The organism is Paenibacillus sp. J22R56, from assembly GCF_056269375.1.
In genome coordinates, this window is the sequence record NZ_JBWDNV010000010.1 from 1 (window position 1) to 57,671 (window position 57,671).

Consider the following 57,671-nt stretch of genomic DNA (forward strand, 5'->3'; position numbering starts at 1 on the left):
TTTCCCCTGATAACTTATCACCTGTGATGCTCTCATTAGCCAGCTTCTCACTTGTCACACTATCGTTTGCCAGCTTGTTAGTTGTGATGCTGCTATCCGCAAGCTTATCAGTTGTGACGCTTTCGTCTGCCAATTTCTCAGTCGTGACACTTTCATCTACCAGCTTACGGCTCGTAATGCTATCGTCTGACAGCTTCTCCGCCGTTACGCTTTCGTCTGTCAGCCTGCTGTTTGTTACGCTGCCGATCGCGAGCTTCTCAGTCGTGACACTTTCCCCTGATAACTTATCACCTGTGATGCTCTCATTAGCCAGCTTCTCACTTGTCACACTATCGTTTGCCAGCTTGTTAGTTGTGATGCTGCTATCCGCAAGCTTATCAGCTGTGACGCTATCGTCCGCCAATTTCTCGGTTGTGACACTTTCGTCTACCAGCTTACGACTTGTGACGCTGTCGTCCGCAAGCTTATCAGTTGCGACACTTTCGTCGGCCAATTTTCTTCTCGTTATGCTCCCGATCGCAAGCTTATCACCTGTGACGCTCTCATCGGCCAGCTTTTCGGTCGTGACACTTTCGTCTACGAGCTTTCGGCTTGTGATGCTTTCGTCGGCAAGCTTCTCACTCGTCACACTTGCGTCGGCAAGCTTACGGCTTGTAATGCTTCCGTCTGCAAATTTCTCACTAGTGATACTTTCATCTGCAAGCTTACTGCTCGTGATGCTTCCGTCCGCAAGCTTCTCGCTTGTAAAGCTTTGATCCGCCAGCTTGCTGCTAGTTACGCTTCCGTCGGAAAGCTTCTCAGTCGTGACACTTTCGTTGGCCAGCTTACGGCTTATAATGCTCTCATCTGCAAGCTTCTCGCTCGTGACACTGTCATCAGCGAGCTTGCTGCTTATGATGCTTCCGCCTGCCAGCTTATCGGTTGTGACACTCTCACTCGCAAGCTTGCTGCTTGTAATGCTCTCCTCAGCCAGCTTCTCGCTTGTGACGCTCTCATCAGCCAGCTTGCTGCTCGAGATGCTTCCTTCTGCCAGCTTATCGGTTGTAACACTCTCACTTGCTAGCTTGCCACTTGTAATGCTCTCGTCCGCCAGCTTGCTAGTTATAATGCTCCCGTCTGAGAGCTTCTCACTCGTTACGCTATCGCCCGCCAGCTTGCTGCTAATGATACTGCTGTCTACAAGCTTGTCGGTCGTAACGCTATCGCTTGCCAGCTTCTCACTCGTAACACTCTCATCCACGAGCTTACGGCTCGTTATGCTGTCATCTGCCAGTTTTTCCGTGGTAACAGTTTCGTCGCCTAATTTACGGCTTGTTACACTGCCATCAGCAAGCTTTGAATGGTCAATAATCCCGCCCGTCAGCTGCTCGCTCGTGATGATCTTTGGCTTAAATTCGTTAAGAACATCCGCGCTCAAATGTTCGAATGAGACCGTACCTTTGCGAAGGTGATAGCTTTGGATAGAATCCGCCTTAATATGCTTGCTCGCAATGGTCTCGAGCCTCAGGTGATCGCCTGATACCGTATCTACAGCCAGCTTAGATGATGTAACGGCCCCATTTTGCAGCTTACTCTCATCTACACTTCCTGGCGTCAAGTGCTTATCTTGTATAGATTGAAGCTGGATATGACGAGAGTTGACCGATAGGGATGAAAGCTTCGATTCTAGAACAGCACCATTGGCTAGATGCTCCGTACCAACAATTTCTTTTTGTAAAGCTTCCGCATGTACCGCTCCACTTTGAATATGCGCCTCACCAACGCTATTTGGTGCCAGCTTCGCTTCTGTTACCGCTTCATCCGACAGGTGGATGGAACGGACGCTCTCTGCTCCGATATGAATACCCAGCACAGATTCATTAGCCAAGTGCCTGCTCAGCACCGTTTCATTACTGATATGGCTCGACTGAACTGCCTCTTTTGTCAGTTTTGATGCCGTTATCGAATAGTTGGAGAGAGCATCTGATCCCACCGCACCATTACGGATATGATTAGCATGAATAATACTATCCTGCAGATGCTCCGAGCTAATTGAGAGGGACTGAATATGATCTCCTTGAATCGATAAAGGACGGATGAGTTCAGAGTAGATCGATTCCTCTGCAAGTTTACTTGCCGTTACGCTGCCATCGGCCAGCTTGGAGGCTGTTACGCTCGAATCCGTTAACTTTTCGGTTGTGACGGAGTCCTTGGACAGCTTGCTTGAAGTCACTGCCTGATCGACAATATGATCCGTATTAATAATGTCGTACGACAGATTCATTTCCGTAATCGATTGATAGCCCATGTGCTCGGAATGAATGATCCCAGCTTGCAGATGCTCCGATGTAATGGTTGATGGACGGATTAATTCAGAATGAATAGAACCGGCCTCAATATGATTCGAGAGTACACTTCCATCGACCAGCTTCGACGATGTCACACTGGAATCCGCAAGCTTATCACTAGTAACGGATTGTGAAGCCAGCTTGCTTGTTGTCACCGACAGATCTGACAAATGTTCTGTCTTCACGCTGCTGCCTGACAAATGCTGCTCGGTAACCGCTTCGCCTGCGAGATGCTCAGACTGAACCGCACCATTTTTCAAATGCTGACTATCAATAGCAAACGACTGAACATGACCTCCATGAATGGAGGAAGCCTGAATAGCCTCGGCATTAACCGCGCTTGATGCAATATGCTGTTCATTCACACTGCTTTCAGCGAGCTTCGACGATGTTACACTAAACTCGGCAAGTTTATCGGTTGTGATCGATTCCGGAGCAATTTTTTGCGAACCGATGCCATAATCAGCCAGGTGATGCAGATGGACGGCATTAGGTGCTAAGTTGAATTCCGTAATCGCTCCAAATGCGATCTTCCCACTTGTAATGGACAAGTCCTGTAAGGCATCCGTACCAACCGCTTGATTCGCGAAGTGCTGCTTCTCAATGAGCTTTGGCTTCAAATGCTCCCCGGTTACAGCTTCAGGAGATATCGCTTCTTCCGTAATTGCACCTGGAGAAAAATGATAAGCACGGATCGTATCCGGCGCAATTTTTTGGAAGGTGATACTCTCATTCTTCAGATGGTTGGTTTCGATTGCACCGGCGGCAAGCTTTGAGCTTTTTATCGCGCCATCGGCAATTTTTTTATCGGTTACGGATTGGTCAGCGAGCTGAGAAGTCCCAACTGCAGAGTCGCTTAAATGCTCCGAATTAATCGCTTGAGGAGCGATTTTTTCACTTTTCACAGAGCCATCCTGCAATTGCTCCCTGCCGACCGAGCTTGATTGCAGATGTTGACGGGAAACGACTTGATGAGCAATATGGCGCTGTTCAATTTGTCCGATAGAAATATGGTCCGAAACAATACTGCTGCGGCCAATATGCCGAGTCTGAACCGCTTCGTTAGCCAGCTTGATCGAAATAATGCTTTGATCTCCAAGATGCTTGCTGCCGATCTGTCCAGCAACAATATGGTCGCCTGTTACAGCCTCCGGCTGAAGATGGGTAGAATTAACGGCTCCGGGTGCTATTCGCTCGGCGTTTACGGATTGAGGTTGAAGGGCCTCGGTGCCCACTGCCCCTTCCGCCAAATGCTCTTGTGCGATGGCGCCTGGAGCCAGGTGCTTCCCCAGAATAGCTCCAATCGAGACATGCTCAGCCAGCAGCAGTCCTTGCTTAAGATGAACAGACTCAATCGTATCCGAAGCTAGTTTACTTCCCGTAATAGCTCCATCCCGAAGCTTGGAATGAGTTACCGAAGCCTCACCAAGCTTTGAATTCGTAATTGCTTCGTTCGCAATTTTCTCCGTCAGAACAGCGCTGTTCTGAATTTTCTCCGAAGAGATGGACTGTTTGTCGAGCAGCTCTTCTGTAATTAGAAAAGATTGAAGATGCCTCGAGTTTATTGAGCCGTCAGCAATTTTGCTGGAGTCAATCGTCCTGTCAGCCAGCTTTTCAGATGTAATGCTCCCATCTTCCAGCTTGCTGCCGTTTATAGAAGAATCAACGATTTTGTCTCCAGTAATGGAACTGTCCGACAGATGATTGCCCGTTATGGCAGAAGGTGCAACTTTATTTCCCGTCACCGCACCAGGACCAAGATGAATGTTATTTACCGCATAATCGGCGATTGTAGATGATGTAACGCTGCCTGGACGCAGATTATCCGAGTCAACCGAATAGGCGGCGAGCTTGCCGCTCGAAACCGCGCCATCCACGATATCATCCGTATAAATGAACGGGAACGGTTTGTATAGATCCTGCTTTTCAACCAGTTTATCCAGCTTTTGATCATAGGTAGGCTCAGGCTGCAGCTGCAGCTCAGGTTCAGGTACAGGCTTGAGCTCGGGCTCTGGAACTGCATGATACGAAGTGATTTCCTCTATAAGCCGCTCAGTTTCCACGTCACTCACTTCAGCCGATGAGGAGGCATCGGCAATAAGGATCAATTCTTCCGTCAATGCAGGGATTTCGAGCGTCTCCGCTTGAAGCTCCAGTTCTACAGGAGCAATAGCGTTAATATTAACCGTTCTGTGTTCTGCCGGCATAGGCTGAGGCTGCGGTTGAGGCTGCGGTTGAGGCTGCGGAACAGTGCGATTAATAACAGGCTGCTGCACCGTATTTTTTTTGCGGTTTAATTCATCCAGCCACTTTAATTCCGAAGCATTGGGATTATCGACATAATAACTTGGTTTACGCCCTCTGGCGTTTTTTGAAGATTTGCCTTTAGTCATTGACCTCTCCTTCTTTCTTCCTCCTCAAAGTTATTTCACTATATGCTCTTACCCATGGGCTCGCTACACCGTTTTCCGATTAGACGAACAAAAGGACAGCAGGTAAACCTGCCGTCCTTGTTGCAGAAATCCTATTTATCTTTGGACAAATTAACGTTCTCGAAGCACATTTCATAGCTGATTACTTCATCGTTATCAGCCATATTCCCATGATTAGAGTCAGGAGTAATTGTCTCATCAATAAGCCCCTCATGATCATGGGACCTCATATCCACTTCATTTCTTTGAATCCTCAACCATCGTTTGGCCGTATGCTCCCATGTGAACAACTGCTCTACCCGTTCCCTGCTCCTCAGGCCCATTTGTCTGCGCAGGGAAGTGTTATGAAGCAATAACAGCAGTCTCTCGGTCAGCTCAGCCTTAATATTCTTTTGGTTAATAAGATATCCCGTCTCGCCGTCCTGGATAATCTCTTGCATACCACCTGCCCGTGTCGCGATAACCGGCAAGCCTGTCGCCATGGCCTCTACATTTACAAGCCCAAATGCTTCCCGTTTACCGGATGGCATAACAGCTAGATCGGCAGCCATAAACCAGCCTGGCACCTCGGAATAAGGCACATAAGGCACGAACCGGATATGCTTCTTGTACTGTTCACCCATCTTCATTAGCTTGCGTGAATACCGTGTTGAACGGTGAGAACCGTAAAAGGGGCTGCCTACAATAACAACCAGAAGATCGGGATGAACTTTAGCCAGCTTTGGCACGATGGCCAGCAGATGATGGACACCTTTAAGCGGAATCAATCTGCCGAGGAAAATGACAACCTTACGATGGACAAGTCCTTTTTGCTCGCGATGGAATTTACGGGCTGTTTCACCCTCTGACGAATAGCGGGATGGGAAACGTTTCGTCTCAACTCCCGGGTACACGACGCGGATTTTATGCCTTGCTTCAGGTACCTTGGTAACCAAGTGAGTTCTCAAAAATTCACTATTTACAATAATCCGATCTGCCATTAAAAAGCTCTTGCGAAGACTTGTTTCAGAAATATGTCTTGGACTGATGTAGGTAGAAGAATGTAGATTCAGCCAAATTTCCGCTTTGGGGTTCGCACGTTTCAGCTTCAACACGGAGCTGGGACGATTCTCGACTTGAATAATTTGCGGATTAAATTTCTTCAAGGCGTGTCCTACATCAACAAGATAGGCCGATTTGTTGCCAGCAGGAAATCTCTCGCATACGACATGATTCACCAGGCTTCTGCGGGGCAAATTACGCCCAATTTTCCCATATATACGAGGTTCAACACTAGGACGCAGCAAAGGAACGAATTTTTCTACAACCCGTTCAACGGAGCTGCTGTTCCCCGATGGAATTGGAAAGGCTCCAGGCGTGACGAATGCCACTTTTACAGGCGACATTTCGAAGGAATGCCTCCTTCGTTATCAATTTGCAGTTAGCATACGCTGACCATTAACGTCTTGCCACAAGGTTGAGCGGATGCCTACGGTAGAACGTCTGGTACTATTGATTTGTAAAGCCGGTTGTGTCACACTGTTCGGAGAACATCGAAAGGCAAGATGCAAGGAAAGGACGTGAAGGTGCGGGCATGATGGGATGGTTATTTCAAGCCATGACGGAACTTAGTTCGCGCAAATGGATTTCCAAATTAACCGGCCGCTTCGCACAATCGAAGGCTAGCCGAGGGTGGATTCCAAGATTCGCCAACATGTACAAGATTCAAGTAGACGAAGCGGAAAAGCCGCTGCATGAATACAGCACATTAAATGAATTTTTCACCAGGCGTCTGAAGCCAGGTTCCCGGGTTATACACGAAGAGACTACTGCTCTTGTAAGTCCAGTTGATGCTCTAATAACGGGCGCTGGTCCGATTAAATCCGGTACGATTGTGAATGTGAAGGGTCAGGACTATACGATCGAAGAGCTTCTTAATCGCTCGCCACGTGCGGGCCATTATCTTGACGGCTATTACATCGTTCTATATTTAAGTCCAACCGACTACCACCGAATACATACCCCCGTTGACGGACGTATTGTGGAGCGTGAGCATGTGCTCGGCAAAGTATATCCGGTCAATGACTTTGGTCTTCGGCGCATGCGCCGAGTACTTAGCCGCAATGAACGGCTCATTACATACATCAAGCACGCCGGAGGCGAAACGGCCGTTGTCAAAGTTGGTGCAATGAATGTCAGCAGTATCCGGTACTGCGAGCCCATTCATGACAACGTGAAGAAAGGCGAAGAACTCGCTTACTTCGAATTCGGTTCGACAGTTGTGTTGCTGACAGAAGATGATACCTTTGTACCAAGGCAGGATCTTGCTCTTGGATTGAAGGTTCGGATGGGTGAAAAGCTCGGGGAGCTGGTGTGAAGTTGATTAGTTTTAAGTGCAAATTGCGCATTTGAATGTTCTTTCGACCGCTGTTGTTTTGGGATTCCTTGAATTAGTCTATATAAGGGGGAATCCCAAAACAAAGGCGGGCGCTGCGCTCCTCAAGAATCATTCAAATTGCTCCATTAGCACTTAACCAATCAACTTATGTTTAATAGACAGTAGTGACGCCATTTCTGCTCGAATGGCTTACAGTAAATACAAAAAGCGCCGCAGGATTGAACTCCTGTGGCGCCTTTTTGTTATTTGGTTAACGAATTTCGGATGGGCTGCGTCCTGTATATTGTTTGAACTGTCTGCTGAAGAAGAAGATATCTCGGTAGCCAAGCGCATCCGCTACTTCGGTTACATTCATGCCTTCATGCATAAGCAGATGCTGAGCACGCTCAATCCTTGTCCGGATCATGTAGGATTGCACCGACATACCTATCATTTCTTTGAATTTTACGGAGAAGTACCGCGGAGACAGCTGCGCGCGCATCGCTAAATCCTCGACCCGATGAGCAACACTTGGATGCTGCTTCACGAAATTCGCCACCTCATGAATAGCTTCCGTCAACTGATTACTTGCTTTCTTCTCAATCGGCAGCTCTCGATCCTCCCGAAGCAGATGAATCATCAGCTGCTTCAACACAAGAAGCGCTTCTTCTTCGGCTGCGTATGTTTCTACGAGGAACAGCCTAACATAACGTGACAACAAATATTCAAAGTCAACGGTATCATTTAATTTGCGGTATCGCTCCGGCACAAGCTGTACCGGTTCGCGTACATCGAAATGGATATAAGTCAGTACAAGAGGCTTCTGGGGATTATGAGTAGCGCTCGTATAATCGCCGGGCCGGAATAAAAAACAACTCCCCTTCCCAACCGGATACGTCGTCCCGTTAACTTCCACTTCCCCTTCTCCGCTCCATACATAAAATAAATCATAGTTCGCCATCGGCTTTTCCCGCCGTTGCCATTTCCAGCCTGGTTCACAAACGATCTTGGCAATAGGCGGCAATTTAATGTACGAATCTGGAGATAAGTGCAGCATGGGTTTCCTCCTAAAAGGATATCTAAGAATCAACATTAGCATGTTGTTATAAGTCGTTTTTCAGTGAAAAATGGCGTTCTTGCGGACATCATACAACAGCCTCAATCTCCCGCGCAAGCATTCTGAGACACTCGTTTGCACAAAAGACAAAAAAATTTGCATTTTTGGATGGTTTGCTTTATTAAAAAAATGTTATAATAGCACCCGATAAGCGTTAAATGACGAATTGATTTCCCGGAAGGATGGAATGAAGTCCATGAACCCACTTGCTCAGCAGTTGAATGAGACGCTCGCTACTGAAAGTCCGAACGTCTATGACATGTTGTCCGCTTTAGGAAAAGCGATTTATTTCCCGAAAGAAGGCATACTCAGCCAATCCGCAGAAGCAAAGGCCAAGGCTAAGAAATTTAACGCCACAATCGGCATTGCAATAGAAAATGGCCAGCCAATGCACTTGAAGGTCATTCAAGACACGTTATCCTCTTACGATCCAAAAGATATATATGAATATGCACCTCCTGCTGGTAAGCCGGAGCTGCGCGCTGCATGGCGCACGAAGATGATTAAAGAAAACCCTTCTCTTGAAGGTAAAAATTTCAGCAACCCTGTCGCTACGAATGCATTGACGCATGGACTGAGTATTGTTGCTGACTTGTTCGCAGATGTAGGAGATGCTGTCATTATTCCGAACAAGAACTGGGAAAACTATGAATTAACATTTGGCATCCGCCGCGGCGCCCAAATCGTTGAATATCCGCTCTACAATGAAGATAACCGTTTCAATAGTGCTGGTCTGCGTGAAGCCTTGCTCAGACAGAAGGACAAAGGCAAAGCCATTGTTGTCCTCAATTTCCCGAATAACCCTACCGGTTATTCGCCAGATCCACAAGAAGGCGATGAGATTGTTGCTGCAATCCGTGATGCTGCAGAAGCTGGTGTTAATGTAGTTGCGGTAACCGACGATGCCTACTTCGGCCTGTTCTTTGAAGATTCGATGCATGAATCTCTGTTCGGCAAGCTTGCTGACCTGCATCCACGTGTCCTCGCTATCAAAGTTGACGGCGCAACTAAAGAAGAGTATGTATGGGGCTTCCGCGTAGGCTTCATTACTTTCGCCTCTACTTCTGATAAAGTACTGGCTGCTCTTGAGCAAAAAACGATGGGCATTATCCGTGCTACGATCTCGAGTGGTCCACATCCATCACAAACCTTCGTCCTGCGTGCGCTGCAATCACCAGAATTCGATGAGCAAAAAGCAGAAAAATATGATGTGATGAAGCAACGTGCCAATAAAGTAAAATCGCTGCTCGACAGCGGCCGTTACGGTGAAGTGTGGAGCTACTATCCATTCAACTCCGGATACTTCATGTGCCTCAAGCTCAATGGCGTATCGGCAGAAGCCGTTCGTACCCGTCTCCTCGACGAATACGGAATTGGTACTATTGCGCTTGGCGAAACCGATCTTCGTGTTGCTTTCTCTTGTATCGAAGAGCCTAACCTCGAAGAATTGTTCGACACCATCTACAAAGCAGTTACCGAACTAATCGGCTAATCGCTTCCTTCATAAAAAACAAAAGCGGTCGTGCAGGTTCATTCCTGCACGACCGTTTTGTTTTTTTATCACGGTTAAAATCAAATGAAGCATTTCGAATGATTCTGTAGAAGCAGAGTTTATGCTTACGAAGCAGCTTTCTTTCAGAAAGCTTTAGCGTGCGCTTTTGTGAAGGGATTCCAACCCTATTCCAATTGTTCTAGGGAATTCCTGAGCAATGGTGCTCGGAAGAACATTCGAATGCGTAGTTTGCTCTTTAACCGTTACTCTTCGTCGTCATCAACCAACTTACGCCGTAACCGCCCCGGTCGGATGAACAGAACCTGCACATACGCGATCACCAGCGCAACGACAGCCGGAACAACAAGGCCCTGGACCAGAAGCATAATGGCCGCTGGCAGCCAAGTGAGGAAGGCGACAACCGCCATCGCCCAGCGATCAACAAGCAGGAGGCTGCTTGTTCTCTCCGTCTCAGGCAGCGGATAAACATGGCGCCACACGGAGTAACGATGAGCATGTCGGAGGCCTGCAAGCTGTACGGCGATTAACTGCAGCAGTACGAGATACACCGCCGCAGCGCCCCATCCAGACAGCCAGACATCTTCAGCGAACCAATACAAAATTAATGCAAATAATACAACCAGCCGCAGCATGATGCCGCCAATCTCTGTCCGGACAAGCGATGCCGTGTACAAATATACATAGGTCAAACGATGCCGATTCGGAATAAACCGCAGGATCCACGCTAGATAAGCTCTGGAGGCTGAACGAGAAGGCATCGTAGGTACATCAATAAATAAGCCAAAGAACAAATAGTAGCTTCTTCTCGTTCGGGCTTCTTCTTCAATCAGCCTTTCCCATGGATACGAGTGCTTGTCCGGCAGCCGGTACAGCACTACGAACAAAGCAATGAGCAGCAGTAAAAACAACGCCGCCTGCCATGGCGGACATGTCAGCAATACAGCCAGCGTGAGAGTATTTGCTGCCCAGCGAAGGAACCGGAGCAGCCGTCTAACACCTGACCAGGCCAGCTTTCTTTCCTGCCATCCTCCCCATAGGTTTAACGCCCGGATAACAGCCGCAAACAGGAGCAAGACCCAGAAGCCCGCTTCACTATCTCCCTGCCGATAAATCGGCCAATAGAGCAGCAGAACAGCTGCAACCAGCAAGGAAGTTAGGATTGCCGAACGGCGGAAGGATCTCCGCATATAGCTGCCCATTTCTGCCTCCCGAGGCATATGAAAGACAAGATCGGGAGAAGTTAACCAAGTTCGGAGCGGACTCCAGCTTAAGACGGGAAACATCGCAAGGATCCCGACAAGTGTAATAGGAAAATGCTCCGGTAAATCTCGAATCAGATTTATGTAACCAAACGCCGAAGACAACACGATAAACGACATAAATAACGGGAAGCCGCTTTGCGCCATATAGCCGAAGTAAGGAGTTACTTCTTTGCGGAATTCACTCGACCTCTTCAGCCATAACTTCTCTAATAGTGCCCCGCTCATTGCTCAGTAACCAGCTTGTAAAAGGCATCCTCCAGCGCGCCGCCCCGCGCTTTAACACCTGCAGCCTGGCATACTTCATCCAGCGTGCCATATGCGGCAACTCGGCCTTGATGCATGATAATAAAACGATCACAATAGGCCTCCACCGTTGCTAAGATATGAGAGCTCATCAAGATCGCCGAGCCTCTTTTCTTAACCTCAACTAGCCTCTCCAACAAAGATCGGATACCAAGCGGGTCGAGTCCAAGAAACGGTTCATCAATCATATACAGCGGCGGCTCAGCCAGCAGTGCATTCATAATCATTACCTTCTGCTTCATCCCTTTAGATAAATGGGAAGCAAAAGCGGCACGTTTGGCCGTCATCTGAAATTCGTTTAGAAGTTGATCCTGACGCACACCGAATTGAGGTTCTGCTACATTATAGGCCATGCCTGTTAAGCGCAAATGTTCTTCTACCGTCAGTTCATCAAATAATACTGGCGTTTCAGGCACATAGGCAAAAGCAGACCGGTACCGCTCTGCATTCTCCTCCAGCGTCACGCCATCGACTTTCACAATTCCCTGATGCGGCTTCATTAAACCAAGGACATGCTTAATTGTTGTGCTTTTCCCTGCGCCATTTAATCCGATCAAACCAACCATTTCCCCTGCCCGGACCTCAAAATTCACATCATGAAGAACGGGTCTTCGCGGACTGTAACCGCCAGTCAAGCCTGTAACTTGCAGAATAGGTTCGCTCATGTTAACCATCACCTTCAATTACAATAGATAAATTGCTTTTTATCTATCAAGCATACCGAATTACAGCGTTAATATCAAAAAAAACAGGCATTCCTTTCCACAAGGGAAAAGAATGCCTGCTTATGTTTAAACTTATAAAATTGTAATACCTGCGATCACGCCATCTTTACCAACGATTTTAATCTGATGTCCGGCTACAAGATCATCACGGTCTCCGGTAATGATTGCGTTCTCTGCAACATTATAGATCGTTACCGTTGTTTTATTGTTTTCCTCTTGCACAATGGAGATGGTAGAAAGCTTGCCATTTGCATTGTAAGTAATGGTGCTGATTTTGCCTGTTTCTTCAAAAAGCTTTGATTCATCAACTACTTCTTTCGTTACTTCGATGAATACAATTTTATTCTGATAAGTGCGGACAAGAACCTCGTCGCCAGCTTTCAGTGCGCTGACAGCTACTTTCTTGTCATCTCTAAAAATAAATACATTCGGATCCAGACTCAGTGTCAAATCCGTACCGTTTGTTTGAGCGATCGTAATTTGACCGTTTGAGGCTGCTGCCTTCAGCTTACCTGTAATAGCTAGTCCATCATTATCCGGAATTTCGGAATCCGTACGGTCAAGCAGGGCTGCAAGCTCCGCTCTTGATACCGGTTGGTTCGGACGGAATGTTTTATCCGAGTAGCCTGTAATAATGCCTTTCTTGATAGCGAGTGCCACATAGCCAACAGATCCGGCAGGGATATTCTTCGCATCCTTAAAGTCCAGCTTCGTATTGCTGAGCGCTTTTGCTTCATCTTCCAATTTAAGCGCTTTAACGAGAATAGTTGCTGCCCACAGACGAGTTGCACTTTGCTGCGGTTTCACTTCAAAATCTGTTTCAGAGAACAGGTCATTTTCTACTGCGACAGCAACATAACCTACTGCCCAAGGATATTTCTTCTTAATTTGATCTGCGTCCTTGAAGTTCAGCTCCGTGTTCATTTCTGCTGTTGACTCGGCTTGTTCTCTGAGTCCCATCAGACGAACCGCAGCTACAATCGTTTCGATGCGGGAAATTTGCTGGTTCGGTTTAAACGTACCATCCTCATAACCAGTAAATACGCCTTTCGATGCCAGACGCATAATATATTCTGTCGCCCATTTCATATCTTCTTCATCGTTAAATTTCCATTTAACTTGAACTTCATGCTTTTCTTTGTTGTTATCACGGTCGTCGCCTTTTCCTCCGCCGTTACCGTTATGGCTGCCGTTTGCGAATGCTGACGATGCACCACCTGCAAGCATAAGCAATGCCATTGATGATATTGCTGTTTTTTTCCATACCGTTCGTTTCGTCATAAAAAAGCCACTCTCCCTTAAACAATTTACGGAATTTTTTTCCGTTTGTACCTTCGCCTATACGTTTCGTCGAGGGTTAATTGTTTTGGGAGGGTGGCTTATAAAATAATTTTCTAACTATTGGTTCTCTTTACTCTCACGTTTGGCTTTCAGCCATTTTGGAGCGCCCTTGTCTTTCTTGTCCCGAAGCCGTTCCTGCTTGCTTGGAGCTTGCTTTGCACGCGGCGCTGGCGCAGGTGCCGGTGTCTCGGTCTGTTTTGGTTTGGATTTCTTTTGTTCCTTCAAGAGCGACTCCCATTCCCTGCTGTTTTGCGGGGGAGCTGCTGCACGAGTGCTTACAGAAGCCTGCGGCTCAGCTTGTCTCCGTGGAGCTGGTCGTGTTGAGGCATCCGACTTGTCAGGGAGTTCACTAGGCAATACAAATTTCCCTTTATACATCGCCTTTTCCGGCAATTCGATATGCAGCGACTTACGGAATTTATCCATAATGAACCGCTCTTGCGGTGTAATGAGTGAAATCACCGTTCCTGTCCGGCCCATCCGGCCAGTACGCCCTGCACGGTGAACATAATGGTCCGCATCAATCGGTGGATCCAGATTAATTACGAGTGGAAGACCCTCAATATCAAGTCCCCTTGCTGCTACATCGGTTGCAATCAACAACTGACATCTGCCGTCTTTGAACCTTGTCAATGTCGCAGCACGACGCTGTTTATCCGCATCGCCATACAAAGTCTCAACCGTAAAGCCTTCATAGCTGAGCTTCGCTTCCCAGTTCGCAATATTTTCGGTCACGTTCAAGAATAACAGCGCAGATGCAGGCTTTAGCATACGTACGATTCTTCTTGCTACATCCGGTTTGTCCCTCTTATCACATACGACATAGAAGTTATCAATCGTCTCCGATACACGCTGCTCTGGCGCAATTTGAATACGAACAGGGTCCTTCATCCAGCGCTTCTCAAAACGTGACATCACATCGGGATAAGTCGCGGAGAAGAAGGCCATCTGGCGCTCTTGGCTCATCGCATACAGTATGGTCTCTACTTCGCGCGTAGATCCTAGCTCGAACACCTGATCCGCTTCATCAATGACAATATGACGGACCTCACTCAGCTTCAGCTTACGCAGCTTAAGCAGCTCATGGATTCGTCCTGGTGTACCTATTACAAGTTGCGGACGAAGCTTCAGCTTCTCGATCTGACGCTTCATCGCTGCGCCGCCGATTAACTGCTGAACACGCAAATCGAGCGGCTCCGCATAACTTTCGGCTACCCGTACGATTTGCATGGCAAGCTCTTGCGTCGGCGCCAAAATAATCGCTTGAATAGCGTTTGATGATGCGTTCAACTGCTGCAGCATCGGCAGTAAATAAGCAAGTGTCTTACCTGAACCTGTTTGCGATCGTGCGGATACATCCCGCCCTTCCAGCAAAGTAGGTATCGCATCGGCTTGAATGGCCGATGGTACTTTTATACTATTTGCCTCAAGCTTCTCGCTTAACGCATTTGAAATTCCTAGTTCAATCCATGTTTTCTGACTCATATTGTTTCCTCTCTTATCGCACCGCTATTTTCGATTAAACCAACCGCCGAATATACGGTCGGCTATCCGCGGGAACAGCTGATATAGCTTAATACCGACAGCCGCTGTTTTCGGCAAATCTACCTCGGCTTTCCGGCGTTCCATCACTTTAATAATTTGATTAGCCACATAATCCGGCTTCATCATAAACCAGCTGACATTTTTCACATAATTTCCTGACGGATCAGCTACGTCAAAGAACTCGGTCCGAATCGGGCCTGGATTTACCGCCGAGACCGTAACGCCTGTTCCGTTCATCTCCATGCGCAGAGAATTCGTAAAGCCCAGCACTGCATGCTTGGTCGCCGAATAACCCGTCGACTTCGAGGAACCGATCTTCCCAGCCATGGAAGCGATATTAACAATATGTCCGCTTCCCTGCTTCAGCATGTAAGGAAGCACTGCTTTCGTGCAGCGGACTACGCCCATATAGTTCGTATCCATCATCTGCTCGAAGCTCTCTACATCCGCTTCCACGAATGTCTCGAATTTCCCAAATCCCGCGTTGTTCAATAAGACATCAATTCTGCCGTACTTCGCAACTATAGCATCAACCGTTTGCTCCACCTGCTTCATATCCGTTACATCCATTTGATACATGGGGCAGGCTGTACCGATAGCAGCTGCATGCTTGCGAAGACGTTCCAGATTACGACCGGTCAAAATGGGGATGGCTCCAAGCTTGGCAAGCTGCTTGGCCGTGACGGCTCCAATTCCGCTGGAAGCCCCAGAAATAAGGACAATTTTCCCCTTAAGCACTTATCATCACCTGCATTCGCTTCTCTCAATCTCTATCTTTTCAGTGTACTTGATCAGCCCTCGATAAGCAAAAAAAAAGCTCCCTAAGGAGCTGCTTCTTATGCTACGATGCGACTAACACTTGAATATCAAATTCCCCAATGCCGTCCATGATTAGTGGAACAGATAAAGCCTTACCAGACGTTAAGCCTTGTACCGACTGAATAATTCTTGGTGGTGTGATATCGACAGTAACACCCTGATTGTACAGCATGGTGCTTGCGTTTCCGCTAATCATATTGCCAAGCTCAGATATTGCACTGCGGCCGATCTCGTCCAGTTCAGAGATGATGAATCCACCCATCATGGCTGAGACCATCTTCAGAGCCACCTGCTCGCTTAACCCGAATACAATATCACCATTCATTTGTCCGTTAATCCCAATTTGAATCCAAATATGATTTTCTACCATTTCGATATTCTTCAGGCCTAACTTACCTGTGGAAGGCCGAATCTGGATCACCTGTTCAATGACGATCGTTGCGGCTTCAAGAAATGGATTAATGTATTCTGCCTTCATTAGCGGGACCGCTCCTTTTCGACAAAATTCGCGCGTGGTCTATTCTAATTTCCATTATACTGAAATATGTAGGACAAGTATACTAATATTGTTATTATTGAACCTTAAGACCTACGCAATTAGTCACTTTCTCATACTAATTTTGACAAAAATCGGAGGTTTTCTCGCATGCCGAACGTTTGGACCCATCTTATTTTTGGCCAAAAAGTACTTGAAAGCCTTCAAGAAACCGACTTTGTACACTTGGAAAAAAATAATCGTCTGTTTCATATGGGCTGCCAAGGCCCTGATTTTTTGTTTTATCATCGTTTTCTTCCTTGGCAGGGCAAGTCAGCCATGATTCAGCTAGGCACGGAAATGCATAATCGGAGCTGCGGTCCCGTTATTATGAAACTGCTTGATTCCATTCATGGAAGATTGGCTGATACCAAGAAGCCTGATCCTGCAGTTGTGTATTCACTTGGCTTCATTCTGCACCATGTCCTTGACCGGCATATGCATCCTTTCGTATTCAGCAAATCAGGCTTCCGCAAATGGGATCATCAGCGTTACGAGGTCATGATGGATACGTTGATTGCGAGACAGCTATGGGAAGTTGAAACATGGAAGACGCCTGTCTGGAAAAAGATTGATATCGGAGGCCGGCTGCCTGATACGATCATCCAGGCATTCCAGACCATTACAAGCGAGTATTATAGCGAATTAGTGCCGTTTATCCGTGCTCAGGATTGGAATAATGCCATTCGTGATATGACGCGTGCGCAACGTTTGTTCCATGATCCTACAGCCATTAAGCGATCGGTCACCTTTGGTCAAATAGAACCATTTGTTTTCCGAAAATACGTACCTTACGATGTTCTTAATGAAGCGGAGCTGCCTTGGATCGATCCAACGGACAAGACGATCATCCATCAGGAAAGCGCTTGGACCTTATTGGATCGGGCTATGGAAGATGCGCTGACCGTTATTCCAGCTGTCTTGGATTATTTAAGAAGTGGGGGGAGCCCTGACACCACCTCTCTTCGCAACACAGTAGTTGAGCAGATAGGTAATTTGTCATATGAAACCGGTTTGCCTTGCGACTCCGGTGCCACGATCCGATATGCGGAGCCAATCTGGCCTGATGGGATAAAGGAAGCACCCTGATTCAGACATGATCTGTCTGACAGGGCGCTTCGCTTCTAAATCTATTACATCGCCTGCTGCTTCGCCGATTTACGGTAGTGAAGACGAACAAGCCTCAACCTTTCATAAAGCACATCCATCTGTTTGTCTTTCACGCCATCCTCACCATATACACGTTGCAGAACAGGCTTCAAATAACGGTCGCCTGCTTGGCGGAACGTTTCCCAGATTAATTGCTTCTCCGTATCCGGCATATCTGCAAGCTCTCTGGCTATAAGGGGTTCAAAATCATAACCTTCCGTCTCAAGCTGCTCGATCCGGTCCATAATCTCACGACGAGGCAGCTCCAGTTCCGACTGCAGCTGCTCCATCGAACCATCTTCAAAGACAAAGCTCAAGATCCGCTTCTTCTGCTGCTGACGGATCATATCATTCTTGTATCTGGCTTCCTTCTGCTTGTACATCCATTGAGTATAAGCCGTTGGGTCAAGCTTCTCAGCAACCCACTTGAGTGGGAAATCGGTTTCACGGCTGTGCAGCACTGTAATCTCCAGCACTTCTTGTCCGTAAGAAGCATGCTTTTGCTCACCCCAGCCTGGAATTTGCAGCAACTCTTCCGCTGAATACGGAACAAAGCTGCTAATCATCCATAACATCCGATTCGTTGCAATGAGATAGGCTGTCCTTTTCTCTGTTAAAGCCTTTTTGCGCCGCCACTCACGTAGGGCTTCAAATAATTCCGGCTTTGTATGCAGTTCACCGTAACATTGCAGCATCGATAAGAAGCTGCCCGCTCCACCCCGTTTCTCCTCCAGCATGCCGTCTACCACGGGGGTATAGCCTTCGCCCATCTTTACCGCCACACCATGACGGAATCCGATCATCATCTCTTCCCATGAGGTACCTTCAAACCAGCTTACCGTCTCTTCCGAGCCTTCCGACCATAATACGGCCCAAATACCATCCCTCTCACAAATCGACAGCCTTGCACTCACAATGGCACCGTCATTCAAGGGTTTCTCAAATGTGTTCAAAAAAACGATTTGCACCTTGCCTTCACTCCTCTAATTTAAGTTTGGCTATTCACGCGAATGAACAAGAACGCAAAAAAAAGCACCCCTCCTGCAAAATTGCAAGAGAGGTGCTTCCTCACGGTCAGTTAATTCGATTAATTTCATGCTATCATAACCATCTCTTTCTTACAAGCGTTTTCTTCATGTATAATGTGTGGAAACGAGATGTGGAGGCTTTACAACATGCTGCTGCCTGATTATGATTTTATGTCCGATACAACGGAAGATACAGCTACTAGATTCGTCACCTTTATTACGCCAAGCTTGAAGCGGTTTGACCTGGCTATTATGTCTACTGCTAGATTTTATGGCAAGAAGCTTGTCACCGACCTGCAGGCGGGACGTACGGCCATTATTGGACCGGATGACTTGGAGCAAGAAGGATATCTGGAATATACCTTTAAGCTGTCAGAGGAAGAGGCAGCCGAGCTCGCCCAGTTTTTATATTTTGTGGTCGGAACGGTGAATTTTACCGATTAATCAGGGGTACACTGAAGTGCGTAAGCTCAAACTTATGCCATTTCAGGAGGAGATTTCGGATGAATCAGTTTAGCAACGACGATCACAACGAGTATTCAGATTTATCAACAGTGGAATCACAGCGAAATGATCTCTCGCATGAGGAGTTTCCAGACGGTTCTTACGGCTCCAGTATTACTGGACCAACCGGCAAAAGCAGACCTTGGCGTATCGATCAACGTTCGTCGAAGCCTTACGGCTATGAGAACAGCTCCCTTCACGAAGACCTCGGCCGTGACTATCCAGGCGATGATGATTATGATGCACTCCCAGATGCGATGGATGAACCATAAAGTTAATTGCTTTACAACAAAGCCCCAGCCAATTCATTGGCCGGGGCTTTGTTCATTAATACTAAGATCTTGGAGGATAGATTCCTTCTAATGCAATGATAAAATTAAGTGCAGTATAAGGCTGCATATTGTTATGTGGCTGAGAGCCGCCGGCAACTCCAACTGCCATTGGATTCATAGGTGAATCAAGTTTTTCTGAATAATTTTGAGCACCGCCGCGGCCAGGCGCACCGGCAGTCGCCCAAATATCACCTGCTGCGTCCGTTTTATTAGATACCGATTCCGCATTCGCAAGGTGATTATGGGCAGGCATCTCCGTAGTTTGCAGAGTTACACCTGATTCTCCGCCTATCTCTCCAACCGTTCTAGAAGTAAGTCCCGCTCCGCTTCCCCAATGCATCGGTGCACGGCCCTGAAGATTAGGCAATGCGAAGGTTGTTTGACCGTTACCGCCGTAGTTAACCCCAAGTAATGAAAACAAAGCTGTGTTTTGTTGAATGGCCATTATTTGTCCATTACAAAGCGCCCAGCCTCTTGGTGCATAGTTCCCTGCAAACAATCGAATTTCCCCAACAAATGGTTCCATAGTATTCAGCCCTTTCTTCTAGTCTCTAGACGGGTATAGCCCATTTAATGCAATGCAGAAATTGATGACCGTATACGGCTGCATATTGGTATGCGGCTGGCTGCCACCTGAAGCAGCAATGGCATTAGGAGACATTGTTGAGTTACCAGCTGACCCATAAGGCTGTACGCTTGATGGTGACCCCCATGTCTTACTTGCAGGAGTCGATAGTGTTGCGTCCGATCCCCCAGTTGCTTGGTGAGTATGCTGAGGGATCTCATTAACTGTCAGGGTATGCGCTTCTTCCCCACTCGATTGTCCTAACTGGATGGTTCCAGTTGTGTAATTCGGATGTACAGGAGCACGTCCCTGCAAATTCGGAAGAGCAAAATTGTTGATCCCATTACCGCCATAGGTTGTACCCAAAATAGAAAATAAAACTTGATTCGACTGAATCGGAAGCAGTTGTCCGTTACATTGCGCCCAGCCTCTTGGAGCAAAGTTGAACGGAAACTGTCTGATCTCGCCAACAAATGGTTCTGCCATAATAACTCCTCCTTATCTTAATAAGTTCTATCCTTGTGAAGGAAAAATGCCATTAAGTGCAATAATAAAAGATACAGCGGTAAAAGGCATCACATTATCATGCGGCTGGTTTCCGCCAGTAACGCCGATAGCTGCAGGATTTAATTGAACATTTGGTGCTGTATCTGCGTATTGATTTACTGTGCTGACTGCCCAGAACGCATTCTCGGGACTCTTGGTAGTACCTGCAAGATTTGAACTATTTGCGATGTGGGTGTGTGCAGGCAATTGAGTATTAACTAATGTAACGGATTCTACTCCTGATTTTTGTCCAACCACAAATGTATTTCCAGATGCGGAGCTTCTCCCCGCATGTACAGGTATTCTACCTTGAAGGTCTGGCAGTGCAAATGTCGATTGGCCGTCACCTCCGTAAGTTGTGCCGAGCAAAGTATACAAAGCCTCGTATTGACTGATAGGCAATAATTGCCCATTGCAGAACGCCCAGTCATATGGCGCATAAGTACCGCCGAACATACGAATTTCTCCAAGATACTGATCACTCATATTATCTTCTCCTCTCTATTGTTTGGCAGCCAGATCATCGAAAGATAAGGGAAAGTTTCCCCCATGACCTTAAAGCCAAGTCTTTCATACAGTCTTTTCGCCGGATTATGCCAAAGAACGCTGAGCTCAACTGGAATGCCTGATGCAGCTGCTTCTTGTTGCAAACTCTCTATAGCCGCCATCCCTAATCCCCTATTGCGATAAGCCGTCAGAAGTGAGATATCAATCAGACGAATAGAAGGTTTCGCAGATACAATCATCCGGCCAATTTTCTTCCCCTCATGCTTAATCACATGCGTTACAGCCCCCGGGAACTGCATAGCATAAGACTTTGTTTGAATCTCAAACTGCATACGCAAAAAGGCTTCTCTTTGGCTTACAGGCCATTCCCAAGCATCCATCTCATCACGCCTTGTATCGGCGTAAACCTCAAACAAAAAGCTGTCGTCCTCAGGCAAAGCAAAATCTAATTCCAGCGTCGCACCCCCAAATAAAATAGTAAAAATTAGAAAAATTGCAGTGCAATTCTACTATAGAATTAAGAGACTGATATTGTCAATTAATGTATGATAAGATCGAAAAAGAAAAGCCGTCCCTCTCCATTGGAGAATGACGGCCGCAAAAAAGGTAAATCTAAATCAAATCGGACTTTTGCAGCAGACGCTCTATAATAGCAGCAACCTCTGCCCTTGTAATATTCGCTTTTGGCGCCAGCAGTGTACTGCTTCGACCTGAAACAACCCCAGACTGGATGCAATCGACAATACCATCTTGTGCCCATTTCGATGCTTCGCTAGCATCCTTAAAAGGCTTAAGAATATCTTCTTTTGATAGAGTTGAAAGTGCATCCTTCAGCCCGGTAATAACCATTGCTTTGGAAATAATCACCATGGCTTCTTCCCGTGTAATCTTATCATTAGGACGGAATGTCCCATCAGAATAACCGTTAATCAGATGATAAGAGTAAGCGGTCAGAATCGCGCTGTTATACCAATCCGAAGAATTAATATCAGAAAATACAGTACTGCCATCCTCGAGCCTCAGCCCTAATCCACGAACGATAATTGCAGCGAACTCAGCACGTGTTATCGCCCGGTCCGGCTCAAAAATCCCTTCTCCAGTTCCTTGAATGACCATACGTGATCCCATATTGTTCACTGCAGCTTTCGCCCAATGTTTCTGAACATCATTAAATTCTGCTGGGTAATAGACAACCGCATACATGCTGTTCGTCACGCTGCTGATTACAGCATAGTATTTACCGTCAATCTGTTCGAATTTAGTTGGGACATGCCGAACCTTCCCATCAGGATCGATGACGATTCCGGTTGTGAATTTCTTCTTATCAATACCATCCGGAAGCAAGATTGAACGTTTAACATACGTACTGAACTTTGTTATATCGATCGTTTTACCACCTATAGTTATCGATACCGAGAATTCCAACGGCGAAGTCATAAGAGTAAACTTGCCTTTCTTTGCAGCCTTCTCGGCTACCTTCACCATGTCTGCATTTGACTTCGCGATTTTGATCTGGACAACGATATCCTCCAGCTTGCCTCCATACTGCTTGAGCAAAGCATCTAGATTAATAAGCTTGGAAGGAAGGGTATACGTTGCCTGCTCCGTTTGAACTTTAAGAATGGCTTGCTTGTCGACCATCAGCTTAATCATTAAACCGTTTAATTCGCCAATCAGAATATCCGAATCGGACTTGACGAAGATGGTCACAACTGCGCCTTTGCCTTCTGCAGCAAGCTTTTCCTCTAGCAGCTTCTGATCTACAGTAATTTTAGTCACGGTTTGACCATTTACTGTTGTCGTTGTTGCTGTCCCGATCTTCTCCAATTTGCCGTTGATAAGCACCTCTACATACACGACATTCGTCTGCCCGCCGCTATTATGACTAACAGGCTTCACTGTGATGTTAACTGTTGCTTCGGCGGAGACAGCTGTTCCGTCATTCACGGTAAAGGTAAAGCTGTCTGCACCGCTGTAATTCGAGGATGGTTTGTAAGTATATGCACCTGTTGCTGCATCGATCGTAAGTGTACCATGTGCAGGATCCGTGGCCTTCGCATAGGTCAGCGTTGTACCTTCATCAATGTCCACACCACTTAATGTCCCGTTCAGTGTCTTGCCCTCGTTCGTCGTTACGCTGACTGGTGTTGCTGTCGGCGCATCGTTAACTGCTGTTACCGTTATTGTTACTGTTGCTGCTGCCGATGCTACCGATCCATCATTCACCGTAAAGGTGAAGCTGTCCGAACCATTATAGTTTTCACTCGGCGTATACGTATAGGCTCCTGTCGCTGCGTCGATGGTTAAGGTACCATGTGCAGGATCTGTTGCTTTTGCATAACTCAGCGTTGTACCTGTGTCGATATCCGAACCGCTAAGTGTTCCGTTCAGTTCCGTATCTTCATTGGTCGTCCCACTGCCTGCCGTTGCGGTTGGCGCGTCATTAACCGCTGTTACTGTAATACTGACTGTTGCTGCTGCTGATGTTGATGTGCCATCATTCACCGTAAAAGTGAAGCTGTCTGATCCGTTATAGTCAGCGGCAGGCGTGTACGTGTATTCTCCTGTTGTTGCGTTAATGGTTAATGTACCGTGTTCGGGGTCTATTGCTTTTGCAAAGGTCAATGTTGTTCCTGCGTCTGGGTCTGTTCCGCTAAGTGTACCGTTCAGTTCCGTATCTTCATCGGTCGTACCGCTGCCAACCGTTGCCGTTGGAGCATCATTCACTGCTGTTACCGTTATTGTGATTGTCGCTGCTGCCGATGTTAACGATCCATCATTCACCGTAAAGGTGAAGCTGTCCGGACCATTATAATTTTCACTTGGCGTATACGTGTAGGCTCCTGTTGTCGCATTAATTGATACAATGCCGTGGGCTGGATCTGTTGCTTTCGCATAGGTGAGTGTTGTGCCCGTGTCGATATCTGTACCGCTGAGTGTTCCGTTCAGTTCTGTATCTTCATTGGTCGTCCCGCTGCCTGCCGTTGCGGTTGGCGCGTCATTAACTGCTGTTACTGTAATACTAATTGTTGTCGCTGCTGAAGTTGATGTGCCGTCATTCACCGTAAAAGTGAAGCTGTCTATGCCGTTATAGTTAGCGGCTGGCGTATAGGTGTATGCTCCTGTTGTTGTGTTAATGGATAATGTACCGTGTGCGGGGTCTGTTGCTTTTGCAAAGGTCAATGTTGTTCCTGCGTCTGGGTCTGTTCCGCTAAGTGTACCGTTCAGTTCCGTATCTTCATCGGTCGTACCGCTGCCAACCGTTGCCGTTGGAGCATCATTCACTGCTGTTACCGTTATTGTGATTGTCGCTGCTGCCGATGTTAACGATCCGTCATTCACCGTAAAGGTGAAGCTGTCCGAACCATTATAGTTTTCACTCGGCGTATACGTGTAGGCTCCTGTTGTCGCATTAATCGATACAATGCCGTGGGCTGGATCTGTTGCTTTCGCATAGGTGAGTGTTGTGCCCGTGTCGATATCTGTACCGCTGAGATTGCCTTTCAGCTCGGTATCTTCATTGGTTGTACCGCTGCCTGCCGTTGCGGTTGGTGCGTCATTCACTGCTGAAACTGTAATACTAACTGTTGCTGCTGCTGAGAATGATGTGCCATCATTCACCTTAAAAGTGAAGCTATCTGATCCGTTATAGTCAGCGGCAGGCGTGTACGTGTAGGCTCCTGTTGTTGCGTTAATCGTTAACGTACCGTGTGCGGGCTCTATTGCTTTTGCAAAGGTCAATATTGTTCCTGCGTCTGGGTCTGTTCCGCTAAGTGTGTCGTTCAGCTCTGCATCCTCATTAATCGTAACGCTGTCTGCTGTTGCCGTTGGCGCATCATTAACTGCTGTCACCGTGATGGTGATCGTGGCTGCTGCCGATGTTGCAACACCGTCGCTTACTGTAAAAGTAAAGCTGTCTGAACCATTGTAGTTAGTATTTGGTGAATATGTGTAAGCCCCTGTTGTCGCATTAATGGAAATCGTGCCATGCGCGGGATCACTTGCTTTCGCATAGGTCAGGGTGCCCGAATCCAGATCCGTTCCGCTTAAGGTGCCGCTCAGGTCAGTATCTTCACTCGTTGTAACGCTTCCAGCAGTTGCTGTTGGAGCGTCATTCACTGCCGTTACAGTTAAGCTGATTGTCGCCGCAGCCGATGTTGAGCTGCCATCATTTACCGTAAAGGTAAAGCTGTCTGATCCGTTGTAGTTAGCAACTGGGGTGTACATGTAGGCTCCTGTTGTTGTGTTAATGGATAAGGTACCGTGTGCGGGGTCTGTCACTTTAGCAAAAGTCAATGTTGTACCTGCATCAGGGTCTGTTCCACTTAGTATACTGTTCAGCGCTGCATCCTCTTCCGTTGTAACGCTGTCCGCCGTTGCCGTTGGAGCATCATTCACTGCTGTTACCGTAACGGTGATTTTTGCTGCTGCCGATGTATTTGTTCCATCACTCACCTTAAAAGTAAAGCTGTCCGGACCATTAAAATTAACGGCTGGCGTATAGGTGTATGCTCCTGTTGTCGCATTAATCGACAACGTGCCATGTACAGGGTCCGTTGCTTTAGCAAATGTCAGTGTACCGGCTTCAATATCTATGCCTGCTAATGTACCGTTCAGCGCGACATCTTCATCTGTTGTACCACTGCCTGCCGTTGCCATTGGTACATCATTAACCGCTGTTACTGTAATGCTGACGGTTGCTGCTGCAGATGTTAAGGCGCCATCGTTTACCGTAAAAGTAAAGCTGTCCAGGCCGTTATAGTTAGCGGCTGGGGTGTACGTGAATGCTCCTGTTGTCGGGTTAATTGTTAGGGTTCCATGTGTTGGATTCGATCCTTTTGCATAGGTCAAAATTGTTCCCTCGTCAGGGTCTGTTCCGCTTAGTGTACCGTTCAAGGTTACATCCTCATCTGTTGTAACGCTGTCCGCCGTTGCCGTTGGAACATCGCTCACAGCTGTCACCGTAATGCTGATCGCCGCCGCCGCCGATGCAGCAGTCCCATCACTCACCGTAAAGGTAAAGCTGTCTGGACCATAATAATTAGCAGCTGGTGTATAAATATAAGCGCCTGTTGTCGCATTAATCGACACCGTACCATGTACAGGGTCCGTCGCTTTAGCAAATGTCAGTGTGCCTGATTCAATATCTGTGCCTGTTAATGTACCGTTCAGCGCTACATCTTCATCTGTCGTTCCGTTGCCTGCCGTTGCGGTTGGCATATCATTAACCGCTGTTATCGTAATGCTGATCGTTGCTGCAGCTGAAGTTAAAGTTCCGTCGCTTACCGTAAAAGTGAAGCTGTCTGTGCCGTAATAATTAGCGGCTGGCGTATAGGTGTATGCTCCTGTTGTTGCATTAATCGTAACGGTACCATGCACGGGGTCTGTTGCTTTCGTAAAGCTCAATATTGTTCCCGTGTCAGGGTCTGTTCCGCTTAGTGTACCACTTAGCACTACATCTTCATTAGTTGTATCGCTGCCACTAGTTGCAGTTGGTGTATCATTGACTGCTGTAATAGTAAGGCTAACCGTCGCTGCTGATGAGGTTAATGAACCATCACTCACCGTGAAGGTGAAGCTGTCCGAACCGTTATAGTTGGCATCAGGTGTGTAGGTATAGGAACCTGTTGCTGGGTTAACCGAAACGGTGCCATGTGCCGGGTTTGCTGCTTTTGTATAGGTCAGTGATGTGCCCTCAGGATCTGTTCCGCTAAGTGAGCCTATGTACGAGGTATCCTCATTAAAGGTGGCGCTTCCCGCTATCGCAGTTGGAGCAGTATTTAGTATGGTGTACGTAAACGTGGACACCGTACTATCCAAATAACCGGCTTTTGCGGCTATCGCCTTCACCGTTACAGTTGCGCCAGGTGTACCTGTTATCGTTACACTGGAGCCGCTGGTACTGCTAGTTGTTGGTGTCGAGCCATTGTTCGTATAGTAAATGGTTGCTCCTGAAGTTGCCGAACTGAGCGTTACAGTGCTGTTATTCGCTACAACAGTGCCGCTTATTGGCGTTGCAGCAGGTGCTGCAGCCGGGTCCATTTGGGTGGTAAAAGTACCATTGCCTACACTGCTCAAGTTATTATTTCGACTATCCTTTGCTACAAAATAATAATAATATTGCGTTCCTGCTGTCAGACTAGTTAAGTTAAAACTTTTTGCCGCATTAGCGGATACCACTGAATTACTTGAGCTGACCGCTGCAGTACCGGTGTTATTTTGGCCCGCCATGATTTGCGTTGTGGTTGGCGCTGTCGCGCTTTGTGTTACGACATAATATAAGGTCGAGTTCTTATTGCTTGTTGAACTAATCGTTGCGGTTGTTTTTGTAATTGCGCTGCTTCCGACATTCGAAAGAGAAGGTGTGATAGGGTAAGGATCTTCACCAACGGTGAAGCCTGCTAAAGAGGTTACGAGGCCGACTTCTTCCATAGGTGAAGTAATGGATATATGTATGGCACTCACTTCCTGAGGGGTAAAGGTAAAAGTCTGAAAGTACAACTCCCCATTGTTGAGAGAATTATGACTGCTGTCGACTGTTGCATTTGATACGACAGGAGTTGGTGAATTATCAAACGATATACTGAAGGTCCCCGTATATCCCGAGAAAACACTTACAGTAATTGTCTCAATCCAAAAGGCATTTCCTGCAGTAGATGGAGTAATATTTATTGTCCCTGTGTTCCCAGTGCCCGTTCTCATGGAAGGTGGTGTTATAACTCCATTATAGATTCCGTATTGATCTGCAGAAACCGTAGTGATTCCATTAGAGGATCCAGTAAAAGTAAACTTCCCATCTGAAATACTAGTTCCAGATGTATTCAAAGCACCGAATTGACTTGAGCCATAAGACACACTTGCCTCCGCAATATTCGTTGTTGTCATTAATCCCGCCACACTAAAAACACAAAAGAACATAATAGTGCTGAGCAGCACATTTTGCCTAATCCATCTCATTGACGACATTCCTCTCTACTCATGTATGTACCTGGGTTAACATCATTTAACTCTATCAATCTAATCTATCTTCCTTAATTACCCTCCTTTTTTCTATTTTTTAGTAGATTATAGCATAAAAATATACGTTTTGACTCACTTTTTCCAGTTCTTTCGCACTAAAAAAGAGCAAACCAGTATCTTTGTTGAAAGACACAGGTTTGCTCTTTTAATTAAGGTTAACCAATCAATTTTAACAATGAGGCCAAACGATATTTTTCAAATACAACTTCCGCTTCAGCTGGAACGCTCCATACGCATTCCTCTAGGCTGCATGCAACGGGCACTTCAATATTGATTCGTGCAAGTGTGCGAGATAGATGCAGCATATCCAAATCTGCTTCAATCTTCGCTTTAATACTTTTGGATAAAGAGTCCAGATTACTTAGAATGCCGTCAATCGATTCAAATTCCTGAAGCAGCTTCAGCGCTGTTTTTTCACCTATGCCTTTGACGCCTGGATAATTATCGCTTGTATCGCCTGTCAGGCCTTTCATCTCGATCACTTGGAAAGGATGGATACCTTTCTCTTCTTTAAGGAAACCTAGATCGTAGACTGCATAATTACCTCTGCCTTTTTTCATAATGACCACATGAATACGTTCCTCTACAAGCTGCAGCATATCATGGTCACCGGTCAAAATGTAGACATGCGCCATTTGGCTAAGCTGCTTCGAAACGGTACCGATACAGTCGTCTGCCTCATAGCCTTCAATTCCGATGTTCGGAATGTTGAGTGCGGCAACGATATCTTTGACGAGCGAAAATTGTGGGATCAAATCTTCCGGAGCTTCCGGACGATTTGCTTTGTAGTTTGTATACATCTCGGTACGGAACGTCTTGCTTCCCATATCCCAGCAACAAGCTACATGGGTAGGCTGGAACTGGTTCACGGCGTCAAATAAGTATTGTAAAAAGCCATAAATCGCGTTCGTTGGCGTACCATCAGCCAACCGTCTAGCGCTGTATTGCTGCGCGAAATAAGCTCTGAACAACAAAGCCATCCCGTCGACAATCAGTATTTTATTTTCATTCATATTAAGAAGACATCCTCTACACATAATATAACTTTATTGTACAGTAGTTTTGGTGTTCATTGTAATGCAAAAGCTGGCATTATCGCTTAGTGGCTGCGGTCGCTCGCTGTGGTCACTGCGCAAGTGAATGTTCTGGCATTTACGAGATAGGTCACTACATAAGTGAATATTCTTTCGATCACTGTTGTGTCCGGATTCCTTGAACAATTGGACCATGGTCCCAATCCGGACACAAAGGCGAGCGCTCCGCTTCTCAAGAACATTCACTTAAGCCAGAACACTCACTCGCTCCGTTCCTCGCTCTCACGCCACTAATGCCATGCCGCTGCCTTGCATTAAGATGAACGCAAACCCTGTCCTGGCATGGGGCTTTATACCATCACTCAATTCCCGAGTGATGACAAACTATTAAAGATCCATCACTAATATTCCGAGTGATGACATATGAAAAAATTCCATTACTCGGGAATTAAGTAATGAACCACTATTCCATTAAGAATTGCTGGACGAAGCGAAGCAAGCCAATACTCTGTAGAAGCGTAGAGTTCGCTTTTGTCCTCGAATTTCATCCGCTAAAGCGGATTATAATGAAGAAATTCGGGGACAATGGCGATCGGAAGAGTATTGGCTTGCGCAGTGCGGCATCGCAATCCCTAGTTTTTCAAAAACTCACCTATGCGCCTAGCAGCCACAAGCAACCTTGCTTCGTCTTCGACCAAAGCAATTCGCACAAAACCTTCGCCTTCGCTCCCAAACGCCTCGCCTGGAATAACGACTACGCCTGTTTGCCCCAGAAGCTCTTGAGCAAAAGCACGTGAAGTCCACGCCTCTCCGCTGCTGCGTTTCGGCAGCTTCGCCCAAATGAACATTGTCGCTTTTGGCTTCTCGACAATCCAGCCGGCTGCGGCTAATGCCTCGATAAAAGAATCCCGCCGCTTCTCATATAATACGCCGGCTTTAGGCGGCGCAGAAGCAGACATGGCTTCCTGCAAAGCGATGACGCCCGCTTCCTGCACAGCGCCAAATACGCCATAATCGATATTTTCTTTCAACTCACGCAGCGCTCCAACTGCTTCTCGGTTGCCTGCGAGAAAGCCGATCCGACAGCCAGCCATATTGAAGCTTTTGGACAAGGAGTGGAATTCCACTGCCCCTTCAAGAGCACCTGGTACGGCAAGGATACTTGGCGGCTCATGTCCGTCGAAGGCCATCTCCGAATACGCGGCATCATGCACGACCAGTACGCCGTATTCTTTGGCCTTCGCCAGCAAACGTTCGAAGAACGCCAAATCAACAACTGCCGATACCGGATTACCCGGATAGTTCAGTAAAATAAATTTTGCACGCTGCCACACATCATCCGGTACTGAATCCAGATCCGGAAGGAACTGATTTTCTTCCTTAAGCGGCAGCAAATACGGCTCTACACCAGCTAATGCTAATGCAGCCGTATAGATGGGATAACCAGGGTTAGGGACAATTACAACATCTCCCGGATTACATAGTGACATCGCTAGATGAGATAATCCATCCTGCGATCCCATCAAGGAAACAAGCTCGTGATCAGGATCAAGCTTTACTCCAAAACGATAATCCATCCATGCAGCCGCCTGACCCCGGAAAGCTGCACTGCCATGCGTTCCAGGATAGGAGTACGCATCTGTACGGAGTGCCGCTTCGCTAAGCGCTTTTCTTACCGCCTCCGTAGGCGGCTTATCCGGGCTGCCGATGCCAAGATTAATAATGTCCCTGCCATTGCCGGCCGCTTGCTTTCTCCACTCTGCGACCTCGGCAAAGATAGACGAACCAAGCTGTGACAAACGATCAGAACGCCACGATTTTTTCATGCGCTCACCCATTCCATACTTGCTCGTATTGTTCTTCCTTATAGCCAACCGTCACTTTTTTGCCATCTGTCACGATTGGCCGCTTTATAAGCATACCGCTTGAAGCTAGCAGCTCCAGCTGCTCTTCTTCACTCATCGCGCCAAGCTTGTCCTTCAGCCCAAGTGATTTGTACACATCACCCGATGTGTTGAAGAACTTTTTCAGCTCAAGTCCGCTGTTCTTCACCAGCACTTTTAATTCAGCAGCCGTTGGCGTTTCCTCTACGATATGTTTCAGTTCAAGCTCATTACCTTTCGCCTGCAGCGATTTAACTGCTGTACGGCATGTACCACATTTCGGATATTGATAAATTGTCAGCTTGCTCATCTGTATTAATTCTACCTCCTATATGCTGCTTAAAGCTTTTCAAGCTTCATTAAGAACCTGTTCTAACGCAACAAACTCCGGCGGCAAATCTGCCGTCCACTCCATCCATTGCTTCGTCATCGGATGAGTCAGTCCCAGTGTCTCCGCATGGAGTGCCTGCCGGCCAGCCGTGTTCTCCCAGAGCTGATTCCCACTAGTCTTTGGTCCGTACATTTGATCGCCAATAAGCGGACACCCGATATGCTTCATATGAACTCGGATCTGATGTGTCCGTCCTGTCTCAAGCTTAAGGCGTACCTTCGCCGCCGCATCTTCGCCAAACACCAACGCCGTCTTATAATGCGTTACAGAAGGATATCCTTCCGGCGTTACAATACGGACATGCGGTTCATCCGGATCCCTGTCAATTGGAGCATCAACCGTACCAACTGCCGGATCTGGACTTCCGTACACATACGCGCAGTATAGTTTCATAATTGTTCCCGCTTGAAGCTGTTCTGACAGTTGCTGATGGATGTATGGATTTTTCGCAATCGCTACAAGACCTGATGTATCTTCATCAAGCCGGTGCACCGGCCGAAACCTTACCTTCTCGCCGCGAGCCTGCCAATGCTGTACGATCCCATTTGCAAGTGTGCCGGTGTAATGCCCGTGTGTGGGATGAACCACAATACCCGCCGGCTTATTAACGATTAATAAATATTCATCCTCGAACACAATACGCAGCGGCATCTCCTGCGGCATAATATCATCCGAGGTTTCCTCTTCCATTCGAATCGCAACAAGGTCTCCTGCTGCGACCTTCGCTGTTGTATAGGCCCGCACTCCATTTATGGTAATGCCAAACTCAGTGAGCTTAAGCTTCGAGAGAAGCGTACGTGACACGCCAAGCTTACGCTCAAGCACTGTACGTACATCCTTCCCTGCCATCGCCTCTCCGACCTCTACGACCAGCGGTTTATAGTAGCCTGCAATATCTTCTATCATCATTTCGACGACTTGCGGAACACATTCGCACTCCGTACATATTCCGTATCTGGTACGCCAAGCTTCGCATTAGCAGCTCTAGCCGCAGCGAAGAAGAAATCCGATAACCGGTTCAAATATTTCTGTACTTCCGGATTAGCAGGATGCTCGGATGCAAGCGTCACAACACGACGTTCGGCACGGCGGCATACGGTCCGGCATACATGCAGCAAGGCCGACACAGGGCTTCCTCCCGGCAAAATAAATTTCGTAATTTCCGGAGCTTCCTCTGTATATTGATCAATCGTCGCTTCCAGTCTTGCCGCAGGTTCATCCGTCATTTTGAGCGGTGCTCCCGGGCTCGCATACGCCAAATCCGACCCGCAGTCGAACAGCTCCTGCATAATATCAACGAGCAGCTCAGCCATGTCTTTTAGTTCAGCGTGCTTTGCTGCTTCCGCTGCTGCCTGCCCAACGAATGCATTCAGCTCATCGATTGTACCGTAAGCTTCTACCCGGATATCATCCTTGCTTACGCGCCCGCCAATAAGGGAGGTCTGTCCTTTATCTCCTGTACGTGTATATATTTTCATAGCTGATCAGCCCTTTCATCTAGGGGGAATTTCCCTACACTATACCATAAATTAACTTGCCTTCGAAGCTTTGAGGCCATAAAAAAACAGGCAAGGGCCGCGCCCTGCCTGCTTATCGATGTTCACGTATCAGCCCTGCTTAAGCTTATGAACAAAATGTCCGATTCGGTCAAGCGCCTCAGTCAATTGAGCAACGGAAGTCGCATAAGAACAACGCAAATGTCCTTCTCCGCCGAGTCCAAACACATCCCCTGGAACGGCAGCAACATTGCCCTCCTCCAGCAGACGCTGAGCGAATTGCTCGGAAGTAAGTCCTGTCGACGTAATTGACGGGAAGGCATAGAACGCACCTTCAGGCTCATGACATTCAAGACCAATCTGCCGGAAGCCTTTGACAACCAGACGTCTCCGCTGGTTATAAGCTTCCATCATCCGATCCTTTTCTTCCAGCCCATGCGGCGTTAACGCTTCAAGAGCCGCATACTGTGCCATAATAGGAGCACACATAACCGTATATTGATGAATCTTCAGCATCGCGCCAATTAGATCCTGATGGCCACAAGCGTAGCCCATGCGCCAGCCAGTCATCGCGAAAGCTTTGGAGAAGCCGCTCACAAGCAGCGTCCGGTCTTTCATGCCTGGCATTGCAGCAAAGCTCACATGCTTTGTGCCATAAGTAAGCTCGGCATAAATCTCATCCGAGATCACAATCAGGTCATTCTCTTCAACAACCTTAGCAATCGGCAGCCAATCTTCATACGTCATAATGCCGCCGGTTGGATTACTTGGATAACATAAAATAAGGACTTTTGATTTTGGCGTAATCACCGCTTGCAGCGACTCAGCCTTCAGCTTGAAATTATCTTTAGCGAACGTCTCAATACCCACTGCTTTGCCGCCGCTTAATGTCGTAATCGGAGAATAAGAAATATAGCATGGCTCAGGAATCAGAATCTCATCACCAGGACTAATCAATGCTCGAAGCGCCAGATCAATCGCTTCACTGCCTCCGACTGTTACCAAAATCTCATTAGCTGGATTATAGGATACAGCAAAAGAATCACTCAAATATTGTCCAATTGCTTCACGCAATTCCGGCATACCTGCATTGGATGTATATTGAGTCTTGCCCTTCTCCAGTGCATATACAGCTGCATCACGCACATGCCATGGCGTTACGAAATCCGGCTCGCCGACGCCAAGCGTAATCACATCTTTACGGGTACTTACCAAATCAAAAAAGCGCCGGATACCTGACGGTTTAATACTCCGCGCAAGAGGTGACAAATATTCTGCCATTGATTGGCGATGATTGGATGTAACCTCGTCTTTAATCATAGCCATCATCCTTTTACGGCGAAATCATCAATCGATGGTCGCCTTCATGCTCCTCGAAGATAATTCCGTCCTGTTTGTATTTTTTCAAAATAAAGTTTGTTTTCGTCGACAGCACTTTGTCGATTGGGGATAATTTATTGGAAACGAAAGAGGCAACCTCTTTCAAGTTTTTGCCTTCGATTTCTACTAGCAAATCATAAGCTCCGGACATCAGATAGACTGACTTCACTTCCGGATATAAGTAAATGCGCTCAGCAATGCCTTCAAAGCCGCGCCCGCGCTCAGGTGTAATTTGAACCTCGATTAATGCCGTAACCTTCTCGTCATCAACCTTGCTCCAGTTCACCACTGTCGCATATTTAACGATGATATGTTCTTCTTCCATGGATGCAATCGCTTGCTTGACGCTCTCCACAGGCTCATTCAGCATGGCGGCAATCAGCTCCGCATCACGGCGCGCGTCTTCCTTCAGCAGCTCCAGCACTTTCAGCTGTAGTTCGTTCATCGTCAAACTCCTTCCAAAACTGCGGTTATTAAAATATTTTACAACGAATTAATGGTTCCTGCAAAGAAAAAAAACGAAAGACCCCGAAGGGTCTTTAGCTGTAGAAAGGCTGATGGGACTGTTGCTGCGGCTGTTGAAATTGCCCGTATTGCGGGAACGATGGCTGTGCTGCGCCCATACGCTGCTGTAAATATTGTGATGTTTTTTGCTGCGTTTGCTGATATTCTTTCGTCTGCTTGTCGATTTCTTGGCGAAGAGCAGGCGATGCTGTGTTGTACATATTAGCTGATTGCATCGTTGTGAAAAGGTTCCCTTGCAGCTTCAATGTACTGTTCAGCAATTGAGTAAACATCTGACGCACTTCCGGGCAACTCGATTCGGTTGCTGCCGTTGCATATTCACGAACGACACGCTTCAGATCGGATAATACCGTGTACGCCAAATCCTCATCGGGCAAATGATGCTGTTGTTGTTGATACATCGTTTATACTCCTCCTAGTCTTTAGTTCTGCTGCGGTTGTGTAGGAGCCATTTGCTGGTGCTGCTGCAAAGCCTGCATCAGTATTTGATAATGATGCTGATGAGTCTGCAATTCGCTGGCACCTGTTTGTCTTAACTGTGGGTTCATTGCAAGCGATGCAAGCAGGGCATTTTGCTTAATTAACAAATCTTCATTGGATAGCGAATCCGCGATATATTCCAATTCCTTCGCGGTTAGAGCTTGAAGCATATGTCTCGTCTCCTTCATGCCAATTTTATAGAAGCATACGTATTATGGGCGGAAATTCCATGGATTATGTACGCAATTGGAGTTCTGATTTCGAGCGAAGCTCCGATTCCTTCTTAATCCGGCATTTCACCTCGATGGTCAAATCTTTAGGCCTTGGCTTCCATTCCTCTTGAACCAGACGCTTCCACGCTTTATTGTGATGACGGTAAAGCTCATGCTCCAAATCATAAAGATCAGCATTCATGGCTAACCCCTTCAAATAGGTGTCTTCCATCTGAGCCTTTACAACCTGCTCCACATGAGACCTAAGCTCCTGATCTGAAAAATCACTCGATGCTTCAATTAAATGTCCCGTCAGATTGGTCTTTAATACAAATTTGGGCTTATTGTTTTCCCAGTTAACCTTAACCTTTGATTTGGCCGAATCAATGACAACAGAACCTCGTTTATCTTCAATCCGAATCGGAACGAGCGACCGCTTGAACCCTTCACTTGTCCAAGTCAATCCTTTGGATTTCTCTCGTGATACAAAGCCGGCTGATTTCTTTTCATTAAATAGAAACGTTCCGTCAATGGTTAAAAATTTAAGCCTTTTTTTATTGTTCTCCCAGTCATCCGGTAAGAGGGAAAGGGAAGGCAGCTTAACCGTCATAGCAGGCTCAAGAGCTCCACGTACTAACGTCTGAAGCGTCATCGGCACAACATAGCTGTTCTGATTATTCTCGATGTGCGGTGCGTACAGCGGAGTTGTTAACGGTGTTTTGTTAAATAACATATCCATCGTAAATAAATCATTAATGTCTGTTTTGGTTCCAAATACAAGAGAATTGAATCTGGTAGAACTCAAACGGTTAAGGCTGTCGATAATCTGCTGTATTTCGCTGAAAGCACGCTCGTGGATTACAACCGATTTCAGATGATTAAGCGACAGCTTGTATTGAGAAGAATCCATCAGGTTGAATATGGCAGCTAGATTAGTATCCCCTTCATGCTTCCCTACCCATATCGGGCTGCCTGGAGGCGGCGCCCCCTCCTGCTTGGCAATAACGCCAAATGAAATCATCTGGGCATACACGACAAAGTGTTCATCTACATAATCAACACCAATTGCAGAAATATAACTGACATCCTGCAGATTTACCTCATCCCAGCAACCTCCGGTTATTAGCATTGCGCTCAATACCAGGCTGATTTTAAGAGAATTCATATATTTTCGCATCCTGGCATGAACGGTCATGGTTTCTCACCTTTGGCTCTGGCCTTCCACGGCTTCTGCAGCAATCCCGTTATGAGCTCCCTCCATTTGATTGGGGCAAGAGGCTGCATATAGTTCTGATTAAACGTTTCGAGCGAACACATATAGATCAGTATCATAAACACAGCAACAAAGAAACCAAATATCCCAAATAGCGAAGAGAGAATTAACACGAAAAACCGTAAAATGCTCACTGTACCACTTAACGTTTGATTTACCAGCGTAAAGGTTGAGACGGCTGCAACAGCCGCTGCTACGAGCATGGTCGGAGAGGTTATGCCTGCCCGGATGGCGGCATCCCCGATAATAAGACCACCTACAACGGACACCGTCTGCCCGACTGGCCTCGGCAGCCTGACACCTGCCTCTCGGAACAACTCGAACATCCCCATCATAAGGAACATTTCCATCGTTGCGGATATCGGAAGTCCGATCCGGGAATTGGTTACCGTAGCCAGCAGAGTGAACGGAATTTGATCCGTATTATATGCGGACAACGCAACCCAAAAGCCGGGCAGACATATAGCGAGAATAAAACCGATTATGCGGAGCAGCCGTTCAAGGGACACATAATAATAGGGCAGGTGAGCATCCTCGGGCGATTTGATGAGAAGGGTCAAATTGCCCGGTAGAATAATGACAGATGGATTACCATCCACCAATAAACATACTCTGCCTTGCATAAGCGCTTGAACAACATAGTCAGGACGTCCAATATAATCAACAAGCGGGAACAGGCTGTTCGGCCTGTCCGACACCAGCTCTTCGAGCTCGGATGAGCTGTACAGCGCTTCGATATGAATGGCGTGAAGCCTCTTCCTGGCTTCTTTGACCAGGGAGGCTTTGGCTTTGCTTTTCATGAACATCATAGAGACCTCTGTCTGCGATTCGGTCCCGATGTTCAAATATTCCACATAAAGATCCGGTGTCCGAAGCCGCCTTCGGATAAGCGCAATATTCGTGGATATCCCTTCTACAAATCCATCCCTCGGCCCTTTAACAGAAAGCTCCATTGTGGATTCTTCCGGCTGACGGCCTGGTATACTTGCGATATCAAAGGAATAAACGGACCGAGTAGCTTCATCGACAGCCATGACACTGCCCGAATAGAGGTTGGAGAAGAAATGAGCGGCTTCCCTTTCATTATCCAGAGATAGGCGTGCACCAAAGGAATACCTTTCTTTGTTCGTGTGGTTATTTCCCATGGTGACCAAGTCTTGCCCTTCGCCGTCATGTTCTCGCTGACCGATATTGTCATTTAAACTTTTAGCCAGCTTATCGAGCTGCGGCAATAAGGCGATAAATACCGTCTGCATATCTACCATGCCGCTGCACATCAGAATGCGAAAAACCCGCTTTGGTTCTTCACCAACCTCAATGGTTTGAATGATGACATCCCCGGAGCCAGACAGTTCATCATAAAGCATATCCAGACGATCGTATTTGCGATTTTGCTCATTCGACTCGTGACTCATAGCTGTAACCCCCTTAAGCTCTCGGCTCTGCTGTTCTCTTGGCTTTTCGGAATGAAAGCACCCACAGCAGCAGCAAAAGGATGCCGAATATGATCCAAGCAACCGAGAAATAAGCATGCATCAGAATCATATACCACTTCATTTTCATTAGGACGATAAAGCTCGCAACCGCCAAGATAAGAACCGTTATAAGCATGCTGATCCACTTATGCTTCAGCTTCTTGAACGGACCATAAATCTGAATCAGATAGAGTGGCAGCGAGATCCGGATTAGAGCACCTGACAGCCACTGAAAGACTGCAAAGAAATCAACATGCTCGAAATATTTGCCGATCTTCACGAGCCGCCACTGGGAATAAGCCGGGTAACGCATGAGGATGGCTTCGTTAGGTCCAAACAAAGTGATAGCACCTATCGTAGGACCAATCGTAAGCATCATAAGCATGATCGTCAGAAGAATAAGATGCCATTTCTTAAAGCTCTTCGTCATCTCATGTTGGATGAGCAGCAAGAAGGACAGCTCCATAAAGGCACTTAGTGAATGCAAAGCTCCATTTAATATAGGAGAGAACCCCATCTCAAACATCGGAAGCAAATACCGGTAGTCCTTGACAGGCATATTAGCCGACATTACAAAATCCCCTAATCCAACAACAATCGGGAGTAAGATACAAGAAACATAAGCAATAGTGCGCAGTCCGTTCATAGCTGCAAACATGCATATAAAGCAAAAGACAAACAGAACTACAATTTGAGGGGTCTCCGGCAAGTATGTATTTGACGTCCAGGATACAACGTCAACTAATGTACTAAAGGCAACGTACAGCAAAGCAAGATTAATCATGGCAAGAATCAGCCATACAAAAAAGGCCGGAATATGTTGTTTGAGCCACTCATCAAAGCGCACTCTGTTCATCTTGAACATGACCCGCTGCAGAGGAAAAGCGGCGATCGGAAGGGCAATAATCAGCGCAACCGGAATACATAACCAGGCGTCTCTCTTGGCTTCAGCCAGCAGCATCGGAACAACAATAACGTGATTAACAAGGCCAACACTTAGCAGAGTCATCATAACGATTGGCCATAAACCGATAGGTTTTGAAGCAAGCTGCACAGACATTCACATCCTTCGCTTCCAGCATTCCCCTAAGCAAGGAAAGTGATGCATATTTTTCTCCATATAAATAAGCCCTTAGATTGGCAGATTGCCATCAAAAAGGGCTTCATTTGTTAAGGCAGATGAATCGTTTTTACATGATCGTAATGGATAAATACTGATGATCCGCTCGCATCCGCAAGTTCGAGCAAGTTGAGATCGACATTTTTGAGAACACCTGTCTTTCTTGGGTTCTCCCCCAGATCGAGTACAACAAATTGCCCCATATGTTTGCGAAGCTGCTGATCGAAAGTCCTGGCAAGGGTTAATGGAGTTGGCTTAAGTGGGAATTGTTCCGCAGACAAAGAATATGGCGTTACATTAGCATTATACGGGACCAAATACTTGAGATGACGCATGGAGATCATGACGGAATGATAAATGGGAGAATAGAAGACGAAAAAATCATTCATGACAGCTGTCACATATCCATGGATCGATTGGTTGCCCGTAATATAGATTTCAGAGAACATTCCCTTGGAATTCAATAAGATTTTACGGAATGAAATAGAATCATTATAGGGTTCAAAGGGCAGCTCTGGTGTACTGCTGTAGTTCGCTTCCTCGTCATATACCATTCTCATTTGCTGCATATGAATGAGCGGAATGTAGAAAAACTGAACGCCATTATAGAGTACTAGAATATCGGGGCCAAAATCTATGATTTTCCCTCTTATCCCCGCCTTCCCGGAAATAACGAGTTCAACCTGTGAATCTAAGAGAGGATGACGGTTCTTCAATTGCTCGACCTCCTTTTCAAAAGCGAATCTGAAGGTGATGCCAGGCACTAACATTCATGCCTGGCACCATCAACGGATTAGCCTTTTTTCGAGCGATTGCCGCCTCCAGATTTTTTATTCGATTTATTGCCTGTGGATTGTGCTTGAGCGCCTGATTTGTTCGTTTGCCCTTGCGCTTGTGCACCTGATTTATTGCCTGATTTGTTGCCGCCTTGATTACCGGATTTGTTGTTTTTGTTTCCTCCGGATTTGTTGTTGTTTTTGTTGCCGCCGGATTGATTATTATTATTTCCTCCGGATTTGTTGCCGTTTGATTTGTTGAAGCTAAGTTTTTTGATTGTTTTGATATGATCAACGAGGATATACACCACTTCATTTTTTACAACAACAAGTGCTGTGTTGCCTTGTACTGCAGCGAGGAAGCCTTCCACTTTCTCCGGTCCGCCCCAGTTAATTTGCACGAATTCTTTTTCTAATGCTTTGACTACGCCTTTAAAGTTATCTGCCTTGATGAAGTCAGTGTGACGACCGCCTCCGCTTTTGCCACCATCTGCAAGCCCAGTTACGCTTTTGACATGGCTCAGGTCAACGTATACAACACCTTCTCTTGTCGAAAGCACCAGGTAATCACTTTTTACAGCTAACAGAGTTCCGACCAATGACTCAGGACCGCCGCGGTTAATTTTAACTGCTTCGCCTACCAAATTTTTGATTTGTGCGTTGCCGCTGTCTGTTGTTGTCCCTGTGTGGCCATTACTTCTGTGACTTTTGTGACTTTTGTGACTCTTGTGGCATTGTTGTCCTTGCCAGTGATTGCAATCATACATTTGCTAAATCCCTCCGATGATTCTCGCATTAATAGATTTACAACCGTGCCATCCAATTGACCATTTGCCACTAATAGGCTGATCTTGCTGTTGTTTGCGTTCTAGTCATCTACCATTGGTGACGGTTTGTAATATATCTATATGTAACCCGTATATGAGAGGTACTAGATTAGTAACCATTTATCTGGACAAAAGGTACAAATAATCAAAATAATGACGTAAATGGTGTCACTTGCCCCGATACCCGAATAGGGTAAATAAGCACAAAAGCCTATCAGCCTCGATAGGCTTTGACTTCGGTCTAAGGGGTGAAGCCCGTGGCAACGCTGCCTATTCGTAAAATCGAGATTGACGAGGATGATCTAAAGGAGCTAAAAAATAACCCTTGGAGTAAATCCTTCAAGCCGATTCATATCGAATTAGATGGGAAACTTTATACAGCGACATTCGGCATTCGAGGCGGTCATACGCGTAATTACAACAAGAAATCCTTCGAGGTCAGATTAGATGGAGGAAAAACACTGCATTGGAATGCAGAGTTTGATGATCCTTCCATGATCCGCAATGCATTATCTTTTACATTCTTTAATACCATTGGCGTGCCCTCTCCGGAAACCACGCATATATCCGTCGAAATTAACGGTTATCCGCAAGGGGTATACTTAGAAATCGAGGCGGTTGATCAGCGATTTTTCAAAAAAAGAGGAATTGGCTATAACTCCATTATTTATGCCGTCAATGACAGTGCGGATTTCAGCCTTATTGATCAGAACTCCAATCAGAAGAAGAACTCCTTATTTGAAGGGTATGAAATCGTTAAGGGAGAAACAAATACCAAATATCGTCTGGTCCGATTCATCCGCAATATTAATACCATGACAAGCAAACAATTAAACGTATACACCGCCAAACGGCTGGATATTAACCAGTATTTATTGTGGCTGGCAGGAGCTGTTCTTACCGGCAACTATGATGGGTTCGATCAGAACTATGCCTTATACGAACATAAGAACAGCCGCAAATACCGTATTATTCCTTGGGATTACGAAGGAACCTGGGGAAGGAACTGCTACGGAAGGCCTTGCGGCAGTGATTTGGTACGTTTACAGGGCTACAATCAATTAACCGGCAAGCTGTTTACCTTTGCCTCCTGCCGTCAGAAATATCGTGCGATCCTGCTGAACTTATTAAGAACAGCCTTTACTGTCGAACGGATCGATCCCATCATTAACCGAATGTATAAGGAGATTACACCTGCGATTCGGGAAGATTTTACGAGGAAAAGCAGCTTTGATACGTATCTCGATGAGCCTTCCTTTATTCTTGATTATGTACGCGAACGGCGAGGTTTAATAAAAGAAGCCCTTAAAGCTTGGAAATAAGCTTTAAGGGCCTCGTTTCTTCTTAGAATATATCCATACTCAAATAACGTTCACCTGTATCGGGAGCAATACACAATACTCGTTTGCCCGGACCAAGTCTCTTCGCAACCTGCATGGCTGCCCATACGGAGGCACCAGATGACGGTCCAAGTAAGAGTCCTTCCAGACGAGCCAGGCTTCGCATGGTTTGAAGCGCATCCTCATCGGATACCTGAATAATTTCATCGTACACATTCGTATTTAGAATCGCCGGCACAAAACCAGGACTCGTTCCAACTAATTTATGAGGCCCCGGCTTACCACCTGACAGGACAGGTGAACCAGCAGGCTCAACAACCGCGATATGTAAATCCGGAAGGGCCGCTTTAAGCGTCTCGCCAGTTCCTGTAACAGTACCCCCAGTTCCAGCCGTAGCAATAAAGGCATCCAGCTGTTCTTCGGTTTGCCGTAAAATCTCTACTGCTGTAGTTGTACGATGGATATCCGGGTTAGCATGATTCTCGAATTGATTCGGGATAAAGCTTCCTGGAATTTGAGCTTGCAGCTCTAATGCTTTACGGATTGCACCAGGCATTCTCTCGGCAGCAGGCGTTAATACAACGTCTGCCCCATAAGCCTGAAGCAGCTTGATTCGTTCTGTCGACATATTGTCAGGCATGATAAGAATCAATTTATAGCCCTTGGCAGCTGCGTTCATCGCGAGCCCAATACCAGTATTACCGCTGGTCGGCTCGATGATGGTACTGCCTGGCTTAATCTGTCCGCCTTGCTCAGCTGCATGGATAAGTGCTGATGCAGCGCGATCTTTCACGCTGCCGCTTGGATTAAACCGCTCAAGCTTGACACATACGTCTGCGCTTCCCGCTTCTACAAGCCGATTGAGCTTAACGACAGGCGTATCGCCGATGAGGTCGGTGATGGAATGCACTATTCGTGGCATAAGTTCTCCTTTATTTCAAATCGTGAGACTGCGCTTCACGAAACTATTAGGATTCGATCGCTGTTGTCCCGAATTTCTTCAATTCTAACCGCATTGCGGTTGAAATTCGGGACAAAGGCGAACACTTCGCTTCTCATTCCTAATAGTTTCGCTTTGCGCGCTCCGATTTGAATAGCGTTCAAAAATTATTAATGAAATTTATTGTTGGCAGATAAGAAGGGCCGGATGAAGAACCATCCAGCGATGGGAACGATACCAACACAGAACATAAGGGTAACGATTGCCGCTGGTGTCTGCGTCTGGGATAAGACGATCAGATAAGCGGCTAGGCCGATGACACGGCCGATAATTAAGCCGGCTTCGCGGAGGACGATCAGCTCCTCGCGGTTCTTGGCGCTTTCCTCGGAATCGCCGATCAAGTCGAAGACCCGTGATGTCATCGGAATAATGTACAGTGGTATAAACAACGAGGTGCCGATACCAAAGATAAGCAGAGTGCTGTAGTTCACTTTCATGAACAACGGGAGAACGATCAGTCCGATCATAATCGTACCAATCAGCATCGCGATTTTTCGATTGCTTGCTTTGAGGCGTTTTCCTACAAACCAGAAGCTAATCAACGCAACCAGAGAGGTAACAAGCGAGAAATTACCCAGCTTGCCTTCGTTTTTAGTCGCAATGTAGATAACCAGCCCGATAAGGAACATAAATACACCCTCGCGAACACCCTGCGTCACTATAGCTCCGAACATTCTCCGCCATGGATTACCTTTCTCTTTCAATTGATCAATGCCGAGCGTCCATTTGTACTTCTCGCCTTGTACTCCTCGATCGGTAAGCCAGAAGCTTCCAACCACGCTTAATCCGAAGACAACAAGCGATATGGTGAAAATAAGCTTATAGCCGCTCTCTCCTTGAAGAGAAGTAATTAAGTATCCAGACACCCATGGGGCGATAATACCGGACAAAGCGCCGAGTATACCGGCAATTCCGTTGAAACGGTCCCTATTATCCGGCTCCGTAATTTCGAAATAAACTACATTATAAGCCATCCAATAAAAACCAAGAGCCATACCGCTTAACATGCCAAGCGGAACACTGTAAACTTTGGCCTGCTGACCTAACAGAAGTACTGTAAAATAAAACGCCCCCGACAGCACGATGCCAAGACGGAGGCTGTACATCTTATGATGTTCCTTCACCCATTTGCCCGCCAGCCAAAAGACGATACCACTTGTCACATATTGTCCAAGCGTATACCAACCGATCAGCATAAAGGACTGGCTTGCTTTCCAGAGATAGACCGGTATGAACGTCCCAGACAGCGCACTTGCGATGCCGAACAAGCCTTGAACAGCAAGCAGCAAGATCGCCTGCGACCCCAGCGCTCCGCCTTGGCGTGAACCTGTGACGCTTCGGCCTACGCCGCTCAGACGCCCGCCGGTCTTAACGCCATGATGACTCTGCTTCAATCCGATTCCTCCTAAAAAGAATTGCCACACTCTAGGCCTTATCTAGGCTGTTTGTGGTAACTCTTTGTTCGTAAGGATCACCTAACAATGGTTATCCACTGTTAGATTTCCCAAAAGAGCAGGGGTCATGCCGTTCTCTCTTTACCAGATCAAGCTAATTATTCCTTAGGCGCAAGCAAAGCAAGCATCTGATCGCGAGCTTCAGGGCTGAGAATTGACGAAACTTGGAAGCAAGACGGACAAATATAGGTTACCGTCTCAACCAGCGATTGAACAACAGCTCTTCCTGTCACGGTGTGAACAATTGGCTGCAGCGAAATGCTTTGCTTGCCAGCCTCCAGCATATACTCGCGGCATGTCGGACATTCCGGTGCTTCATCCTGGCTGTCCGTAATTTGACGGATCGTCTCTTCCGCAGCAAGCCACGAGAGATTCACTTGACGGAAGCCTCCATTGGAATCATCTTCTTTATCACCGGAATCAGCTTGCTCCTGTACTTCTTCCTCGTCTTCCCAGCTTTCTTCATTGTCGTCATCAGGACGATCAATTCCAAATTGCATCGTGCGGTAGCCGCTAAGCTCGTTCTCGCAGTGTGGGCAATGTTTCTCCGGCCCAATCTCCTCGTCCCATACGATTTCTGTATAACACCACGGACAAATGTTTTGCTCTTCCATTCCTTAATAACCTCCACAGCTTAATTGTTCATCATATAAATAACACCAAGACCAAAAAATATAATAGCAATCGCGAGTAAAATCCCCCACAAGTATTTCATGACTGCCCTCCTACAAAGAATTGCAGAGCAATTCTTACTTCGAAAGCGTAAGCTTAAAGAATTGCAGAGCAATTCTTGCTTCGAAAGCGTAAGCTTACAAAATAACCGTTGCTCCAATAACATAGGACAAAGAAATCGAAATAACCATTGCGATAAATCCTACAGCCCGGTTATCCTTCGCTATTTCGTCATCTATACGAAATACCGGTGTTAGAAATTCAAATAAAAAATAAGCAGCAAGTAAGATAATAAAGCCGAACAAGCCCCAGATCAGACTTTCATACACCGAAACATTAGCTTCTATTGAAAATCTGAATATATTGCATATCCCAAATATTTTCCCGCTTGTAGCCATTGCGACCGACATATTGCCGTTCTTGATTTCCTTCCAGCAGTTATAACGGGTCACCAGCTCAAACACGGACAAAAAGACGATAAGCGACAACACGACCAGCGATACATAAACGAGTGATGCCGCATACGAATTGCTAAGCAAACGATCGACTTCCGTACCCATCCTTATCACTCCTATGGCTTGCTACCTTCCTGCAGGCGGATCGGCGAAGCTATTTCAGCTCCGCCACTGTGACTCCTGCGCCGCCTTCACCATATTGTCCAAGCCGGTAACTCTTCACAAGGCTATGTCTGCGCAAATATTGCTGTACACCAGTGCGAAGCACACCAGTCCCGATTCCATGAATAATGTATACTTGGCCAAGACCGCCTAAATACGTTTCGTCCAGGAAACGGTCAACCTCGATAATCGCTTCTTCCAGATTCGCACCACGAAGATCAAGCTCCATTCGCAGATTGTCGTCCTTGGAACGCTTGAGGCTTGCCGTTTGCTTCGGCTGCTGCTGTTTATTAACCTGCGCTACTGTCTTAATCAATTCCAGATCATCCAGCGCAACCTTCATCTTCATAATGCCAAGCTGCACCATTGCATCCGAGCCGCCGATCTCAACAACTGTGCCTTTCTGATTGAGACTGTAGACCATGACCTCGTCTCCCGCTCCAATTTTCGCGGGTTTCTTGGCTCCGCCGCCTGCAGAACGCTTCTTCTTCGACGTAAGCTCTGGCGCCGCTTCTTCCAGCTTCCGCTTCGCTTCGATCAGCTTATGCTCCTTGACAGATGCACCTTCTTCTAGCGCAAGCTTGCGCAGGTCCGCAATGATCTGATCGGCTTCTCGTCTTGCCTTTGCGACAGCTTCATGTGCTTCGTCTTGAGCTTTTTGGAGCATCTTATCCCGCTGCTCCTCGAAGCGCTCGAGCTCTGCTTCATGACGTGCCCTTTGCGCTTCCATTTCCTTACGCATGGACTCTGCTGTATTACGGTCAGACTCAGCACTAAGACGATCCTCTTCAAGGGAAGCAATCATATTCTCAACACGCAGGTCTTCTTCGCTGACTTCACCTCGTGCATGATCGATGATGTCTCGGCTTAAACCAAGCCGCTCAGCAATCGCGAACGCATTACTTCGGCCCGGCACACCAACAAGCAGACGGTAAGTAGGACTTAATGTAGCAACATCAAATTCCATGCTGGCGTTAATAACGCCTTTCCGGTTATAAGCATAAGCCTTTAATTCACTATAGTGGGTAGTCGCGATAATGCGGCTGTCCAGCTTATGGATATGTTCCAATATAGCAATCGCTAGTGCCGAGCCTTCGGCAGGGTCTGTACCTGCCCCAAGCTCATCAAGCAGTACGAGACTCTTCGACGTCATCGACTTCAGGATGCGAATAATATTGGTTAGATGGCTGGAGAATGTACTTAGACTTTGCTCGATACTTTGCTCATCACCAATATCGGCATAAATCGAGTCAAACACACATAGCTGACTGCCATCTTCCGCAGGAACAAACAAACCGGACATCGCCATCAGACTGAGCAGTCCAACTGTTTTTAGCGATACCGTTTTACCGCCCGTATTTGGACCAGTTACGATAATGGCTGTAAATTGATTGCCAAGCTCTACATCAAGCGGCACAACCTTCTCGGGTGCAATTAAAGGATGACGCCCACGCTTAATCTTAAGGAAGCCTCGGTCATTCATACGCGGCAGTGTGGCTTTCATCTCATGCGCGAGCCGAGCTTTCGCGTAGGCGAAATCCAGCTTGCCAAGCAGTTCTTGGTTGTAGAGTAAATCCTCTACATGCTCTGCAGCTTTCGCAGTCAGCTTTTGCAAAATCTTCTCGATCTCGCGCAGCTCAGCCGCCTTCGTCTCACGCAGCTTGTTATTCATCGCTACGACCGTTTCCGGCTCGATAAAGAGCGTAGCCCCTGAGCCCGACTGATCATGGACGATACCGCCAAAATGCGATCGGTACTCCTGTTTGACCGGAATAACATAACGATCATTCCGAAGCGTGATGATGGCATCCTGCAGCATCTTCTGTACCGAGGAGGAGCGAAGCATCGACTCAAGCTTCTCACGTATACGTGATTCCCCGCTGCGCAGCTCTCGGCGTATGGAAGCAAGCTCCGGGCTTGCGCTGTCCATAACCTCGCCTTGATCATCAATACAGTCGAAGATTGCGTCTTCCAGCGGTTTATGCTCGGCTAATTGATCAGCCAGTTGGAAGAGCAGCGGAATCGGATCATCCTCATGCAAGTTGTCGATATGTCTCTTCACCCGGCGCGCTCCTCTTGCTGTTGCTGCAATATCAAGCAGCTCAACAGGGTTCAGCGTTCCGCCGATCCGCGACCGGTGCAGGGAAGCGCTTATATCTACAACGCCGCCAAACGGTGCATTGCCTTTCAACCGATCTGCCTTGAAGGACTCATCGGTTGCTTGCAGCATGAGCTTCACGTCCTCCAAATCGGAGACGGGAGCAAGGCGTTCTGCTTCACTTTTCCCAAGCGAAGTTGAGGCATGCTGTACCAATTTATTAGTTATTTTATGAAATTCCAAAGTGGATAAAATTTTGCTGTCCAAGTGAACACTCCTCTCGCCCTTTTATTATAGCTGAACAATGTTGCGGATGCACGATATCCCCATTTGTTTCATACATGTTTCCCCGAAATATGGTCATAATAAAAGTGGAAAAAGAAGCGCACCATACTTAGGCTAACCTAACTTGAGGAGGCTAACGATATGAGTTTTCTTGGTCATGTAGTCCGTTTTATCGTCGCAGCCATTGTTCTTATGGTTGTCGGCTGGATCGTTCCACAGTTTAGTGTCGGTGGATTCTGGAGTGCACTCCTGCTTGCGCTTGTTATTGCAGCGCTTGGCTGGATCATCGAAGGTATCTTTGGGAAGAAAGTTACACCTTTTGGACGCGGTATTGTTGGCTTTATCGCCAGCGCAGCCGTCATCTGGATTGCACAATTTATCGTCGGAGGGGTAGAAGTAACTTGGCTTGGAGCAATTCTCGCCGCTCTTGTCATAGGGATTATCGACCTCTTCATTCCAGTCAGCACACCATACGAAGCTGGCAGAAGCGATTATCGTGACCGCGATCAACACTAATCCAAATGTCCATGAGCTCCCTTGCCCGATCGGAAACGATGGGCAGGGGAGTTTTTTTGTCACGTAGCTGTCACTGCAAATCAAATGGGGATAAGTTACAATAGTACAAGAATGTATTTAAAGCTATTTGGCAATGAAAGGGGTATTCTCGATGAAAAAATGGTTACTATTCGCATCAGTATTGTGCCTGGTATTCGTTATTGCCGCTTGCGGATCCAATAACAATGGCAATTCAGAAGCAGCAAGCTCAACTCCGGCAGACGTCGTTATTAAAGCAAGCAGCTGGGAATTCGATCAGCCAGAATATCATATTAAGAAGGGCCAGACGCTGGAGCTGGAATTAATCGACGGCGTGCATGGCGTACAAGTTGTCAAAACAGATCTAAAGCTGACGAACAATAAAGCAAAAACAGTTAACCTCGATGCTGGTGAATATGAAATCAACTGCAACATCCCTTGCGGTGGTGGACATTCAAAAATGTCAGCTAAGCTTATCGTTGAATAAGCAGTTATGGAATTAATAAGCGAACCTCTTGGCAAATAAGCCGGGAGGTTCTTCTTATATTCGCGGGCATAGCGTGGCCATAAGCCACATAGGAATTATAATGATTCCTTTTCAAATAAGTAAGAAAGACTGATGGTCACGCCTCTTCCCCTATCACCTTCCGGTCTGATAAGATGATTCATAAATCCATCTTAGCCAATGTTTATGAAAAATGAATATGCTTACGATCTATGAATAAGCATTTATAGCTCATACTTGGCTATTTTCATTTGAGGAGGGTATGATCATATGAGCTTATTAAACGGACGGATTGCCGTCATTAGCGGTGCAGGTTCTGGACTTGGCAGGGCAGCTTCCCTATCATTCGCTAAGGAAGGTGCTGAAGTTGCTTTATTAGGCCGCCGTGAGAACAAGCTGCAAGAAACTGCGGCGCTTATCAAACAAACCACGGGCCGAGAAGCACTTATCATCCCTACCGATATCACACAAGAAGATCAAATTCAGACCGCTGTCCAGCAGATCGTTGAACAATGGGGCTCCATACATGTCTTGTTAAATAATGCCGCCGTATTGGAGTCTGGCTCCGTTCTTGAGTTAACGTCTGAGGAATGGCATATGCAGGTCGCCACTAACTTAACTGGCCCTTTTCTGCTGACCAAAGCTGTGCTTCCAGCTATGCGCAAAACCAAATATGGCCGTATCATTAATATAACTACAGGCCTGTCCTGGAACGGAGCCGGCGGCTATGCAGCCTATAGTGCAGCCAAGGCAGGGCTTGAGTCTCTGACGCGTACGCTTGCTGACGAGGAGCATGAGCATGGCATCCTCGTTAATTTATATAATCCCGGAACCCTGCGAACCGAAATGCATGCAACTGGCAAAGACCCGGCAATTGTCACACCTGACCTCATCCGTTTAGCCAGTCTGCCGGTTGGCGGCCCAACCGGTACCATCGTGAGTTACGGTTAATAGAGAATTTATAGATGAAGCCGTTCCAAAGCTATAATTTTGGATCGGCTTTTTTTATTAGCCAGTCCACAATTCCACCACTGCAGTACGGATTTTCCGTTTTATTTGCCCCGTCGCACCAGGTAGATAACCCTTGTTATAAAAAGGCCTCTAAATTGCCCGACATCCCAAACGGACTATCTTTACCTCCAACTTTCACATAACCTTTTAGTTCGATATTCGGGTTGGTGAAGTCCAGCAGACTCTTATTGCCGAACACTTCAGTAATAGGAGCGCTCACCCGATATACTACTTTCTCGCCACTTTTTAGAATAATAGGCTGACCATCATTTGTTATGCCTTCGATTTTATAGGGATTTTCCATAGCACCGTTAGAGGACAATCGACATCGCGAGTATAAATATCGTTAGAGTCTTCATATTTCCTCCTAGATCTCAGATCACATCGTTCAGATGACGCGGCGAAAAGAGAGCCATCCGAAATAACTCAGATGACTCTATTTTGTATCTTATTTAGCTATGCTCGATTAATTCGATCCACTCATTATACTCGGTTTGAAGCTTGCGGTATTCAATCTCCAGCTTCTGATGCTTATGAGTAAGCGATTGGAGTTCCTCACGAAGAGCATCCGTTTCACCGGAAGTTTCCTCATGCTCTGTTGCCAGCGACTGTGTACGCTCTTCAAGCATCACCCTCAATTCAGCAGCTGCCGCAGCTTCTGTGCGTGCCGCTTCAAGCTGAGCATAGAGTGACTTCTCTGCGGCTTCACGGGCACGTTCAGCTTCTGACAGCCGCTCAGCTTCTTGTCTTGCTTGACGGGCTAGCTTTTGTTCCTTCTCGAGTTGCTCCGTTAACGCTTGAACTCTTGATGATGATGCTTCCAGGTGCTGCACAGTGATACGCTCACGAGCTGCCGTATACTCGAGCTGTTCCAAGAGCTGGTTCTCACGTTCCGTAGAGCTTGCGAGCTGCTCTTCCATTTCTAGCCCACGAAGCTCAACATCTTCCATGGCTGCTTGAAGCTCTTCAATTCGAGCACGCAGATTGCGCTGTTGTTCTTCCTGCTTCGCCATAAGCTCGGAATAACGTTCCTGTGCTTCAGCTTGACGCTCTTCGTAACGTTGTTCCAAATGTAGTCTTTGCTGTTCGAATTGACGGGAATGGTTATGCTCCCGCTCGTCGAGCTCTACCTTAAGCTCTTGCAGCTCACGTTCGAGCAGCTCCATTTGCTCCATATACTGAAGCTCCAGCAGCTCTGTTTGATCAGCAAATTGCTTTTGCAGCGCACGAATTTGCTCTTGATGACGTTGTTCCAGCTCAGCGAGTTTTTCTTCCTGTTGTTGAGCCATTGCTTGGCCTTGTTGTTCAAGCTGGCTTTCCAGTTCCTTCTGCGTTAGTTGGTAAGCTTCCAACAGATGCTGAAGCTCTGCATATTGCTTTTCATAACGTTCTTTTAATTCAAATTGCTGCTCAGCATGGCGTAGTTCAATCTGCTCCTGCTGCCCTTCATACTTGCGTTGCAGCTTATATTTGTCTTCTTCGTATTGAAGCTCCAGTTCAATTTCTTTCTCTTCAAAGATAGCCTTGGCCTCAGACAGCTGACGTGCTTGCTCCTCCAGCCGGCTTTCCGCTTCACTATATCTATCAACGTGAATCTGCTCGATCGCTGAACGTTCCGCAGCAAATTGACGCCGCTGTTTCTCCAGTTCATCTTGAAGATACACATATTGCTCCTGCACTTGCTGCAGCTTCTCTGTTTGTTCCGCTGCCAGAGCCTCAATAGCTGTCTGCAGTTCTTGCTGCTTGCCAGCCTGAAGTTCCATTTGCCCGATTGTTTCAAGGGATTGTATATATTGCTCTGCTTGTTCCTCCAATTGCTCCTGCGTCTCGGCAAACTTCTGACCAAGCTCTTGCACTTCCTGCTCCAGAACTTGAATAGAAGCACGTAATGCTTCCTCCTGCTCCAGCGCTTGCATCAAATGATCATCTGCTGCTTGTAGACGCAGTTCATGAGACTGCTTATCTTGGCTCCAAGCTTGCTCAAGCTCAGTTGCTTTCGTCAGCAGTCTTGTACGCTCTTCAATCCAGTTATTACGGCGGCGTTCAAAATCAGCCTTTAACGATTGCTCAAGCTGAGCAATCTGCTCTTGCCATTGTTGTTCTTTCGACTGGATTAATTCGAGTGCTCTCGCACGTTCCATCTCGAGTTCTTCCGCAGCAATAACTTGAGCTAATGTCAGCTCATCTGCTGCTTCTACTACTTTGTCTCGTTCACGCGCAATCTCCTGCGCAGCTTTTGCTTCTTGCTCTGCCAACGCTGCAGCAGCTCTTGAACGCTCCAGTTCCAACTGCTCTGCTAGTACGTTTGCGGCTTTCGCTCGCTCACGCTCCAGCTCCTCTGCGGCCAGCGCTTGTGCCAGAGCCAGCTCCTCGGCTGCTTCCGCTGCTTTTGCACGCTCGCGTTCCAGCTCCTGCGCCGCTGCTGCTTGCTGCTCCGCTAACACTCTCGCCGCATTTTCGCGTTCACGCTCCAGCTCCTCTGCAGCCAGCGCTTGTACCAGCGCTAGCTCATCAGCTGCTTCTGCTGCTCTTGCTCGCTCGCGTTCCAGCTCCTGCGTTGCTGCTGCTTGCTGCTCCGCTAACGCTCTCGCTGCTCTTGCTCGCTCACGCTCCACATGCTCTACCAACGCTCTTGCCGACTGCTCACGCTCACGTTCCAGCTCTTCTGCAGCCAGCGCTTGTGCCAGAGCCAGCTCCTCGGCAGCTTCCGCCGCTCTCGCCCGCTCGCGTTCCAGTACCTGTGCCGCTTGCTCTTGCTGGTCGGCTAATGCTTTCGCTGCTTTCTCGCGCTCCTGCTCCAGCTCTTCAGCAGCCAGCGCTTGCGCTAACGCCAGCTCCTCGGCTGCTTCTGCTGCTTTAGCACGCTCGCGTTCCAGCTCTTGCACCGCTTGTGCTTGCTGCTCGGCTAACACTCTCGCTGCTCTTTCACGCTCACGCTCCACATGCTCTACCAATGCTCTTGCCGCTTGCTGACGCTCACGTTCCAGCTCTTCTGCTGCGAGCACTTGCGCCAGCGCCAGCTCCTCGGCTACTTCCGCCGCTCTCACTCGCTCGCGTTCCAGCTCCAGCGCTGCTTGCTCTTGCTGCTCGGCTAACGCTCTCGCTGCTTTCTCGCGCTCCTGCTCCAGCTCCTCAGCAGCCAGCGCTTGCGCTAACGCCAGCTCGTCGGCCGCTTCCGCCGCTCGAGCTCGCTCGCGTTCCAGCTCTTGAGCCGCTTGCTCTTGCTGCTCGGCTAGAACCCTCGCTGCTCTTTCGCGCTCACGCTCCACTTGTTCCGCTAACGCGCGTGCTGCCTGCTCACGCTCACGCTCCAGCTCTTCTGCAGCCAGCGCTTGCGCTAACGCCAGCTCGTCGGCCGCTTCCGCCGCTCTCGCTCGCTCGCGTTCCAGCTCCTGCGCTGCTTGCTCTTGCTGCTCCGCTAACGCTCTTGCCGCTTTCTCGCGCTCTTGCTCAAGCTGCTCCGCTAACGCTTCCTCTGCTTTCACACGCTCGCGTTCCAACTCCTCAGCAGCCAGCGCTTGTGCCAGCGACAGATCGTCTAACGCTTCTGCCACTTTCGCACGCTCGCGTTCCAGCTCCTGCGCCGCTTGCGCTTGCTGCTCCGCTAACGTTCTCGCTGCTCTTTCGCGCTCACGCTCCACTTGCTCCGCCAACACTTCAGCTGCTTTCACACGCTCACGTTCCAGCTCCTCCGCGGCAAGCGCTTGTGCCAGCGCCAGTTCGTCTGCTGCCTCTGCAGCTCTCACTCGCTCGCGTTCCAGCTCCTGCGCTGCTTGCTCTTGCTGCTCCGCTAACGCTCTTGCCGCTTTTTCGCGCTCACGTTCCACATGCTCAACCAACGCTCTCGCAGCCTGCGTACGCTCACGGTCCAGCTCTTCTGCAGCCAGCTCTTGTGCTAACGCCAGCTCATCCGCTGCTTCCGCAGCTCTCACTCTCTCGCGCTCCAGCTCCTGCGCCGCTGCTGCCTGCTGCTCCGCCAGCACTTTCGCAGCGTTCTCTCGCTCTTGTTCTATTTGAACCGCGGCTTCTGCACGCTCACGCTCCAGCTCAGCTTCAGCCTTCGCTTGTGAAATCTCCAATTCCCGCTCCAGCTCAGCTGCTGCAAAAGCTTGTACACGCTCGATCTCCTCGGTTGCCTCCGCTTGAGCAAGTGCAAGCAGCTCAGCGGCTTCTTCCAGCTTTGCTGTCAATTCCTCAGCAGCAGCGGCTTTCGCAGCGGCAATCTCGGTTTCATATTCGCCGCGAAGCTCCTCCAGCTCAGTCTTCGACTTGCGCTGAACAGCAGTAAGCTCCTCACGCAGTGACACCTCAAGTCTACTTGCCTGCTCAAGCAAATCTACCAATACAAGACGCTTTGCTTCCGCATCGTGCAAAGTATCATTTTCGCGGCGCAGACGGAATACTTCCTCTGTCATCTGCACGGCTGCCAGAACAGCCAGTTTAGGCATATCAAGACGAGGAGAGCCGATCGCGAGCTTTTTCATTGCATCGTCAATCGTGCTGGCTACCCTTTTAATATAATCAGCATTATTGTGGCCCTTAAGCTTATATTGATGTCCGTATATATCAACGGTTACAACGGTTTGATCAGTATCCATACTGGGTAACCTCCTATTTATCTGCCTCACATTTTAAGGTGCATCATCAAATTCAATCATTTGCCTTCATCTATGTAACAAGAAACGACAGCTAAAGTTTCATTTATGTGAAAAAACTCATTTTGAGAAGCCTTTCATGGGCAAAAAACACAAAAAAAGCCGCATCGAAAGTTCACAAGGAACTATTTCGATGCGACTTAAAAGGTTTCCTGCCTACTTCCTTAATTCTGCCGCAAAAGATTGTTCAAGTTCTGCAACAACTTTTCCGTGCAGTTCTGTCACTTCTTCGTCGGTCAGCGTACGGTCCGCATGACGGTAAACGAGCGACAAAGCAACGCTCTTCTTACCTGCGCCAAGCTTCTCACCCGTGAACACGTCGAACACTCGAACAGACTCGAGCAATTCACCGGCAACGGCCCAAGCTGTTGCTGTAAGCTTCGCAGCTGGAACGGCAGCATCAAGCACAACCGCAATATCACGCTGCATAGCCGGGTAACGAGGAAGCGCCTTGTATGCAATGCTGGAATCTGCCAGCTCATACAATTTGCCAAGCTCAATCTCAACCACATAAGTGTCTGCAAGATCACTCTCATGCTGCAGTGTAGGGTGCAGTTGACCAACATAACCGATTGTTTCCGGTCCATGTGCTGTATCCACAATTACAGCTGCTGTTCTTCCTGGATGGAAGTTCACAGGCTGCGCTGATTCATAACGTACTTTAGCCGTCAGGCCAAGAACATCAATAACGGTCTCTAGGACGCCTTTGGCATCATAGAAATCAACCGGAGCCGATTTGCGGTTCCACTGTGCATCAACACGGTTACCAGTAAGAAGAACCGCAAGGCGATGCTTCTCATGCGGAAGACGGGTAAGTACCTCTTCCTCCGTGTGGAATACACTGCCGATTTCGAAAATAGCAGAGGATTCATTTTTACGGTTACGATTATAAGTCGCCGTCTCAAGCAGCTGTGCGAGAAGCGTTGTACGAAGAACGCTGCGGTCCTCGCTCATCGGCATCGCCAGTTTCACTGGCTTTAATCCCGCGCCAGAAAGGTCAGGGAATATTTCCGTACGTGCAGGGCCAGTGAATGAATAGCTCATCACTTCATGCAGACCTGCATCCGTCAGTCTTCTGCGAAGCTCGCGGCGAATCGCTTGTGGCTTCGTCAACGCGCCAGGCGTCACATCGCCGTGAATAGGCGTTGTTGGGATATTGTCATAGCCGTACAAACGGGCTACTTCTTCAATCAAATCTACATCACGTGTAATATCGCCGCGACGGGTTGGTACCGTTATGGAGAACCGATCATCCGCATCGGATAGACGGAAGCCAAAATGAAGGCGGCCAAAGATCGTCTCCACTTCCAGTCTCGACAGTTCTGTTCCGAGATAGCCATTGATCTTCGCAAGTGTCACGTCTACAACAGCCGGCTTCGCCTCAGCGGTAACCACTTCAACAATTCCTTCTGCAACCAGTCCATCTGAAAGCTCAGCAATAAGTGCTGCAGCGCGGTTCAGAGCTGGAATAACGCGGCCAGGATCTACTTCTTTCTCGAAGCGGATGCTTGATTCCGATCGGAGACCAAGCTGACGGGAGGTTTTACGAACCGTACCACCGTCAAATCTCGCCGACTCAAGCAGGATGTTAACGGTTTTTTCGTTCACTTCCGAGTTCGCTCCGCCCATAACACCAGCCAGAGCAACAGGCTTCTCACCGTCTGTAATCACAAGCATATGCGGCTCAAGTGTACGCTCTTGATCATCAAGTGTAACAAGCTTCTCGCCTGGCTTCGCCAAACGCACATCGATACGACCTGTCGTAATGGAATCCGCGTCAAAAGCGTGAAGCGGCTGGCCATACTCGAGCATAACGAAATTTGTTACGTCAACAACGTTGCTGATCGGGCGGATACCCGCTGCAATCAGGCGGTTTTGCAGCCATTGTGGAGATGGGCCGATTTTTACACTTTTAATGTATCGCGCGCTGTAATGCGAGCATTGCTCAGGTGCGCTTACCGATACCGAGATATGGCTGTCTGCACGATCAGCCGCGTGATTAACAACAGCCTCAGGCAGACGAACTTCACGGCCTGTCAGGGCACCAATCTCATAAGCAACGCCAAGCATGCTGAGGCAGTCGGAACGGTTAGGCGTCAGATCCAGCTCAAGCACTTCATCATTGATACCAAGAATATCGCCGATTGGCGTACCAATTGGTGTCGATTCAGGAAGCACCAGAATCCCTTCCTGCTGCTCTTTCGGCAGCAGCTTGTCATTAATGCCAAGCTCCTTCGCCGAGCAGATCATCCCTTGCGATTCTACACCACGCAGCTTCGCACGTTTGATCGCAAAGTCGCCAGGAAGCTTCGCGCCAATCATGGCAACCGGAACCTTTTGTCCAGCATCAACGTTTTTCGCTCCGCATACAATTTGAAGCTCTTCGCCTGTGCCGACATCAATCTTACATACGCTCAGCTTATCCGCATCCGGATGCTTCTCGCGGGATTTCACGTAGCCGACAACTACGCCGGTTACCCCTTTGTTCAGAGATTCCACGCCGTCGATCTCGATACCGCCGCGTGTCATTTTTTCTGCTAATTCTTCGGCTGTGTAGCCGCTTAGATCCGTATATTCATTCAACCATTGGTAAGATACTTTCATCGCTTATTTCCCCTCCCCTTACATTCTCGCGAATTGGCTTAAGAACCGTTGATCATTGGTATAGAAATGACGGATGTCGTCGATGCCGTATTTCAAAA

The 57,671-nt window shown here is 47.5% G+C and carries 47 protein-coding genes (1 of these 47 running past the window's edge); 9 read left to right on the plus strand and 38 right to left on the minus strand.

The features are described from left to right. On the minus strand, positions 1 to 4,720 hold a 4,720-nt coding region (locus AC0YNT_RS22905; RefSeq protein WP_475806695.1), incomplete at its 3' end, for a hypothetical protein. Between the two features lie 131 nt (positions 4,721 to 4,851). Then, positions 4,852 to 6,144, minus strand: coding sequence for a glycosyltransferase family 4 protein (locus AC0YNT_RS22910; protein WP_475806696.1), 1,293 nt, complete (start codon positions 6,142 to 6,144; stop codon positions 4,852 to 4,854). 188 nt (positions 6,145 to 6,332) lie between these two features. Here AC0YNT_RS22910 and asd point away from each other — a divergent pair, with 188 nt between their 5' ends. Further along, positions 6,333 to 7,115 carry an archaetidylserine decarboxylase gene (asd, locus tag AC0YNT_RS22915; RefSeq protein WP_475806697.1) on the plus strand — a complete coding sequence of 261 codons (783 nt, stop codon included), beginning with the start codon at positions 6,333 to 6,335 and terminating at the stop codon, positions 7,113 to 7,115. Positions 7,116 to 7,386: 271 nt separating this feature from the next. On the opposite strand, the gene AC0YNT_RS22920 is transcribed toward asd, so the two are convergent. After that, positions 7,387 to 8,172: a helix-turn-helix domain-containing protein gene (locus AC0YNT_RS22920; RefSeq protein ID WP_167279552.1), complete on the minus strand. Its 786-nt coding sequence runs from the start codon at positions 8,170 to 8,172 to the stop codon at positions 7,387 to 7,389. Between the two features lie 256 nt (positions 8,173 to 8,428). On the opposite strand from AC0YNT_RS22920, the gene AC0YNT_RS22925 reads away from it, so the two are divergent. Then, the gene (locus AC0YNT_RS22925; protein ID WP_475806965.1) at positions 8,429 to 9,724 is read left to right on the plus strand and encodes an aminotransferase class I/II-fold pyridoxal phosphate-dependent enzyme; all 1,296 of its coding nucleotides are present in this window, start codon (positions 8,429 to 8,431) and stop codon (positions 9,722 to 9,724) included. Positions 9,725 to 9,987: 263 nt separating this feature from the next. Here AC0YNT_RS22925 and AC0YNT_RS22930 read toward each other — a convergent pair whose 3' ends face one another. The 6 genes from AC0YNT_RS22930 to AC0YNT_RS22955 all read right to left on the minus strand — a co-directional run bounded on the left by AC0YNT_RS22930 (position 9,988) and on the right by AC0YNT_RS22955 (position 16,218). Then, entirely contained in the window at positions 9,988 to 11,232 is a 1,245-nt protein-coding gene (locus AC0YNT_RS22930; protein WP_475806698.1) for an ABC transporter permease, read from the minus strand. Next, positions 11,229 to 11,975 (minus strand): ABC transporter ATP-binding protein, encoded by a 747-nt coding sequence (locus AC0YNT_RS22935; RefSeq protein WP_475806699.1) that lies wholly within the window; start codon positions 11,973 to 11,975, stop codon positions 11,229 to 11,231. Before AC0YNT_RS22935 ends, AC0YNT_RS22930 begins: the two co-directional genes overlap by 4 nt. 132 nt (positions 11,976 to 12,107) lie before the next feature. Next, positions 12,108 to 13,316 (minus strand): S-layer homology domain-containing protein, encoded by a 1,209-nt coding sequence (locus AC0YNT_RS22940; protein ID WP_475806700.1) that lies wholly within the window; start codon positions 13,314 to 13,316, stop codon positions 12,108 to 12,110. Between the two features lie 117 nt (positions 13,317 to 13,433). Then, the gene (locus AC0YNT_RS22945) at positions 13,434 to 14,861 is read right to left on the minus strand and encodes a DEAD/DEAH box helicase (protein WP_167282355.1); all 1,428 of its coding nucleotides are present in this window, start codon (positions 14,859 to 14,861) and stop codon (positions 13,434 to 13,436) included. 24 nt (positions 14,862 to 14,885) lie between these two features. After that, positions 14,886 to 15,659, minus strand: a complete 774-nt coding sequence (locus tag AC0YNT_RS22950; protein WP_475806701.1) for an SDR family NAD(P)-dependent oxidoreductase — start codon at positions 15,657 to 15,659, stop codon at positions 14,886 to 14,888. A 103-nt stretch (positions 15,660 to 15,762) separates the two neighbouring features. After that, the gene (locus AC0YNT_RS22955; RefSeq protein ID WP_475806702.1) at positions 15,763 to 16,218 is read right to left on the minus strand and encodes a chemotaxis protein CheX; all 456 of its coding nucleotides are present in this window, start codon (positions 16,216 to 16,218) and stop codon (positions 15,763 to 15,765) included. 168 nt (positions 16,219 to 16,386) lie between these two features. Here AC0YNT_RS22955 and AC0YNT_RS22960 point away from each other — a divergent pair, with 168 nt between their 5' ends. Continuing rightward, complete coding sequence (locus tag AC0YNT_RS22960; protein ID WP_475806703.1) at positions 16,387 to 17,364, plus strand: zinc dependent phospholipase C family protein; 978 nt, start codon at positions 16,387 to 16,389, stop codon at positions 17,362 to 17,364. A 44-nt stretch (positions 17,365 to 17,408) separates the two neighbouring features. On the opposite strand, the gene AC0YNT_RS22965 is transcribed toward AC0YNT_RS22960, so the two are convergent. After that, a complete protein-coding gene (locus tag AC0YNT_RS22965) occupies positions 17,409 to 18,392 on the minus strand; it encodes an HRDC domain-containing protein (protein WP_475806704.1) in 984 nt (327 codons plus the stop codon). Positions 18,393 to 18,599: 207 nt separating this feature from the next. On the opposite strand from AC0YNT_RS22965, the gene AC0YNT_RS22970 reads away from it, so the two are divergent. Both AC0YNT_RS22970 and AC0YNT_RS22975 read left to right on the plus strand, forming a co-directional pair. Next, complete coding sequence (locus AC0YNT_RS22970; protein ID WP_475806705.1) at positions 18,600 to 18,896, plus strand: DUF3055 domain-containing protein; 297 nt, start codon at positions 18,600 to 18,602, stop codon at positions 18,894 to 18,896. A gap of 59 nt (positions 18,897 to 18,955) precedes the next feature. Then, positions 18,956 to 19,228 carry a hypothetical protein gene (locus tag AC0YNT_RS22975; protein ID WP_475806706.1) on the plus strand — a complete coding sequence of 91 codons (273 nt, stop codon included), beginning with the start codon at positions 18,956 to 18,958 and terminating at the stop codon, positions 19,226 to 19,228. A 61-nt stretch (positions 19,229 to 19,289) separates the two neighbouring features. Here AC0YNT_RS22975 and AC0YNT_RS22980 read toward each other — a convergent pair whose 3' ends face one another. The 19 genes from AC0YNT_RS22980 to AC0YNT_RS23070 form a co-directional block, all read right to left on the minus strand. Further along, positions 19,290 to 19,814: a phage tail protein gene (locus AC0YNT_RS22980; RefSeq protein ID WP_475806707.1), complete on the minus strand. Its 525-nt coding sequence runs from the start codon at positions 19,812 to 19,814 to the stop codon at positions 19,290 to 19,292. Positions 19,815 to 19,832: 18 nt separating this feature from the next. Then, the gene (locus AC0YNT_RS22985) at positions 19,833 to 20,339 is read right to left on the minus strand and encodes a phage tail protein (protein WP_475806708.1); all 507 of its coding nucleotides are present in this window, start codon (positions 20,337 to 20,339) and stop codon (positions 19,833 to 19,835) included. Between the two features lie 27 nt (positions 20,340 to 20,366). Beyond that, positions 20,367 to 20,885: a phage tail protein gene (locus AC0YNT_RS22990; protein WP_475806709.1), complete on the minus strand. Its 519-nt coding sequence runs from the start codon at positions 20,883 to 20,885 to the stop codon at positions 20,367 to 20,369. Then, on the minus strand, positions 20,882 to 21,322 hold the full coding sequence (locus tag AC0YNT_RS22995; RefSeq protein WP_475806710.1) for a GNAT family N-acetyltransferase: 441 nt from the start codon (positions 21,320 to 21,322) through the stop codon (positions 20,882 to 20,884). The genes AC0YNT_RS22990 and AC0YNT_RS22995 overlap by 4 nt, the downstream gene beginning before the upstream one ends. A 196-nt stretch (positions 21,323 to 21,518) precedes the next feature. Further along, positions 21,519 to 27,863 carry a tandem-95 repeat protein gene (locus AC0YNT_RS23000; protein ID WP_475806711.1) on the minus strand — a complete coding sequence of 2,115 codons (6,345 nt, stop codon included), beginning with the start codon at positions 27,861 to 27,863 and terminating at the stop codon, positions 21,519 to 21,521. Positions 27,864 to 28,081: 218 nt separating this feature from the next. Next, the gene (locus AC0YNT_RS23005) at positions 28,082 to 28,939 is read right to left on the minus strand and encodes a 5'-3' exonuclease (protein WP_475806712.1); all 858 of its coding nucleotides are present in this window, start codon (positions 28,937 to 28,939) and stop codon (positions 28,082 to 28,084) included. Between the two features lie 653 nt (positions 28,940 to 29,592). After that, complete coding sequence (locus AC0YNT_RS23010; protein ID WP_475806713.1) at positions 29,593 to 30,786, minus strand: aminotransferase class I/II-fold pyridoxal phosphate-dependent enzyme; 1,194 nt, start codon at positions 30,784 to 30,786, stop codon at positions 29,593 to 29,595. A gap of 4 nt (positions 30,787 to 30,790) precedes the next feature. Further along, the gene (locus AC0YNT_RS23015) at positions 30,791 to 31,153 is read right to left on the minus strand and encodes an arsenate reductase family protein (protein WP_167282331.1); all 363 of its coding nucleotides are present in this window, start codon (positions 31,151 to 31,153) and stop codon (positions 30,791 to 30,793) included. A 39-nt stretch (positions 31,154 to 31,192) separates the two neighbouring features. Continuing rightward, positions 31,193 to 32,143 carry an RluA family pseudouridine synthase gene (locus tag AC0YNT_RS23020; protein WP_475806714.1) on the minus strand — a complete coding sequence of 317 codons (951 nt, stop codon included), beginning with the start codon at positions 32,141 to 32,143 and terminating at the stop codon, positions 31,193 to 31,195. Then, positions 32,140 to 32,712: a cob(I)yrinic acid a,c-diamide adenosyltransferase gene (locus tag AC0YNT_RS23025; protein ID WP_475806715.1), complete on the minus strand. Its 573-nt coding sequence runs from the start codon at positions 32,710 to 32,712 to the stop codon at positions 32,140 to 32,142. The genes AC0YNT_RS23020 and AC0YNT_RS23025 overlap by 4 nt, the downstream gene beginning before the upstream one ends. Positions 32,713 to 32,841: 129 nt before the next feature. Then, entirely contained in the window at positions 32,842 to 34,050 is a 1,209-nt protein-coding gene (locus AC0YNT_RS23030) for an aminotransferase class I/II-fold pyridoxal phosphate-dependent enzyme (RefSeq protein ID WP_475806716.1), read from the minus strand. A 13-nt stretch (positions 34,051 to 34,063) separates the two neighbouring features. Continuing rightward, positions 34,064 to 34,555 carry an Lrp/AsnC family transcriptional regulator gene (locus AC0YNT_RS23035; RefSeq protein ID WP_167282323.1) on the minus strand — a complete coding sequence of 164 codons (492 nt, stop codon included), beginning with the start codon at positions 34,553 to 34,555 and terminating at the stop codon, positions 34,064 to 34,066. A 94-nt stretch (positions 34,556 to 34,649) separates the two neighbouring features. Further along, positions 34,650 to 35,036 carry a spore coat protein gene (locus AC0YNT_RS23040; RefSeq protein ID WP_475806717.1) on the minus strand — a complete coding sequence of 129 codons (387 nt, stop codon included), beginning with the start codon at positions 35,034 to 35,036 and terminating at the stop codon, positions 34,650 to 34,652. Between the two features lie 21 nt (positions 35,037 to 35,057). Beyond that, positions 35,058 to 35,285, minus strand: a complete 228-nt coding sequence (locus tag AC0YNT_RS23045; protein WP_475806718.1) for a hypothetical protein — start codon at positions 35,283 to 35,285, stop codon at positions 35,058 to 35,060. Between the two features lie 64 nt (positions 35,286 to 35,349). Beyond that, a complete protein-coding gene (locus AC0YNT_RS23050; protein ID WP_475806719.1) occupies positions 35,350 to 36,492 on the minus strand; it encodes a Ger(x)C family spore germination protein in 1,143 nt (380 codons plus the stop codon). A 26-nt stretch (positions 36,493 to 36,518) separates the two neighbouring features. Beyond that, positions 36,519 to 38,015, minus strand: coding sequence for a spore germination protein (locus AC0YNT_RS23055; protein WP_475806720.1), 1,497 nt, complete (start codon positions 38,013 to 38,015; stop codon positions 36,519 to 36,521). A 13-nt stretch (positions 38,016 to 38,028) separates the two neighbouring features. Further along, on the minus strand, positions 38,029 to 39,129 hold the full coding sequence (locus AC0YNT_RS23060; RefSeq protein WP_475806721.1) for an endospore germination permease: 1,101 nt from the start codon (positions 39,127 to 39,129) through the stop codon (positions 38,029 to 38,031). Between the two features lie 116 nt (positions 39,130 to 39,245). Beyond that, on the minus strand, positions 39,246 to 39,911 hold the full coding sequence (locus AC0YNT_RS23065; RefSeq protein ID WP_167282311.1) for a DUF2642 domain-containing protein: 666 nt from the start codon (positions 39,909 to 39,911) through the stop codon (positions 39,246 to 39,248). A gap of 77 nt (positions 39,912 to 39,988) precedes the next feature. Further along, the gene (locus AC0YNT_RS23070; protein ID WP_475806722.1) at positions 39,989 to 40,738 is read right to left on the minus strand and encodes a hypothetical protein; all 750 of its coding nucleotides are present in this window, start codon (positions 40,736 to 40,738) and stop codon (positions 39,989 to 39,991) included. A gap of 317 nt (positions 40,739 to 41,055) precedes the next feature. On the opposite strand from AC0YNT_RS23070, the gene AC0YNT_RS23075 reads away from it, so the two are divergent. Further along, a complete protein-coding gene (locus AC0YNT_RS23075; protein ID WP_167282307.1) occupies positions 41,056 to 42,120 on the plus strand; it encodes a CotH kinase family protein in 1,065 nt (354 codons plus the stop codon). 22 nt (positions 42,121 to 42,142) lie between these two features. On the opposite strand, the gene cysK is transcribed toward AC0YNT_RS23075, so the two are convergent. From cysK to AC0YNT_RS23100, 5 genes are all read right to left on the minus strand, one after another. After that, on the minus strand, positions 42,143 to 43,060 hold the full coding sequence (gene cysK / locus AC0YNT_RS23080) for a cysteine synthase A (RefSeq protein WP_475806723.1): 918 nt from the start codon (positions 43,058 to 43,060) through the stop codon (positions 42,143 to 42,145). A gap of 188 nt (positions 43,061 to 43,248) precedes the next feature. After that, positions 43,249 to 44,532 carry an MFS transporter gene (locus AC0YNT_RS23085; RefSeq protein WP_475806724.1) on the minus strand — a complete coding sequence of 428 codons (1,284 nt, stop codon included), beginning with the start codon at positions 44,530 to 44,532 and terminating at the stop codon, positions 43,249 to 43,251. 158 nt (positions 44,533 to 44,690) lie between these two features. Then, positions 44,691 to 45,206 (minus strand): hypothetical protein, encoded by a 516-nt coding sequence (locus tag AC0YNT_RS23090; RefSeq protein ID WP_475806725.1) that lies wholly within the window; start codon positions 45,204 to 45,206, stop codon positions 44,691 to 44,693. A 195-nt stretch (positions 45,207 to 45,401) separates the two neighbouring features. After that, positions 45,402 to 45,824 (minus strand): DUF350 domain-containing protein, encoded by a 423-nt coding sequence (locus tag AC0YNT_RS23095; protein WP_167282301.1) that lies wholly within the window; start codon positions 45,822 to 45,824, stop codon positions 45,402 to 45,404. A 49-nt stretch (positions 45,825 to 45,873) separates the two neighbouring features. Beyond that, positions 45,874 to 48,246, minus strand: coding sequence for an endonuclease MutS2 (locus AC0YNT_RS23100; RefSeq protein WP_475806726.1), 2,373 nt, complete (start codon positions 48,244 to 48,246; stop codon positions 45,874 to 45,876). Positions 48,247 to 48,405: 159 nt separating this feature from the next. Here AC0YNT_RS23100 and AC0YNT_RS23105 point away from each other — a divergent pair, with 159 nt between their 5' ends. The 3 genes from AC0YNT_RS23105 (at position 48,406) to AC0YNT_RS23115 (ending at position 50,254) form a co-directional block, all read left to right on the plus strand. Next, positions 48,406 to 48,780 carry a phage holin family protein gene (locus tag AC0YNT_RS23105; protein WP_475806727.1) on the plus strand — a complete coding sequence of 125 codons (375 nt, stop codon included), beginning with the start codon at positions 48,406 to 48,408 and terminating at the stop codon, positions 48,778 to 48,780. 151 nt (positions 48,781 to 48,931) lie between these two features. Further along, positions 48,932 to 49,285, plus strand: coding sequence for a cupredoxin domain-containing protein (locus AC0YNT_RS23110; RefSeq protein ID WP_475806728.1), 354 nt, complete (start codon positions 48,932 to 48,934; stop codon positions 49,283 to 49,285). A gap of 288 nt (positions 49,286 to 49,573) precedes the next feature. Beyond that, a complete protein-coding gene (locus AC0YNT_RS23115) occupies positions 49,574 to 50,254 on the plus strand; it encodes an SDR family NAD(P)-dependent oxidoreductase (RefSeq protein ID WP_475806729.1) in 681 nt (226 codons plus the stop codon). Positions 50,255 to 50,390: 136 nt separating this feature from the next. Here the strand turns inward: AC0YNT_RS23115 and AC0YNT_RS23120 are convergent, their stop codons facing one another. The 4 genes from AC0YNT_RS23120 to pheS form a co-directional block, all read right to left on the minus strand. Then, the gene (locus AC0YNT_RS23120; protein WP_475806730.1) at positions 50,391 to 50,618 is read right to left on the minus strand and encodes a hypothetical protein; all 228 of its coding nucleotides are present in this window, start codon (positions 50,616 to 50,618) and stop codon (positions 50,391 to 50,393) included. A gap of 148 nt (positions 50,619 to 50,766) precedes the next feature. Continuing rightward, on the minus strand, positions 50,767 to 54,912 hold the full coding sequence (locus tag AC0YNT_RS23125; protein WP_475806731.1) for a hypothetical protein: 4,146 nt from the start codon (positions 54,910 to 54,912) through the stop codon (positions 50,767 to 50,769). A 213-nt stretch (positions 54,913 to 55,125) separates the two neighbouring features. Beyond that, positions 55,126 to 57,573: a phenylalanine--tRNA ligase subunit beta gene (pheT, locus tag AC0YNT_RS23130; protein ID WP_475806732.1), complete on the minus strand. Its 2,448-nt coding sequence runs from the start codon at positions 57,571 to 57,573 to the stop codon at positions 55,126 to 55,128. Positions 57,574 to 57,591: 18 nt separating this feature from the next. Beyond that, positions 57,592 to 57,671: the 3' end of a phenylalanine--tRNA ligase subunit alpha gene (pheS, locus tag AC0YNT_RS23135; RefSeq protein ID WP_475806733.1), read on the minus strand. Its footprint extends 952 nt past the window's final position; 80 of the gene's 1,032 nt are visible here — the last part of the coding sequence; the start codon falls outside the window, past its right edge — the gene reads right to left on this strand; it ends in the stop codon at positions 57,592 to 57,594.

Excerpts from the sequence above, each read along its gene's own strand:
- AC0YNT_RS22910 (WP_475806696.1), bottom strand. The coding sequence starts at position 6,144 with ATGTCGCCTGTAAAAGTGGCATTCGTCACGCCTGGAGCCTTTCCAATT.
- asd (WP_475806697.1), top strand. The coding sequence starts at position 6,333 with ATGATGGGATGGTTATTTCAAGCCATGACGGAACTTAGTTCGCGCAAA.
- AC0YNT_RS22920 (WP_167279552.1), bottom strand. The coding sequence starts at position 8,172 with ATGCTGCACTTATCTCCAGATTCGTACATTAAATTGCCGCCTATTGCC.
- AC0YNT_RS22925 (WP_475806965.1), top strand. The coding sequence starts at position 8,429 with ATGAACCCACTTGCTCAGCAGTTGAATGAGACGCTCGCTACTGAAAGT.
- AC0YNT_RS22930 (WP_475806698.1), bottom strand. The coding sequence starts at position 11,232 with ATGAGCGGGGCACTATTAGAGAAGTTATGGCTGAAGAGGTCGAGTGAA.
- AC0YNT_RS22935 (WP_475806699.1), bottom strand. The coding sequence starts at position 11,975 with ATGAGCGAACCTATTCTGCAAGTTACAGGCTTGACTGGCGGTTACAGT.
- AC0YNT_RS22940 (WP_475806700.1), bottom strand. The coding sequence starts at position 13,316 with ATGACGAAACGAACGGTATGGAAAAAAACAGCAATATCATCAATGGCA.
- AC0YNT_RS22945 (WP_167282355.1), bottom strand. The coding sequence starts at position 14,861 with ATGAGTCAGAAAACATGGATTGAACTAGGAATTTCAAATGCGTTAAGC.
- AC0YNT_RS22955 (WP_475806702.1), bottom strand. The coding sequence starts at position 16,218 with ATGAAGGCAGAATACATTAATCCATTTCTTGAAGCCGCAACGATCGTC.
- AC0YNT_RS22960 (WP_475806703.1), top strand. The coding sequence starts at position 16,387 with ATGCCGAACGTTTGGACCCATCTTATTTTTGGCCAAAAAGTACTTGAA.
- AC0YNT_RS22970 (WP_475806705.1), top strand. The coding sequence starts at position 18,600 with ATGCTGCTGCCTGATTATGATTTTATGTCCGATACAACGGAAGATACA.
- AC0YNT_RS22975 (WP_475806706.1), top strand. The coding sequence starts at position 18,956 with ATGAATCAGTTTAGCAACGACGATCACAACGAGTATTCAGATTTATCA.
- AC0YNT_RS22980 (WP_475806707.1), bottom strand. The coding sequence starts at position 19,814 with ATGGAACCATTTGTTGGGGAAATTCGATTGTTTGCAGGGAACTATGCA.
- AC0YNT_RS22985 (WP_475806708.1), bottom strand. The coding sequence starts at position 20,339 with ATGGCAGAACCATTTGTTGGCGAGATCAGACAGTTTCCGTTCAACTTT.
- AC0YNT_RS22990 (WP_475806709.1), bottom strand. The coding sequence starts at position 20,885 with ATGAGTGATCAGTATCTTGGAGAAATTCGTATGTTCGGCGGTACTTAT.
- AC0YNT_RS23000 (WP_475806711.1), bottom strand. The coding sequence starts at position 27,863 with ATGAGATGGATTAGGCAAAATGTGCTGCTCAGCACTATTATGTTCTTT.
- AC0YNT_RS23005 (WP_475806712.1), bottom strand. The coding sequence starts at position 28,939 with ATGAATGAAAATAAAATACTGATTGTCGACGGGATGGCTTTGTTGTTC.
- AC0YNT_RS23010 (WP_475806713.1), bottom strand. The coding sequence starts at position 30,786 with ATGAAAAAATCGTGGCGTTCTGATCGTTTGTCACAGCTTGGTTCGTCT.
- AC0YNT_RS23015 (WP_167282331.1), bottom strand. The coding sequence starts at position 31,153 with ATGAGCAAGCTGACAATTTATCAATATCCGAAATGTGGTACATGCCGT.
- AC0YNT_RS23020 (WP_475806714.1), bottom strand. The coding sequence starts at position 32,143 with ATGATGATAGAAGATATTGCAGGCTACTATAAACCGCTGGTCGTAGAG.
- AC0YNT_RS23025 (WP_475806715.1), bottom strand. The coding sequence starts at position 32,712 with ATGAAAATATATACACGTACAGGAGATAAAGGACAGACCTCCCTTATT.
- AC0YNT_RS23030 (WP_475806716.1), bottom strand. The coding sequence starts at position 34,050 with ATGATTAAAGACGAGGTTACATCCAATCATCGCCAATCAATGGCAGAA.
- AC0YNT_RS23035 (WP_167282323.1), bottom strand. The coding sequence starts at position 34,555 with ATGAACGAACTACAGCTGAAAGTGCTGGAGCTGCTGAAGGAAGACGCG.
- AC0YNT_RS23040 (WP_475806717.1), bottom strand. The coding sequence starts at position 35,036 with ATGTATCAACAACAACAGCATCATTTGCCCGATGAGGATTTGGCGTAC.
- AC0YNT_RS23045 (WP_475806718.1), bottom strand. The coding sequence starts at position 35,285 with ATGCTTCAAGCTCTAACCGCGAAGGAATTGGAATATATCGCGGATTCG.
- AC0YNT_RS23050 (WP_475806719.1), bottom strand. The coding sequence starts at position 36,492 with ATGAATTCTCTTAAAATCAGCCTGGTATTGAGCGCAATGCTAATAACC.
- AC0YNT_RS23055 (WP_475806720.1), bottom strand. The coding sequence starts at position 38,015 with ATGAGTCACGAGTCGAATGAGCAAAATCGCAAATACGATCGTCTGGAT.
- AC0YNT_RS23070 (WP_475806722.1), bottom strand. The coding sequence starts at position 40,738 with ATGTATGATTGCAATCACTGGCAAGGACAACAATGCCACAAGAGTCAC.
- cysK (WP_475806723.1), bottom strand. The coding sequence starts at position 43,060 with ATGCCACGAATAGTGCATTCCATCACCGACCTCATCGGCGATACGCCT.
- AC0YNT_RS23090 (WP_475806725.1), bottom strand. The coding sequence starts at position 45,206 with ATGGAAGAGCAAAACATTTGTCCGTGGTGTTATACAGAAATCGTATGG.
- AC0YNT_RS23095 (WP_167282301.1), bottom strand. The coding sequence starts at position 45,824 with ATGGGTACGGAAGTCGATCGTTTGCTTAGCAATTCGTATGCGGCATCA.
- AC0YNT_RS23105 (WP_475806727.1), top strand. The coding sequence starts at position 48,406 with ATGAGTTTTCTTGGTCATGTAGTCCGTTTTATCGTCGCAGCCATTGTT.
- AC0YNT_RS23110 (WP_475806728.1), top strand. The coding sequence starts at position 48,932 with ATGAAAAAATGGTTACTATTCGCATCAGTATTGTGCCTGGTATTCGTT.
- AC0YNT_RS23115 (WP_475806729.1), top strand. The coding sequence starts at position 49,574 with ATGAGCTTATTAAACGGACGGATTGCCGTCATTAGCGGTGCAGGTTCT.
- AC0YNT_RS23120 (WP_475806730.1), bottom strand. The coding sequence starts at position 50,618 with ATGGAAAATCCCTATAAAATCGAAGGCATAACAAATGATGGTCAGCCT.
- AC0YNT_RS23125 (WP_475806731.1), bottom strand. The coding sequence starts at position 54,912 with ATGGATACTGATCAAACCGTTGTAACCGTTGATATATACGGACATCAA.
- pheT (WP_475806732.1), bottom strand. The coding sequence starts at position 57,573 with ATGAAAGTATCTTACCAATGGTTGAATGAATATACGGATCTAAGCGGC.